This window comes from Streptomyces sp. NPDC044064 (genome assembly GCF_056434245.1).
This window is the reverse complement of the sequence record NZ_JBWKFN010000001.1, coordinates 141,127-197,928: the sequence shown is the minus strand read 5'-3', so window position 1 is coordinate 197,928 and position 56,802 is coordinate 141,127. Positions and strand designations below refer to the sequence as shown.

Genomic DNA, 56,802 nt, shown 5'->3' with positions numbered 1-56,802 from the left:
CGGCGTGCAGACGGTCCCGGGCCGTACTCCGCCGGGGGCTGTCGTCCGCGGGGGCCTCGGCTACGAGGAGCTGGGCCGTGTGCTGTGCGCGCGCCATCATCCGCCCCACGGTGCGCCGGCCGTGCGGTGGCGGGAGTCAGGCCCGACAGGACCTGGCCGGGGCCGGATCATGGTCCTACTGTCGCACCGCTCCCGCCACCGGGGCGTCACCGCTTCACGAGTCGTACCGACAGACCTTCTGCCGTGTACACGGGTACGGCCCGCAGCGCGTCGGAGTTCAACTCCACGCGGTCGAACTGCCCGCGCAGCCGGGGCACGTCGAGCACCGGCAGCGTGCTGCCCGCGGCCGGCGGCCGCTCGGTGTCCAGCCGCAGCGACAGCACGGCCGAACGGCCCAGCACCGCAAGGTGCTTCACGGTCAGCGGTGCCTTGCTGCCCGCGCGCAGGGTGACCTCCAGGGCGCCGGAGTCCTGGGCGTACCCGCCGCGCACCCGCAGCCGCTCGCCGACCCGCAGGGTGCCGCCCGAGACCCGCACGTCCCCGTGGCCGAGTGCGTCCTCGGAACCGGCCGACAGCACACCGGACTCCAGTACCGTCCCGCCCCTGTACCGGTTGCGGCCGGTCAGCGTCAGCGTGCCGGTGCCCCGCTTGGTCAGGCCGCCGCACCCGTCGATGTCGTTGCGCCAGCTGTCGGCCGCCGAGAAGCCGCCGGCGGTGGCGTCCAGGGTGACGGTGACGCCCGAGTCGAAGGCGCCGTAACCGTCGGCCGCGGCGAACAGGTTCAGCCGCCCCCACTGCTCGACGCCGTCGAGCAGCACGTACCCGGCGGGCAGACCGGTGGTGCGCAGCACCTCGCGGCGCTGGTCCGCGTCCAGGTACGGCAGCCGGGTCTCCAGCAGCACCTCGGCGCCCTTCGGCACGGTCAGCGGCGCGCCGTGGCCCTGTCGGGTCAGCACGTACGTCAGCCGGGGCCGGACCGAACGGGCGTTGGCCTCGCGGTCGGCGTACGGGTCGGTGTCCGGGTGCGCGTAGGCGTACAGGGTGTCGGCGGTGGTGCCGGTCTGCGCGGTGAAGTGGGCGAGGGCCTGGGCGCGGGCGGCGGCCTTCAGCCCGGCGTTGGCCGGGTCGGCCAGCGTTGCCGCGGCCAGCGCGGTGGCCATGACGCGGCCGCCGATGACGTCGACGGTGCTGTGCATGCCCGCCACGATCCGGGTGTGGCTCAGCTCGAAGGCGCGCGTCACCAGCTCCTGGAACCGCTCGGGCACCGCGTACGCGTAGGCGAGGGCGGCCAGGTGGAAGGCGTTGGTGTGGCCGCTCGGGAAGCCGCCGTCGTCGGCAGGGGAGGTGCCGCGCTGGCGCAGCAACTGCGGGGCGACCACCACGTCGGACTCGTACACCGGGTAGCCGAGCGCGTCCTTCGCGCCGGTGTCGACGACCTCGCCGTCCTCGTTCATGCGCCACGGACGCGGGTACTGGTAGGCGTACTTGGCCGGGTTTCCGGAGGCGTACGGACCGCGCACGGTGTCGACCAGTTCGGCGACCTTGCCGAGCGCGGAGTCGTGGGAACCGGCGCCGAGCGCCGAGCCGGCCGGGGCGTCCGCGGGCACCGCGTCGCTCACGGTGGTCGCCGGGGTGCCGTCGGGTGCGCTGGTGATCGAGGTGACCGCCTCGGCGCCCGCCCTGTAGAGGCCGGCCAGCGGGCCGAGACCGGCGATCATCGCGTAGCTCTGGTGCTGGCGGTCGTAGACGAACGCCTCCTTCGCCTGCGCGTCGGTGCGCCCGGTGGTGATCCGGGCGCAGTAGAGCATGTTGGCGCGCAGCACCTCGGGGCGCAGCGGGATGCCGGTGTTCCAGGCCGAGCCGGTCTTCCACACCTGGGCGAAACCGCCGAGGATCCGGACCACCGCGTTGGTCTCGGGGGTGAGGTCGGCCAGGACGTTGGTCCGGTAGTCGTCGACGAACGCGGCGGGGACGGTCGCGGCCCTGGCGTCGGCGGCGGACAGCCACGCGGCAAAGGCCGGGGCGGCGAGCACACCCGCCGCGCCCATCGAGGTCTTGAGGAAACCGCGTCGGCCCAGGGCGGTTCCACGGGCCGGCGAGGAGGAGCGGAGCCCGGCGGGTGATGGCATGCGTGTGCCTCTCTCGAGTTCTTCGGCCGGACGGCGGCCGGGGGAGTGGCCCACGGGACCGCCCGGCGCGCACGGCCGAGACGCCCGGCCGCGATGTGCCGAAGTGTGCGATCCCGTGGGAAAGAAGTTGAACGAGTGAATATCTAGGCCGGGGCGGTGTCCCGTCGGGGAGTCCCCGGCGACGAGGGCGTGTGCGGCTGGTGAACGCGGGGCGCGCCGTTCACAGGATCGAACGCGCCAGCGCCACCGCCCCGTTGACGGGAGGCACCCGCAGCGGGTGCGGCCGTGCTCCGGGCAGGGCGTCGCAGAGCGCGGCGGCGAAGGCGCCGTACAGGAGCGGCTGGGCGAGGACGGTGCTGCCCGCGACCACCACGTCGTCCACGGTGAGGCCGCGGTCGGCGAGCCGGACGACGAGCGCGGCGAGGGAGCGGCCCCCGGCCGCTATCACCTCGTGGGCGAGCCGGGAACCCGCCTCGGCGGCCGAGAACAGGACCGGGGCGTGCCGGCCCCACTCGGCGGAGACGTCCGAGGCACTCTCCAACGCCGCGCCGAGCCCGGGCACTTCGGGTACGTCGAACGCGGCGAGCAGTGCGGCGGCCAGCGCGTCGGGTGCCTCACCGCGGTCGTGGGCGGCCCGGCAGGCCCGTGCGGCTTCCCGGACCAGCCCGGCGGAGCCGCCCTCGTCGCCGAGGACCGCGCCCCAGCCGCCGGCCTGCACCGGCGTGCCGTCGGCCGCGTGACCGACCGCGACCGATCCGGTGCCCGCGACCAGACCGACCCCCTTCTCCAACCCGGCTGCGGGGACGAGGAGTTCGGCGTCGCCGACGATCAGCGCGGGCACGTCCAGGACATCGCCCAGGGCGGCCCGGATCGCGGCGCACTGGCGCGGTGTCTCGCAGGCGTGCCCGCCCACGGCGAGGGCCGCCGGCCGGAGTCCGGCCGGCAGGGCGTCGTCGAGCAGTGCGGCCAGCCAGGCCGCGGCGGCGGCAGGGGCGTGCGGCCGCCAGCCGCTGCTGGAACGGACACGGTCGGCGACCGGATCACCTCCGGCAAGTGCCCTCAGGTGGGTCTTGGTGCCGCCCACGTCGATCCCGACCACGAGGGGATGCGGAACGTCCTGCACGGATCCTCTTTCGTCGTCCGCAGGGAGCTGTGCTGCAGGAGCCGTGCTCCCTGGTGCTGTGCTGCGACGGCGGGCGAACCGCGCCTCGATGAACGGCTGCAGAAGGTGTCGGGAAGCCCCGGGACGGGCTTCGGCGGCGGCCACGGCAGGCGAGTACCGTGAGTTCGTTAGGAAATTAACTAACGAAGTAGAGTGCGTCAAGGGGCACGCAATCCCGGCGCCCCTCACCAGCAGACTGCGGATCGAATCCGGGGGAGAGCATGATCCTGAGCGAGAGCGCCCGCGCGGTGTTCGCCGTCCTGGCCACGGCCGGCTCCGCCACCCGCCCCCGGCTGGCGGCCGACGCGGGCCTTTCGAAACCGACGGTCTCCGCCGCCGTGGCCGAACTCGAGGCCGCGGGGCTCGCCGCCCACTCCGGTACGGCCTCCAGCGGCACCGGCCGCACCGCCGCCGTCTACCGTCTCGGCCCGGCCGCCGGGACCGTGCTCGCCGTGGACCTCGGCCCCGCCCACACCCGGGTACGCGGCTGCGCCCTCGACGGCAGCCTGCTCGCCCAGGCCACCACCTCCCGGGCCGATGCCGCCGACGCCGTGCGCGAGACCCTCGCCGCGCTGCCCGCCGGCGCCCCGCTGCGCACCATCGTCGTCGCCGTCGGCGACGTCACCGCACAGGACCGGGACGGCACCGGCATGCGGCCCGCGACCGCCAAGGCCGGGCCCGCCTACGATGCCATGGCCGTCGCGCTGCCGCCCGGTGTCCCCGTCCACCTCGAGAACAACGTGAACTGCGCCGCGCTCGCCGAACTGCACGAGGGCGCCGCCCGCGGCCGCCACACCTTCGGCTATCTGCGGATCGGCGTGGGGATCGGCCTCGGCATCGTCGTCGGCGGCCGGGTGCTGCGCGGAGCGAACGGCGCCGCGGGCGAGCTGGCCCGGCTGCCCTACCCCTGGGACGACGACCGTGAGCCGCGCCGCGAGGCCCTGGAGGAGTACGTCGGTGCGCACTCCCTGCTGCACCGGGCCGAGCAGGCCTGGCGGTCCGCCGACGGTCCCTGCCCCCGCACCACCGAGCAGCTCTTCGCCCTCGCCGCCGAGGGCCGGGCGACGGCCCGCGCGGTCGTCGCCCGCCATGCCGCCGACGTGGGCAGGCTTGCCGCCGCCGTGGCCGCCGTGCTGGATCCCGGGCTGATCGTGCTCGGCGGCAGCACCGGCGCGGACCCGCAGCTCCTCCCGGGTGTCCGGGCCGAACTGGAGCGGCTGAGCTGGCCCACCGAAGTGGTCAGCAGCACGGTCGGGGACCTCGGAACCGTCGCCGGCGCGGCCGGACTCGCGGTCGCACGCGGAGTCCAAACCGTGACCGAGGCCGTGCGGGCGAAGGATTGACGGCCTCCGACTCGGTCTGCCAATGTCCGGACAAGCGCTTTCTAGGCCGGGCGGGACCCCGGCTCGAGGGTGGGCGTCCCGACCGTACGTGAGGTGCGGCAGCCAGGCGAGGGCGTGCTCGCCGGGCGACGGCCGTCAGGGCCGGGGACCGCACCCGTCAGGAGTGCCGCGGCCGGGCGAGGCCGCATACCGGAAAGCGATTCCAACACCAAGGCGCCCGAGCCGAGTTGACCGGCTCCGGGATCCGTCACGCACCTTCAGGGAGGACCCGGTGGGTCACCAGATCTCGCGCAGAACCCTCTTCCGCACCGCGAGCGGGCTGGCCGTCGCCGGCGCGCTCGGCTCCACGCTCGCCGCCTGTGCCGGCGGCACCGGGGCGGGCAGCGACAGCGGCAGGCTGACCATGACCTGGTGGGGCAGCGACGACCGGCACGCCGCGTACAAGAAGGCCCTCGCCGACTTCCGGAAGAAGAACTCGAAGATCGAGATCGAGACCCGTTACCAGGGCTACGACGGCTACTTCGACAAGTTCAACACCCAGGTCGCCGGCGGCAGCACCCCCGACCTGATGCAGATGGACACCGCGCTGGTCGCGCAGTACGCCCGCAAGGGCATCCTCGCCCCGCTCGACTCCTACGTCGGCAAGTCCCTCGACCTGACCGGCTTCTCGAAGACGCTCCTGGCCGCCGGTACCGTCGACGGCAAGCTGTACGGCGTCCCGTCCGGCATCGGCGTCAACCAGCTCACCGTCAACCGCTCCGGCCTGGAGCAGCTCGGCCTGAAGCTGCCCGACCACGAGTGGACCTGGAACGACCTGAAGAAGATCGCGACCGACGTCTACAAGAAGAGCGGCGGCAAGCAGTACGGCGTCGACGACGGCGGCGGCTCCACCCTGCAGTGCTTCGAGATCTTCGCCCGCGAGAAGGGCCGGCAGTTCTTCTCCGACGACGGCAAGAAGCTCGGCTTCACCGCCGACGTCCTGCAGGAGTGGTGGGAGTTCTGGGCCGGGATGCGCCGGGACCACGCCTCCCCGCCGCCCGCCGTCACCTCGGCCGCGCACAACGACCTCACCAAGAACGCGGTCGTCATCGGCAAGGCCCTGTTCACCTTCGACTCCGGTGTCTACGGCGCAGGCGGCTCGATCACCGACGCCCAGCTGGACTTCCTGCCCACCCCGCAGGGCGACTGGTCCGGCGCCCGCGAGGGCAACTTCGTCAACGGCGGCGTGCTGCTGAGCGCCACCAAGGCCAGCAAGCAGGTCGCCGACTCGGTGAAGATCATGGACTTCTTCGCCCAGGACGCCACCGCCATCAAGGACATGCAGCTGCTGCGCGGCATCCCGCCGACCGAGAAGGCCCGTTCGCTGATCTCCGGCGGGCTGACCGAGACCGACAAGCTGAACATGGCGAACGCCGACTACATCTCCCGGCGGGTCGCCAAGGCCGCGGGCGCGCTGCCCGCGCCGGTGCCCCCGCCCAAGGGCGCGGACCAGATCTGGGACCTGCTCTTCCAGTCCAACCTGGCGGTCGCCTTCGGCAAGAAGTCCGTCAAGGCGCAGCTGAGCGAGTTCTTCGACCAGGCGCAGTCGATCCTCGCGGGCTGACCGCCCGCCCCAGCACAGTCAGGCACCGGGAGAGGGCCAGGGAGAAGATGAGCATGACCACCACCAAGACCGACGAGGTCGTGGGGGAGACGCCGGCGGCGCCGGCGACCCCCGCCGACCGGCGCGAGCGGGAACGGATGCGCCGGCGCGCCGCCAGACGGCTCGGCGGGGGATGGTGGCCTTACCTCTTTCTGGCCCCCTGGTTCGTCGGCCTGTTCGGCCTGACGGTCTACCCGATGCTGGATTCGCTGTACCTGTCCTTCACGGACTTCGACCTGCTCTCGTCCGCCAAGTGGGTCGGCACGGACAACTACTCGCGCATGTTCACCGACGACCCGGTGTTCTGGGACTCGGTGCACGCCACCCTGCTGTACGTCCTCGTCTCCGTGCCACTGAAGCTGGCGCTCGCCCTCGGCGTGGCGATGCTCCTGAACCGGGACCTCAAGGGCATCGGCCTGTACCGGGCCGCCTTCTACCTGCCCTCGCTGCTGGGCGGAGCGGTGGCCGTGGCCATCGTGTGGCGCCAGGTCTTCGGTGGCGACGGCCTGTTCAACGACTTCCTCGGCTGGTTCGGCATCGAGGGCCAGGACTGGATCTCCAGCCCCGACTCCGCGCTCTACACGCTCGTCCTGCTGGCCGTCTGGCAGTTCGGCACCCCGATGGTCATCTTCCTCGCCGGACTGAAGCAGTTGCCCAAGGACGTCTACGAGGCGGCGGCGATCGATGGCGCCCGGCCCGTCACCCGGTTCTTCCGGATCACCCTTCCGCTGCTCACGCCGATCGTCTTCTTCAACGTGGTCCTGCAGATCATCGACGCGTTCAAGACGTTCACCCCCGCCTTCGTGATCAGCAACGGCACCGGGGGGCCGATCAACTCGACCATGCTGTACTCGCTCTACCTGTACAAGAAGGGCTTCACCGACCTGCAGATGGGGTACGCCTCGGCGCTTGCCTGGGTGCTGTTCCTGGTCATCGCCGGCTTCACGGCGGTCAACTTCGTCGCCGGCCGCTACTGGGTGCATTACGACGACTGACGTCGTCAGAGTCCGATTCGACGCCTGAGCGAGGAGTCCGCACACCCCATGTCCGCCATCACCCCGCCCCGATCCGCGATGTCGCCGCTGCAGAAGCTCCGCTCGGCCACCGGCACCCGCCGCATCTTCCTCCACACCGTGCTCATCGGCGTCGCGGTCGTCATGCTGTACCCGCTGCTGTGGATGCTCAGCAGCTCGCTCAAGCCCGACACCGAGATCTTCACCCACCCGGGGCTGATCCCGGACCGGCTGCACCCGCAGAACTACTCCGAGGGCTGGAGCGGCTCCGGCAACTCCTTCTCCCTCTACATCACCAACTCGCTGATCGTCACGATCGGGGCGGTGATCGGGAACGTCATCTCCTGCTCGCTGGCCGCCTACGCGTTCGCGCGCTTCGAGTTCCGGGGCAAGAAGATCTGGTTCGGCCTGATGCTCGGCACGCTGATGCTGCCCACGCAGGCCGTCCTGATCCCGCAGTACACGATCTTCTACAACCTGACCTGGATCAACACCTACCTCCCGCTGATCGTGCCGAAGTTCCTGGCGACGGACGCGTTCTTCGTCTTCCTGATGGTCCAGTTCATCCGTTCCATCCCGCGCGAGCTGGACCAGGCTGCCATGATGGACGGCGCCAACCCCCTGCAGATCTACTGGAAGATCATCCTGCCGCTGATGAAGCCGGCCCTGATCACCACCACGATCTTCACCTTCATCTGGACGTACGACGACTTCCTGCACCAGCTCGTCTACCTCCAGCAGAACGACAAGTTCACGGTCCCGCTCGGGCTGACCCTGTTCCTGGACCAGACGAGCGGCTCCTCGTACGGCGCGATGTTCGCCATGTCGGCCATCGCGCTCGCGCCCACGCTCATCTGCTTCCTCATCTTCCAGAAGAGGCTGGTGGAAGGCATGGCGACCTCCGGCATGAAGGGCTGATCCACCCGTGTATCTCCCGCACCAGCGCGGCCCGTTGCACGACCTCCCGGACACCCCCGAGACATACGACGCGGTCCTCGCCGACGTCACCGCGCAGGCCCTGTCCCGGCTCACCCCCGAGGGCAGTCTCGAACACCCCGACGCCGGCGACGACATCGGCGACACCTCCCTCGGCATCACCTCCCTGCTCGCCCTCGCCTGGCAGCGCGGCCGGGACCCCCGGCTGCCCGAGGCGGTGCGCCGCAGCCTCGCCTTCCATCTGCGCGAGCGTGTCTACACCGACGACAACCCCGGCTACCCGAACCTCCGCATCACCGACTCCGGCCTGCCCTACGCCCGTTACGTACTGGAAGCGGGCGCACACCCCATCGGTGACTGGCCGAGCACGGTGTGGGCGCTGCTCCAGGCGGTCAACGTCCTCGACTCGGCCGACGGCCTCCTGGAGGACGAACAGCGCACCGCGCTCACCGAGCTGGCCCTCGGATACTGGCGCCGGCTGACCGAGTCGAGCTTCTTCAACCCGCAGGAGGCGGGCAACCAGGCCATCGGCTGTGTGGTCGGCGGACTCATGCTGGCCCGCCATCTCCCCGACGGGCAGGGCGACCGGGTCCGCGCCCGCGCGCTCGCCCTGTACTCCGGGGAGATCCGCGCCCACCGGGTCCGCGACCGGGGTGCCCTGCTGCCGCCCGAGCACGGCGGCGCGTACGACAACAACTACGGCCCGATCTCCCTCTCCTTCCTCGCCCAGGCCCACCGGGTCAGCGGCGAGGAGATGTTCGCCGAGGACGGGGAGGCGCTCGCCCGCTACATCGACGCCCGTCTGACGAGCGGCGGCTTCGACAACGGCGGCCCCCGCTACAGCGAACAGCACTCCGGGTTCGAATCCGTCCTGGGCCTGCGCTACTTCAGCGCACGCATCGGCGCGGACCTGGGCCGTTACCGGGGCGACACCCGCTGGGGGCGGCACGCGGTCCAGCGCGACGGCCGCGTGGACGGACACTTCGCCTTCATGCTGGTCTGGCAGATCCAGGACACCAGCCACTGGCACCGCGTCCCGTCGACCGCACCCGCCCGCCACCAGCTGCGCCGCGGCACGGTCTCCGTAGCCTTCGACAACCGCATGACCCCCTCGCTCGTCGAGGTGGCCGGTACCTACTACCTGCCCGCAGCCGTGCGCCGCCAGCACGGGTTCGGCCCGGTCACGGACGGCTTCCTGCTGTGCCGTCCGATGGGTGAGGTGCGCGTGCGCGACGTCCGCGCCGACGGGCTCGCGGCCAAGCTGGTCACCAAGCCGGTCGTCGGTCGCGACCATGTGCTGCGCCATGTCCGCTCGCTGTACGTCACCGACGGCACCAGCCTCTGGGTGACGGTCGCCGTCGAGCGGCTCGACGGGGCGCCGTACCTGCTGTCCGGGCTGCCGTACGCCGCCGACGACGGCGACCGGGTGCGCCGCGTGGCCGAGGGCGAGGTCGTCGCCGCGGGCGGGCTGCGCCTCACGCATCCCGCGGACCCGGGCCCCGACCACTTCGACGCCCGCGCCGAACTCACCCAGGAGCAGGCGGCGTTCGCACTCGCCGCCGACCCGCGCGGCTACGGCAACCCCGACGAGGGCTGGCGCCACCTGACCGGCTCCACCGCACTGGAGGCCGCCCCGGCACCGGGCGCTCCACCGGGCCTGCACGTGTTCGCCGTACGCTACGGGCCCGGCGGCCCCTTCTCACCCGCCTTCGACAGCGACGAGCGGGGGCTGACGGTACACACCGAGGCGTTCACCGCGGTGGTCGGCGATCCGGTGGGTGATGCCGCCGGCGAACCCGTACTCACGCTGAGCGTCTGAGGACCTAGGGCAGCGCGCCGGGCGGCACGATCAGGTCCGCCCGGTCCCGCGTCATGGCGATCAGGTCGGCGTTGCGCTGGTCCGTCCCCAGGACCCAGGCCACGGCCGCATCGCGCTCCTTGCCGAACTCCTCGTGCCGGGCGACCAGCCGCCTGATCCGCTCCTGCTCGTCGATCTCGCAGTACCACACCTCGTCCAGGCACGACCGCACCCGCGCCCACGAACCCTCCGCCAGCAGCAGGTAGTTGCCCTCCGTCACCACCAGCCGGGCCGTCGGCGGCACGGGGACCGCGCCCGCGATCGGCTGCTCCAGGACCCGCTCGAACCCGGGCGCGTACACCACCTCGCCGGTCTCCTCGCGCAGCCGCCGCAGCAGTGCCGCGTACCCGGCCGCGTCGAAGGTGTCCGGCGCGCCCTTGCGGTCGCGGCGGCCGAGCCGGTCCAGCTCGACGTCGGCCAGATGGAAGCCGTCCATGGGGACGTGCGCCACCCAGGGCGGTCCGTCGGCGTTCAGGGCGCGCACCAGGTGCCCGGCCAGCGTCGTCTTTCCCGAGCCCGGTCCGCCCGTGATCCCGAGGATCGCGCGCCGCCCGTCCCGGGCGAGGGCGCGGGCCCGGGTGAGCAGGTCGTCGAAGGTCAGCGGCACACAGCAGAGTGTGTCACCGGCGGCGACGACGGTGAGAGCCGGGCCGGAAGGTTCGAAAGTCTGGCTGGTGTGGCGCTCGCCACCCACTGGAGCGCACTCCATGGGGAAAGGTGCTGGGTATGACTCAGCTCGGTCTGCCCGACACCATCCTGGCCTGTCTGTTCGATCTCGACGGGGTCGTCACCAAGACGGCCGTCGTGCACGCGGCCGCCTGGAAGGAGACGTTCGACGCGTTCCTGCGCGAGTACGAGGGCCCGCAGGCGCGGCCGTTCGACGAGATCGCCGACTACGACGAGTACGTCGACGGACGCCCGCGCGCCGACGGCGTCCGCTCCTTCCTCGACTCGCGCGGCATCCACCTGCCCGAGGGCGGCCCCGGCGACCCGCCCGACGCCCGCACCGTGCACGGCCTCGGCAACCGGAAGAACGATCTGCTGCTGGAGCGGATCCGCACCGGCGGTGTGGAGGCCTACGAGGGCACTCTGCGCTATCTGGAGGCCGTCCGCGCACAGGGCCTGCGCACCGCGATCGTCTCCTCCAGCGCCAACTGCCGGGACATGCTGCGGGCCGTCGGCGCCGAGCACTTCTTCGACGTCCGCATCGACGGCGTGGTCGCCACCGAGCGGAACCTGCCGGGCAAGCCGCACCCCGACACCTTCCTGGCCGCCGCCCACGACCTGGGCGTCGAGCCGGCGCAGGCGGCCGTCTTCGAGGACGCGCTGGCCGGTATGGACGCGGGCCGCTCGGGCGGCTTCGGATACGTCGTGGGCGTCGACCGGGCCGGACAGACCGACGCCCTGTACGCACACGGCGCGAGCATCGTCGTCAAGGATCTCGCCGAGCTGGGAGGCAAGCAGTGATCACCCACCGGTCGTACACGGTCGAGCCGTGGGCCGTGCGCGAAACGGAACTGAACCTCGACGTCCTCGCCCAGAGCGAGTCGGTGTTCGCGCTGTCCAACGGCCACGTCGGCTGGCGCGGCAACCTGGACGAGGGCGAACCGCACGGCCTGCCCGGCAGCTACCTCAACGGGGTGCACGAGGTGCACCCGCTGCCGTACGCGGAGGCCGGCTACGGCTATCCGGAGTCCGGGCAGACGGTCATCAACGTCACCAACGGCAAGATCCTGCGGCTGCTGGTGGACGACGAGCCGTTCGACCTGCGCTACGGCCGGCTCGTCGCCCACGAGCGCGTCCTGGACCTGCGCCGCGGAGTGCTGGAGCGGACCGTCGAGTGGACGTCCCCGGCCGGCTCGACGGTCCGGGTCCGCTCGACCCGGCTGGTGTCGCTGACCCAGCGGGCGGTGGCAGCGGTGGCGTACGAGGTGGAGGCCGTAGGCCGCCGCAGCCGGGTGGTGATCCAGTCCGAGCTGGTCGCCAACGAACAGCTGCCCGGCTCGAACGGCGACCCGCGCGCGGCGATGGCGCTGCAGTCGCCGCTGGAGCGGGAGGACGACCTCGCCGTCGGCAACCGGCTGCGGCTGGTGCACCGCACCCGGCGCAGCGGTCTCAGGGTGGGCGTGGCCGCCGACCACGTGGTCACCGGTCCCGAGCGCACCACGACCCGCAGCGAGAGCGGCGGCGACGTCGCCCGGCTCACCGTCACCTCCGTCCTGGAGCCTGGCCAGACGCTGCGGGTGGAGAAACTCGTCGCCCACGGCTGGTCCGGCACCCGCTCGCTGCCCGCGATGGCCGACCAGGTCGACGCCGCCCTCGCGGCCGCCGCACACGACGGCTGGCAGGGACTCCTGGACAGCCAGCGGGCCCACCTGGACGACTTCTGGTCCGGCGCGGACGTCGAGGTGGACGGCGACGAGGAGATCCAGCAGGCAGTACGGTTCGCCCTCTTCCACGTCCTGCAGGCCGGGGCCCGTGCCGAGCAGCGGGCGATACCCGCCAAGGGCCTCACCGGCTCCGGCTACGACGGCCACGCCTTCTGGGACACCGAGATGTTCGTGCTGCCCGTCCTCACCCACACCGCCCCGGAGGCCGTCGCCGAGGCGCTGCGCTGGCGGTACAACACCCTCGACGAGGCACGCGAGCGCGCCACCCAACTGGGGCTCGGCGGTGCCGCGTTCCCCTGGCGGACCATCCAGGGCGCGGAGGGCTCGGCGTACTGGCCGGCCGGCACCGCGGCCTTCCACGTGAACGCGGACATCGCCGACGCGGTCGTCCGCTACGTGGAGGCCACCGGTGACACCCGCTTCGAGCGGGAGGCTGGAGTGGAGCTGCTGGTGGAGACCGCCCGCCTGTGGCGCTCGCTCGGTCACCACGACCACCGCGGGGTCTTCCACATCGACGGCGTCACCGGCCCCGACGAGTACAGCGCGGTGGCCGACGACAACACGTACACCAACCTGATGGCCCGCCAGAACCTGCTCGCCGCCGCCGACGCCGCCGAACGGTACCCGCGCGAGGCCGAGCGCCTGGGCGTGGACGCGGAGGAGAGCGCGGCCTGGCGCGATGCCGCCGAGGCCGTGCACATCCCCTACAACGACGAACTCGGCGTCCACGAGCAGCACGCCGGATTCACCCGCTACCAGCGCTGGGACTTCGCGCACACCCGCCCCGAGCAGTACCCGCTGCTGCTGAACTTCCCCTACTTCGACCTCTACCGCAAACAGGTCGTCAAGCAGGCCGACCTGGTGCTGGCCATGTACACGTGCGGCGACCGCTTCGACGACGAGCAGGTGGCCCGCAACTTCGCCTACTACGAGCCGTTGACCGTACGCGACTCGTCCCTGTCCGCCTGCTGCCAGGCTGTCGTCGCCGCCCAGGCGGGCCATCTGCGGCTCGCCTACGACTACACGGCCGAGGCGGCCCTGATGGACCTGCAGGACCTGGAGCACAACACCCGGGACGGACTGCACATCGCCTCGCTGGCCGGGACCTGGATGGCGCTGGTCGCGGGCTTCGGCGGACTGCGCCGCGACGGCGAGGGACTGCGGTTCGCGCCGCGTCTGCCCGAACGGCTGCGCCGCCTGGCCTTCAGCCTCCAGTTCCGCGGCCGCCGCCTCAGGGTGGAGATCGGTGCGGACAAGACGACGTACGCGCTGCTGGACGGGGAGCCGCTCACGCTCCACCACCATGGGGAGGCGCTGCGGGTGAGCACCGACGAGCCCGCCGTCCGCTCCGTACCTCCGGTCAGCCCGCGCCCGGACCCCGAGCAGCCCCTGCACCGGGCGCCGAACGCCGGCTGAGCGTCAGTTCGGCGTCCCGGACAGCAGGCCGAGCAGGTCGCCCGTCGCGTCGGCGGCGAGCAGAGCGGCGAGGGTGCCCAGGGCGAGCACGGCCACCGCTGCGGGCCACAGCTGCGGGGGCGGGCTCGTCTGGAGCGCCGCGATCCGGCGGGAGACCGCGCGGTCGGTGAAGTTCAGGGTGCACGCCGGGCGGGCCTGCCCGGCCGTGAGGGCGGCCCGGGCCAGGGCACGGGCGGTGGTCCGCCGGTTCCCGACGGCGGTCGCCGCCTGCTCGTCCGCCCAGCGCTCCACGAGGAAGACCACGGTCGAACGGACCGGTGCGAGCAGCGGGTTGGCCGCCTCGGCCAGGGTCGCCGCGGTCACCAGCGGCCCGTGCCGGTGGGCCAGATGCGCGCGCTCGTGGGCGAGCAGCACCCGTCGCTCGTCCGGCGCCAGCGCGCCCAGCATCGCCGAGGTGACCAGGATCCGGCCCGGCCGGCCGGGGATCGCGAACGCCTGCGGCACCTCGGAGGCGGCGACGATCAGCTCCGTGTCCGCGGGCTGCCCCGCACACAGCCGTCGCAGCGCCCGCCGGGTACGCCGCTCGGCGCGCACCGCCCGGTGCAGCCGCCACACGACGACGGCCAGCGCCACCGCGGCGGCGACGCCGATCACCTCCGGCACCGGATCCACCAGCCGACGCCCGTCCTCACGGGCCTCCCGCACCACCGGTGGCGCGTCCCCGACCAGCGCGGCGGCCAGCAGCACCAGCGTCCAGGTCGTGGCCGCGGCGGTCAGTACGGCCGCCGACGTCAGCACGCGCGCCGCGAGTGCGGGCGCCACGCGGCCGCCGATCACCGGCGCGGCGCCGGACAGCAGCAGCGACAGCAGCAGTGGGGTGTAGACGTCGAACCTCATGCGCCGCCTCCGGCGAGCAGTTCGCGCAGCGCCCGCTCCTCCTCGGGACTCAGACGGGTCACGAACTGCTGGAGCGCCGCGATCGGGTCCGGGCCCCGGTCCAGGGCCTCGTGCATGGCCTCGGCGGTCAGCTCCGCCGCGTTCTTCGCGGGACGGTACGCGCCGCGCCGCCCGTCGGCGTCCCGCAGCACCAGGCCCTTGTCGTACAGGCGTTTGAGGATGGTGTGCACGGTGTTGTAGGCGAGTCCGCCGCCTATCTCGGTCTGGATCTCCGCCGGTGTCAGCGGCCGCTCCGTGGCCCAGAGTGCGGCCAGTACCTCGCTCTCCAGCTCCCCGGCGCTGCGCCGCTCCGCCCTGTTGCGGGACCCTGTGCCAGCCATGCCCCAACCTTACAGCGCGTAGTGCCGTCGACCGGATGGCCCTGTTCTCCCGACATGAGCCCGCGATCCGCGTTAGTTTGTCGGTGTTTTCCCCGATCCCGGTTCTCGGTCCCATGGGCTGTAGGGTGCAAGTCAACCCTACGAGCTGTAGGGGGGAGAGGGGTGATCATGATCGGCAGCGCGCACGCCACAGCCGACACGGCCCGGCGCGAGCGCTCGGGCCGCCCGTCCGCCGGCACCGGACGGGCCCGCGTCACCTGGCCGCTCGCGGCCGTCGCGGCGGCCTTCGCACTGGCCCAACTGCTCCTGGTCCGGCCCGGCATGGGCCTCGGCTGGGACGAGACGGTGTATGTCAGCCAGGTCAGCGGACACGTTCCGGCCGCCTTCTTCAGCGCACCCCGCGCGCGGGGCGTCTCCCTGCTGGTCGCGCCCGTCGCCGCCTGGTCCTCCTCGACCGCGCTGCTCCGGGTCTACCTCGCGCTGCTGTCCGGTTTCGCCCTCTTCCTGGCCCTGCGCGCCTGGCGGGGCCTGTTCCCCGTCCCGGTGCTCGCCCTCGCCGGCGCCCTGTTCGCCTCCCTGTGGGTGTCCCTGTTCTACGGTCCCCAGGCCATGCCCAACTACTGGGTGGCCGTCGGAGCCCTCGCCGCCGTGGCCTGCTTCCTGCGCGCCCGCGCCGACCGGGCCGACCGCGCCGCACTGTGGGGCCTGGGCGCGAGCGCGGCGCTGATGGCCTGGATGCGCCCCGTGGACGCCGTCTGGGTCACCGTGCCGCTCCTCGCCCTCGCCCTGGTGCGCCACCACTGGCGCCCCCTCCTCGTCCTCCTCACCGGGCTCGCCGCCGGAGCCCTCGAGTGGGTGATCGAGGCGTACGTCAGCTACGGCGGCCTCGCCCGGCGCCTCGCCGACGGCTCCGCGATCCAGGGCGGACTCGGCCTGCACTTCGCCGTCGTCGACCAGTTGCGCAGCCTCGGCGGGCGGGCGCTGTGCCGGCCGTGCACGGGGGCGCTGCCCAACCCGGTGGTCACCGTCTGGTGGTTCGTGCTGCCCGTACTCGCCGCGCTCGGCCTCACGGTCGCGGTCCGGGCCCGGCGCACGACACCGACCCTGCTGCCTCTCGCCTGCGCGGCCACGGCAGCCGTCCCCTACCTGTTCCTGATCGGCTACGCGGCGCCCCGCTTTCTGCTCCCCGCCTACGCCCTGCTGTCGATCCCCGTCGCCGTCGCGCTCGTCCATCTGGTGACCGCGCCCGCCCGGGCCTGGCGGCCGGTGGTCGCCGGCCTGCTGGCGCTCGGGCTCGCCGCCCACCTCGCGGTGCAACTCGCCGTCCTGACGCGCGCCGTGGACCGCACCACCGCCGCCCACCACGACTGGTCCCGCACCGCCGCCGCGCTGCACGGGCTCGGCGTCCGCTCGCCCTGTCTGGTCACCGGGCACGAGGCCATCCCGGTGGCGTTCTACGCCGGCTGTTCCTCGGCGGCGACGACCGGGCACAACGCCAACAGCACGGCAGGGACCATCACCCGCACCGCGCGCCACACCCCGGTCGCCGCCCTGGTGCCCGCGGGCTCCCGGCCACCGCGGTACGCCCGCTCGTGGCCCTCCGTGCCGCTCGACGGACTGCTCCTCTACTACGCCGTACCGGAGGGCGGTTCATGACCTGGCGCCGTGGCAGACACGGGGGAGGCGGCCGATGACCCAGCACGCCGTACAGGAGGCACCGCGGGACGCGCTCGACCCCGGCGCCGGCGCGCTCCAGACCGCTCCCGCGGACCTCGCCGCCGGCCGCCGCCGGGCCTACTGGCACACGCTCGTCTGCCTCGCCGTCCTGCTGGGCGCGGCCTACGTGGCCCGGCGGCACTGGCCGACGGTGGAGACCGGGGCGCTGCGGCTGGCCGTGGCCGACGAGGGGTGGCTGCTGCTCGGCGCGGTGGCGGCGGTCGGCACCTGGGCGGCCTCGGCGCTCGCCCAGCAGGGCGCGGTCGCCCGGCGGCTGCCCGGACCGCGGCTGCTCGCGGCCCAGTTCGCCGCCTCCGCCGCCAACCACCTGCTGCCCGCCGGGCTCGGCGCCGGCGCGGTGAACCTGCGCTTCCTGATGCGCTGCGGGCTGCCGGCGGGCCGCTCGGCCGGTGCGCTCGCCGTCAAGGCCACCGCCGGAGCCGTCGTCCGTCTGGTCCTGATCGCGGTGCTCGCCCCGCTCTGCCCGGGCCTGCTGCGGGTCCCGCACATCTCCCCGGCCGCGGTCGCCGCCGTGCTCGCCGCCGCCGCCCTGCTGGTGGCGCTCCTGGCCGGTCCGCTGCGCCCGCGCTGCCGCCGCGCGCTCGCCTGCCTGCTGGCCGACATCCGTACCGTGCACGCCTGCCCGGCCCGTGCCGCCGCCCTGTGGGGCGGCTCGCTGGCCTTCACCGCCCTGCACTCCCTGGTGCTCATCTCCGTGGCCCAGGCCGTCCAGCTGCCCCTGCCCCCGCTCCAGGTGGCCCTGCTGTACCTCGCCGCCAGCTGCGCGGCCGCCCTGCTGCCCACCCCGGGCGGGCTCGGCTCCCTGGACGCCGCCCTCGCCCTCGCGCTGACCGTGTCCGGCGCCCCCGCCGCGACCGCGGCCTCCGCCGTACTCGGCTACCGGCTGCTCACCGTGTGGCTGCCGCTGCTCCCGGGCCTCCTCGTACTGGCGGTGCTCGTCCGGCGCAAGGCCCTGTGAGCGGAGGGGAGTTTCCCGGAGGCCCGCGCCAGGTAGGAGACGAACGGGGCCTGGCGGCACAGGAGGGGGAACGGTATGACGGAGCGTCACATCGCGGGGCGGCCGGCGGAGGAGTTCTTCACGCCCGGCAGTTCGTCCTTCACCGAGTTCCTGGCCGCACACCGGCCCGCCCTGCTGCCCACCGCGCCGCCGTTCCCGGACGGGGTCCGCGCCGCGCCCGGCAGCATCCCACACGGCACCACCGTGCTCGCCCTCACCTTCCGCGACGGCGTGCTGATCGCCGGCGACCGCCGGGCCACCATGGGCAACCTCATCGCCCAGCGTGACCTGGAGAAGGTGCACCCGGCCGACGGCCACACGGCCGTCGCCTTCGCCGGAACCGTCGGCCTCGCGCTCGACATGGTGCGGCTCTACCAGGTCGAACTCACGCACTTCGAGAAGATCGAGGGCACCCCGATGTCCCTGGCGGCCAAGGCGACCCGCCTGGCGGCCATGATCCGGCAGAACCTCGCCCAGGCCATGCAGGGCCTCGCCGTCGTCCCGCTGCTCGCCGGTTACGACACCACCGCACCCGAGGGCGGCCGCGGCCGCATCTTCTCCTTCGACGCGGCCGGCGGTCTGTACGAGAAACAGCACTTCCACGCCGAGGGCTCCGGCTCCCCGTACGCCCGGGGCGCGCTGAAGAAGCTCTTCCGGCCGGACCTCACCCGCCGCGAAGCCGCCCTGGCCGCGCTCCAGGCGCTGTACGACGCCGCCGACGACGACTCGGCCACCGGCGGCCCGGACCTGAACCGCCGAATCTTTCCCATCGTCTCGGTCATCACCGAGGACGGCTTCGAGCGGCTGCCCGAGGCGGAGACCGAGGAGCTGAGCCGCGAGATGGTCCGGCAGCGCAGCGGCCGCCCGGACGGCCCGCACGCCGCCGCCTGACTCCAGGGCCTGTCGGACAACCCCAGGGACCGTGTCCTCGGGGCACGTCAGGACGCGTTCAGCCCGGGCCCGGCTCGCCGTTGCCAGGGGTGGTGCTCAGGCGCGGGAGCAGCCACCAGGCCGCCGCGCACAGCCACAGGCCGAGCCAGCCTGCGGCGAACAGCCAGCCGCCGAGCACGTCGGTGAACCAGTGCACGCCGAGGAAGACCCGCGTCAGGCCCACCCCAGCCCCCCAGCAGGCGACCGCGAGGCAGAGCGGTACGCGGCCGAAGGGGGCGCGCAGGCACAGCGCGGTGATCACCAGACCGGCCGTCAGGGCCGCCGTGGTGGCGTGCCCCGACGGGAACGCCCAGCCGGAGGCGTGGGTCTGCCAGTCGGACAAGGGCGGGCGGGCCCGGTGGAGCAGCTCCATGACGCCGTACCGCGCGGCCTGGCCGGTGGCGAGGCAGGTGACCATGAGCAGCGCGCCGACCAGCCGCTCCGGCCGGCTGCGGCCGGTCAGCAGCCCGGCCACGACGACCACCGCGTACGGGAAGACTCCCGTGCCGGTGGCGGTCAGCCCGCGGGCGACGGCGACGGCCATCGGCGGCCGGTGGCCGACGGACCAGGTCAGCAGGCCGTGGTCGAAGAACAGCGGGGAGCCGTGCCGGCCGTAGACGATCAACGCCAGCACGCCGAACGCCGCCCAGGCGCTGATCGCGAGACTGCCCGCCAGTGCCGCGAGGGTCTTGCTGTTCATGACACCAGCAGCGGACGCAGTCTTGTCTCCGCCAGCCGTCCGGCCAGTCCCCGCGGCCGACGGCGGAGCACGGTCATCACCAGGGCGGCGACCAGACCGCCGACGAGGGCTCCCACGAGGACGTCGTGCGGATAGTGGACGCCCACCCAGACCCGGGAGGCCGCCATGGCCACGGCGAACCCGGAGGCGAGGAGCCCCAGCCGGCGGGAGACGAAGAACAGGGCGACCGCCGCGGCGAACGCGATCGCGGTGTGATTGCTGGGGAACGACCAGTCACCCGGCGCCGGACACGCCTCCAGCGTGTGGAAGGTAAGGCCCCGGCAGGGCCGGTCCTCCCGGACCAGCGCCTTCAGCCCGGCGTCCGCGCCGAAGGCCACCAGCACCGCCACCGGAACGGCCAGCGCCGTCAAGCCCGCCGTGGCGTCGACCCTGCGGGCCCGCCACCAGCCCACGATCATGAGCAGCGCGAACACCGCCAGGCCGTACGTCGACCACACCGTGACGACGTCGTCCAGCCGGTCGGGGGAGCGGTGGGCGAGATCCACCACGTCCTGGTAGAGCGGCCCGTCGACCGACGAGCCCGTGAGCGCAAGGATCATCCGCGTGCCTCCTTGGCGGCCCTGCGGGAGCGCAGCACCTCGGCGGCGAGCGGGACGAGCGACACGACGACGATCAGCGCGATCACCGGCAGCAGGTACTTGTCCACGTTCGGGATCGAGGAACCCAGCGCGTATCCGGCCAGGGTGAGGCCGATGCTCCAGGCCAGCCCGCCCGCCACCTGCCAGAGGGTGAACGTCCGGGCCGGTACGCCCAGTGCGCCCGCCATCGGGTTCAGTACCGTACGCACCACCGGGACGAAGCGGGCCAGCACGATCGCCTTCGCGTGGCCGTAGCGCTCCAGCAGCTCCTCGGCGCGTTGCGCGCCCTCGTGCAGCCGGGCCGACCGGCTGCGGGCCAGCAGGGTGCCGCCCGCCTTGCGGCCGAGCAGGTACCCGCACTGCGAACCCGCGAGCGCGCCGACGGCCGCGGCGGCCAGCAGTGGCCCGAGCGAGAGGTGCACGCCCCGGTCGGACGTGCCCGTGCACAGCAGCCCCGCCGTGAACAGCAGGGAGTCGCCGGGCAGGAAGAAGCCGATCAGCAGGCCCGTCTCGGCGAACAGCACCACCCCGACGCCGATCACCCCGAAGGCGGCCAGCAGGGAGTGCGCGTCGAGCACGTTGACCGCGAGCTGTGACGACAGGTCTGAGGGAGTGGCCATCGCCGCACGCCCTTTCCTCGGTTGCTTCTGACTCGGTTGCTTCTTCTCGGCTGCTTCCGACTACACATTTGTAGACCGTCTACCGAACTGTAGACGATTCGAGTGTGTGCGTAGTTCCCGGGCTTTGCCCGTCCATTGCCGCTTCATGACTGACTGACTACACCCCTGTAGTCATGATGGTCGACGAAGGTAAGGCATGCCTTCACTAAGTTGGGAGGGCTGCAGGGCATGTGGGACGACGCGTTTCCGAGTTTCCTGATCGGACTGAGGGAGGGACTCGAAGCCGGCCTCATCGTCTCCATCCTCATCGCCACACTCGTGCGGGCCGAGGCGCGCTCGCGGCTGCCGCAGGTGTGGACGGGTGTCCTGGCCGCGATCGCCGTGGCGATGAGCTTCGGCGCGGTCCTCACCTTCACCGCCGCGTCCCTGTCCGCGACCGCCCAGGAGGCGTTCGGCGGCACCCTCGGCGTGATCGCCGTCGCGTTCGTCACCGCCATGGTGTTCTGGATGCGCCGTTCGGCCCGCAGCCTCTCGGGTGAGCTGAGGGAGAAGGTCACCGGCGCGCTCGCGATGGGCACCGGGATGCTGATCCTCACCTCCTTCCTCGCGGTCGGCCGCGAGGGCCTCGAGACGGCTCTGTTCCTGTGGACCACCGCCCGGGCGGCCGGCGAGTCGGCCGGCCCGCTGACCGGCGCCGCCATCGGCCTGGTCCTCGCGGCGGGCCTGTGCTGGGGTCTGTACCGCCGGGTCCTGAAGATCAACCTGACCAGGTTCTTCACCGCCACCGGCGCCGTCCTCATCGTCATCGCGGCCGGAGTCCTCGGCTACGGACTGCGCGACCTCCAGGAGGGCGGGGTACTGCCAGGCGGCACCGCCTACGCGGTCGACCTCACCGGCAGCGTGGACGCCGGTTCCTGGTACAGCACCCTGGTCCAGGGCGTGTTCAACCTGACCCCGGCCATGACCTGGCTGCAGGTCGTGGCCTACGCCGCCTACCTCGTCGTGGTGATGACCCTGTTCGTCCGCGGGGTGCGCGCCACCACCCCGAAGCCCGCCGCCGAGCGCTCCGGGCCCGAGCCGAAGGCGGCCCGCCCGCAGCGGCGCCGGCCCGTGTGGGTGATCCCGGCCGCCGTGGTCGCCGTACCCGCCGTGCTCGCCGGACTCGTCGTCGCCCTCTCCCGGCCCAAGCCCGCGGGCGACCAGACCGTCGCCGTGTCCGGGACCGAGTGCGGCAAGGGCTTCACCGCGCCAAGGCCCGGCCGCCAGACCTTCCGGATGCACAACACCGGCGGCAGGACCTCGGAGGTGTATCTGATCGATCCGTCGACCGGTGCGGTCTACGGCGAGATCGAGGGACTGGCTCCCGGCACCACCCGCGACCTGGTCGCCACCGTCGCCGGCGGCACCTACGCCTGGAGGTGCGTCCCCACCGACGGCAAGGCCGTCACGTCCAGGGCGGTACGGGTCAGCGGCGGCGGAGCGGCCAAGCCGGTCGTCCCCGTCTCCGAACAGGACCTCGCCGCACCCCTGAAGGCTTACCAGACCTACGTCGAGCAGGGCCTGGCCACGCTCGTCACCCAGACCCGCACCCTTGACGACGACATCGAGGGCGGCCACCTCGACCGGGCCCGCCCCGACTGGCTCACCGCCCACCGCACCTACGCCTCCCTCGGCGCCGCCTACGGCACCTTCGAGGACTTCGACCAGAAGATCGACGGGCGGCCCGACGGACTGCGCAACGGGGTGCGGGACAAGGATTTCACCGGCTTCCTGCGCGTGGAGCACGGCCTGTGGCACGGGGAGCCGGCCAAGGACCTGCGTGCGCCCGCCCAGCAGCTCGCCGACGCGGCCGCGGGACTCCAAAAGGCCTTCCCGGCACAGGAATTCGACCCCGGCGACCTGCCGTTGCGCGCCCACGAGATCCTGGAGAACACCCTCCAGTTCGAGCTGACCGGCGACACCGACCAGGGCAGCGGCACCGGCCTCGCCACCGCCGACGCCAACCTCGCCGGCACCCGTGAACTGCTCGGCGTCCTCCAGCCGCTGCTGACCGGCCGCGCACCCCGGCTGCTCCCGACGCTCGACACGGACATCGCCCGGCTCCAGAAGCTCCTCGACGCGGCACACGGCGGCACCCACTGGACCCCGGTCGGCCGGCTGGCCGCCGCCGACCGGCAGCGCCTCGACGGCGCCACCGGGCAGCTGCTGGAAGACCTCGCCCCGGTCCCGGACCTCCTCGAGATCCGGAAGTCCGCCTGATGACCACCGAGCACCCGCACCCCGAAGGGAACCCTCCGATGTCCTCTGCCGACACCTCCGCCTGCCCGGCCCGCCGCTCCTTCGTGCGGACCGCGCTGGGCGCCGGAGCCGCCGGTGCGGTCCTGGCCGGCGGCGGCTTCGCGCTCGCCGGGAGCGGCGGCACGGCCCAGGCACAGGACACGGGCGCGGACAGCGGTGCGAAGGTCCCCTTCCACGGCGCCCACCAGGCCGGCATCGTCACCCCGGCGCCGGCCGCGGCCACCTTCGTCTCCTTCGACGTCATCGCCGAGGACCGCAAGGGCCTCGCCGACCTGCTGCGGACCATCACCGAGCGGGCCCGCTTCCTCACCTCCGGCGGCACCCCCGCCGACCTCGGCGTCGGTGCGCCGCCCTCCGACAACGGCATCCTCGGCCCCGAGGTCCCCTCGGACGCCCTGACCGTCACGGTCGGCGTCGGCGCCTCCCTCTTCGACGACCGCTACGGCCTCGCCAAGGCCAGGCCCGCCCGGCTGACCCCGATGCGGACCTTCCCGAACGACAGCCTGGACGCGGCCGAGTGCCACGGCGACCTGTCCCTCCAGCTGTGCGCGAACAGCCAGGACACCGTGCTGCACGCCCTGCGTGACATCGCCCGGCACACCCGCGGCGCCATGCAGATCAAGTGGCGCATCGACGGTTTCCAGAACACCCCGCGCCCCACCGGAGCCCAGCGCAACCTGCTCGGCTTCAAGGACGGCATCGCCAACCCGGACGTCACCTCGGCCCGCGAGACCGACCGGCTGATCTGGGTCGGCGCCGGGCAGGGCGAGCCGGCCTGGGCCGAGGGCGGCAGCTACCAGGTGATCCGGATCATCCGGATGCTCGTGGAGTTCTGGGACCGGGTCTCGCTGACCGAGCAGGAGAAGATGTTCGGCCGCCGCAAGGACACCGGCGCCCCGCTCGACGGCGCCAAGGAGACCGACATCCCCGACTACACCAAGGACCCGCACGGCACCGCGATCCCGGTGGACGCCCACATCCGCCTCGCCAACCCGCGCACCGCGAAGACCGACAGCTCCCGCATCCTGCGCCGCGGCTACAACTACGACCGGGGCGTGGACAAGGTCGGCAACCTCGACATGGGCCTGGCCTTCTGCTGCTACCAGCAGGACGTCAAGCGGCAGTTCGAGGCCGTACAGACCAGGCTGATCGACGAACCCCTGGTCGACTACATCTCCCCGACGGGCGGCGGCTACTTCTTCGCGCTGCCCGGCGTGCGCGACGGGCGGGACTGGCTCGGCCGCGGCCTGCTCTCCGCCTGACCGTTCCCTCGGCCACGGTCTTTCCCTCCCCATGGGAAAGGCCTGCCGCGGGCTTTACTGCACATGAGTTGCAACTACGGGAGGATGGCACAAGGCTGTGCAGCGCAGCCGTAGCCGCTGCACCGAAGGAACACCCTCCCCCCATGACGGCCGCCCCTGGTTCCGCTCCGTCCCTCCCCGCTCAGGGCGACGCCCCGCGTTCGGCCTGGCACCGCGTCCGTGGCTCCATGACGCGGCAGGAGTGGACCAGGGTCGGCGGTATGGCCGCATTCGTGCTCGCGCTGCACGTGATCGGCTGGGGCACGCTGGTCGGGATCGTCGCCCCGGAGCACCTCAGCGCCGGCACCGGAACCGCCGGTACACCGGCGACGTTCGGCATCGGCATCGGCGTGACGGCCTACACGCTCGGCATGCGGCACGCCTTCGACGCCGACCACATCGCGGCGATCGACAACACCACCCGCAAGCTGATGGGGGAGGGGCAGCGCCCGTTGTCGGTCGGCTTCTGGTTCTCGCTCGGCCACTCCAGCATCGTCTTCGGCCTGACCCTGCTGCTCTCCCTGGGCATGAAGGCCCTGGCCGGACCGGTCCGCGACGACCACTCCCGGCTGCACGAGGTCACCGGCCTGATCGGTACGACGGTCTCCGGCACGTTCCTCTACCTCATCGCCGGGATCAACCTCGTCGTCCTGGCCGGCATCTGGAAGGTGTTCCGGCAGATGCGCTCCGGCCGGTTCGACGAGGCCGCCCTGGAGGCGCAGCTCGACAACCGCGGCTTCATGAACCGCTTCCTCGGCCGGGTCACGGGCTCGATCACCAAGCCGTGGCAGATGTACCCGCTGGGCCTGCTGTTCGGCCTCGGCTTCGACACGGCCACGGAGATCGCGTTGCTGGTCCTCGCCGGTTCCGGCGCCGCCTCCGGCCTGCCTTGGTACGCGATCCTCTGCCTCCCCGTCCTCTTCGCGGCGGGCATGTCGCTGCTCGACACCATCGACGGCTCGTTCATGAACTTCGCCTACGGATGGGCGTTCTCCAAGCCGGTCCGCAAGGTCTACTACAACCTCACCATCACCGGTCTGTCCGTCGCCGTCGCCCTCGTCATCGGCACCGTCGAACTCCTCGGCCTGCTCGCCGACAAGCTGGACCTGCACGGCGCGTTCTGGGACTGGATCTCGGGCCTCGACCTCAACACGGTCGGCTTCGTCATCGTCGGCCTGTTCTTCGCCACCTGGGCGATCGCCCTGCTGGTGTGGAAGGCGGGCCGCATCGAGGAGAAGTGGACGGCGGGCCTGGCGGAGGGGTCCGCGGACTAGCGCTACGTCAAGATCGCATCAATTCCCCACGTCACCCATGGTGCGCGGCTCCCGTGCGGCGGCACACTGCGCTGCCGGCGTGATCCGCTGCCGGCGCCTCGGGAGGGACCAGGGATGTACGCACTCGCCTCGCAGCAGATGTCGGCGCCGGACTCGGCTCTGTTCGACCTGACGTGGGGGCTCGGCGCCACCGCGATGGGCTGGGTGGCGCTGATCAATCCGCGCGGCATCCTCGAATGGATCGCGCTGCGGCGGGGCAACGGCGGGAAGGTGTGGCCGGGCCGCGTGGCCGGCGGCGCGTTCGCGGTGCTGGGTCCGGTGGAGGCGGTCAAGGGGTTCCACCATCTGCTGGCGCTGAAGGGCGCGGAGCGGCCCACGGTGTTCCACCGGACGTCCGGTTTCTCCCCGGTCCTCGCCACCGTCATGATCGTGGCCGTCGTGCTCGTCGCGGCCCATGCCTGGCGCACCAACGAGTTCCTCCACGAGGCCTGGACGGCGGGCGGCCTGCCCCGCACCTGCGCCGTCCTGGCCACCCTCGCGGCCCTGTCGTTCGTCACCTTCACCGTCCTCGGCTACCTGACGGCCGGCATTCTCTGCTCCGCCGCGGCCGGAACGGCCGCGGTCGGCCTCGTCCTGCTCCGCGGCCGCGTCTAGGCCCGCACGCCGAACTCCTTGCGCCACTTGGTCAGTTGTTGCACCGGATCGCCCGTGAACGACCACGGGGTGCGGGTGGCGCGGCGGCCCAGCAGCCGGAGCAGGGACGCGGCGACGTCCGCCGTGCCGGCCAGACAGGCCGCGTGCGCCAGGTGGCTGAGGTCGCGCAGCTCGGTCGGTGCCGGATTGCTGTCCGGGCGGCCCCGTACCCAGCGCTCCCAGGTGCGCCGTACGTCGTTGACCGCGCCGTCGTGGTCCCAGTGCTGGCCCAGGCCGACCGAGCCCGGCCGGCCGCCGGCGGCGTCGAGGGCGTAGCGGTACTCCTCGACCCGGGCGTACTGGACCAGCACCGGCAGCGGGCAGCCGGGCGGTGCCACTCCGGCCGCGTCCCGGGCGAAGTCGTACATGAGGCCGTGCGTGCCGTGCCAGCGGGCCGAGTAGTAGTGCAGGACCTGCAGGTGGCCCTCCACGGTGTACGGGTCCCGCCGGTGCAACTCGTCCCACCAACGGGCCAGTTCCTGCCGCCGTACCCCTTTCGGATACAGCCGGGCGACGGAGATCAGCGACACCCACGGCGTCGGGTCCTCGGGGCAGGCCTCGGCGGCGCGCAGGCAGGCCAGCACCGCGGTGTCGATGCGGTCCCGGTCGATCGGCACACCCCGCCCGGCGGAGATGGCCAGGTGGAACGCCCGGGCCGTCTCCGTCGCCGCGCGCAGCACCTGCGCGTCCGGGTTGCCGGGCTCGGCGGCCAGCCATGACTCCACCGTCGAACTGCTGGCGCAGGCCTGCGCCAGCAGCCGCACCCGGTGGCCGCGCAGCGTCGCGTCCTCACCGGTGACCCACAGCAGGTCCCTGAGGCCCTGCCAGCGGCCGATGACGATGTCCTGCCGGGCGGAGGTGAGCCGCCCGTCCCCGCAGTCGGGGTCGAAATCGGGCGTGAAACGGTCTCGCGCCATCGGGATCTCCCTCAGAAGTCGGTGGGGAGACCCTCGTGCGGCCGGGACGGCACACCGGCGCCGTCGGCGACGTACTCCGCCTCCACGGTCCGGGTCGCGTCCAGCTTCGCGGGCCGGTAGTAGTCGCTGCCCTGCCGCCAGTACCAGAGCATCGGAACGAGCCCGACGGCCAGTCCGCCGATGCCGATCGCGATCGCGGCGCCGCTCAGCTCGCCCAGCGACTCGACGAAGATCCAGAACATGAACACGGCGCCGAACAGCGGCCACAGCCCCCCGAGCAGGAAGTTGGCCGGCGACTTCAGCAGCATCTTGCGGTAGGCGACGACCACCGCGAGACCGGCGAGGCCGTAGTAGACGGCGATCTGCAGGCCGATCGCCGAGATCGCGTCGGAGAGGATCTCGCCCACCGAGCCGAGCGCGTTGGAGGCGATGAACATCGCCAGCGCGACCCCGCCGACCACCACGATCGCCACCCATGGGGTGTTCCAGGTGCGGTGCACCCGGCCCAGCGCGGTCGGCATCGTACGGTCGCGGCCCATCGCGAACAGCGAGCGCGTGACCTGGATGAGCGTCGTCTCCAGCGTGGCGATGGTGGACAGCATCACGGACACGATGAGCAGCTTGCCGCCCCAGCCCGGCCAGATCTCCTCGCCCAGCACCGCGAGCACGTTGGCGTCGTTCTCCTCGATCTGCTTCGAGGTCAGGATGACGTTCACCGCGATGGTGAACACCTCGAACAGCAGGAAGACGATCCCGACTCCGATCAGGCCGGCGAGTCCGGTCGTACGACGGCTGTTGCGGGTCTCCTCGCTGAGGTTGCTGGTGACGTCCCAGCCCCAGTAGTAGAAAGCGGCGAGCAGCGCGCCGGACGCGAACCCGGCCATGCCGTCGAAGTGGGAGAAGCCCAGCCAGGACCAGTCGAAGGCGCGGGCGTTGTCCGTGTGGAAGACGGCGAGCACCGCGAACAGCGCCAGAATCCCCAGCTCCACACCGGACATGAGCAACTGGGCGCGTACGGTGAGCCGGGCCCCGCCGAGCACCACGCCCAGCATGACGAGGAACCACGCCGCGCCGACCACCGTGGACAGCGCCGTGTTGTCGGCGAGCTTCGCGTCGAAGAGGGCCAGCGTCATCGATCCGGCGGGCAGCGAACCGGCCACCATGAAGATGGTCGCCGAGATCACCAGCGCCCAGCCGCTGATGAAGCCCAGGAACGGATGGAGGGTGCGGCCCACCCAGGAGTAGCTGGCGCCCGCGTTGACGTCGATCCGGCTGAGGTAGCTGAACGCCAGGGCTATGCCCAGCATGGGTATCGCGCAGTACAGCAGGGCGGCCGGGCTTGCCAGTCCCACCGAGCCGACGAGGACGGCGGTGGTCGCGGCCAGCGAGTACGCCGGCGCGCTGCCGGCGACCGCCATCACCACGGTGTCGAACGTGCCGAGGACATTGGCCTGCAGCCCTCTGCCCCTGTTGTTGCTCATGGTCGTGCCGCTTTCCGTTTGTGCACGGCGCACGGGCGCCCGGCCCTACGGCGTGCAGGTGGGGGGTGGACCCGCCTCGTACCCGAAAAGGGATGGCCTCGGGTCGGGAGCCGGTCAGGAAGAACGGGGGTGGATGAACACACCGTGCTGCCGAGCGTCGGCGGACGGTCACCGTGTGTGGGTGTGACTATAGCGTCACTCATTGACGTTTCAAGATGACCAACCGGTAACGTCCGCTGACCTGTTCTGATACCTCTCAGTCGGCCACATGGTCGATCTGGCGCAGCCGGTTCGTCGCGTCCAGCGCGGCGACTTTGTACGACTCCGCCAGCGTCGGGTAGTTGAAGACCGCGTCCACCAGATAGTCCACCGTGCCGCCGCAGCCCATCACCGACTGGCCGATGTGGATCAGCTCGGTGGCGCCGGTGCCGAAGCAGTGCACGCCCAGCAGCGTGCGGTCCACCGGGGAGACCAGCAGCTTCAGCATGCCGTGCGAGTCCCCGATGATCTGGCCCCGGGCCAGCTCCCGGTAGCGGGCGACGCCGACCTCGAAGGGGACGCGGTCCTCGGTCAGTTGGTCCTCGGTCCGGCCCACGAAGCTGATCTCCGGAATCGTGTAGATACCGATCGGCTGGAGGCCGTGCATCTGCCCGACCGGCTCCCCGCACGCGTGGTACGCCGCCGCCCGGCCCTGCTCCATGGAGGTCGCCGCGAGCGCCGGGAAGCCGATGACGTCACCGACGGCGTAGATGTGCGGCACCTCGGTCCGGTAGTGCTCGTCGACCTCGATCCGGCCGCGCGCGTCCGCCCTCAGCCCCGCCCGGTCCAGGTCGAGCCCGGCGGTCAGGCCCTGACGGCCGGCCGAGTACATCACCGTGTCGGCGGGGATCTTCTTGCCGCTCTCCAACACCGTCAGCGTGCCGCGGGAATGGCGCTCGACGGCGGCGACGGTCTCCCCGAACCGGAAGGTGACGGCGAGGTCCCGCAGGTGGTACTTGAGCGACTCCACGACCTCGACGTCACACAGATCCAGCATCGCGGGCCGCTTCTCGACGACCGTCACCTTGCTGCCGAGCGCGGCGAACATCGAGGCGTACTCCATACCGATCACACCGGCGCCCACGATCACCATCGAGCGCGGCACCCGCTCCAGCGAGAGCACGTTGTCCGAGTCCATGACCGTGCGCCCGTCGAACGCCACGCTGTCCGGGCGGGCCGGCCGGGTGCCGGTGGCGATGACGATGTGCTCGGCGCTCAGCAGCCGTTCATGACCGGTGACCTCGTCGCGCAGGGCGACGGTGTGCGGGTCGGTGAACCGGCCGGTGCCCGAGTGGACGGCCACGTGGTTGCGGGAGAGCTGGCTGCGGACGACGTCCACCTCACGGCCGACCACGTGCCGGGTGCGCGCGGTCAGGTCGGCGACGGTGATGTCCTCCTTGAGCCGGTAGCTCTGCCCGTACAGGTCGCGCTGGGTGAGACCGGTCAGGTACAGCACGGCCTCGCGCAGGGTCTTGGACGGAATGGTGCCGGTGTGCAGGGAGACCCCGCCGAGCATGTCGGGGCGGTCGACGACGGCGACCCGGCGGCCGAGCTTGGCCGCGGCGATGGCGGCCTTCTGCCCGCCGGGTCCGGATCCGATGACGAGCATGTCGAAGTCGGGCATCTTCCGGAGTCTGACAGCCGCCGGGCACCGCGCGGAAGGCTCGTGTCGCAGCCGGGTGTGCAGGGGTGCCGATCACCGCTCGACGTCGGTGCCCATCTGGCCCGACGAAGTCAGAGGAGGCGCCAAGTCCAGCACCACGGAGTCCAGTGGCCGACGGGCCTGTCCTCGTGTCCCGCCGCGCGCCTTATGACCACTTGCTGATCCGTGAGGACGAGCACTTGGTCGCCGGGGACGAGCATCAAGGGATGGTCAAGCACGTAACTCGCACCTCGATCGAAGCGCAGTTCGTTCAGAAGGATTGCTCTTTCGGCTCGCCGAGAAAACCCGTTGCGAGTGACCCGCATCGGATGTCTGATTGATCGGCCACCGATCAGGAGAGAGAACATGAGGGCGTCGCTGCCCGCCCCCGGGTTGCACACCGTTCGCCTTCGACTGCGTGCCTTCGAAGACGCGGATGCGAACGACCTCTTCGCACTGCACAGCAGCGCCTACGTGCTGCGCTACTGGGACGCGCCACCGTGGAGCGAACACGAGCGCGCTGAGAAGTTCATCACGGCTTGCCGGCAGATGGCACAGGAGGGCACCGGGGCGCGGCTGGCCGTAGATCGTGTCTCCGACGGGGCGTTCATCGGGTGGTGCAGTCTGAACAGGTGGAATCCGGACTACCGCAGCGCGTCGCTCGGCTACTGCTTCGACGATGCAGCGTGGGGCCACGGCTACGCGACCGAGGCCGCGCGCGCTCTGCTACGGTGGGCATTCGACACGCTGGACCTGAATCGCGTCCAAGCTGAGACCGATACACGCAACGTGGCTTCCGCCCGCGTGCTGGAGAAGCTCGGCTTCGTGCGTGAAGGGACGTTGCGGGAAGACTGCGTCGTCAACGGCGAGGTCTCTGACTCGTGGGTCTACGGGCTGATCAGGCGGGAGTGGCAGTCGTCGTCCGAGCCGGTTCCCGCTCACTGAGTTCCGTCGCTCGGTACCCGGTGTCGGCCAACCCCAAGCAACTGATCGCTGCGCCTCATCCACACACAACGGCAAACCGGACAGAGGGGTTACATACCGTCATCTAATGCCGTGACCTCGCTCCGGTACTCCTGCCACTCCGACTCCTTGTTGCGGAGGAAGCGGCGTCGGTCCGGAGCGACCTCCTGCGTTCGGGCGGCCGTCAATGGTTGTTGTTGGCTGCTGCGGGCCACCCTTCGGCGGCCCACAGACGGCCCGAGCCGCGGCCCGGATCGTGGGCTCGGCAGATTTGCAGTCTCCCTTTGCTGCGCCAGCCGCTGGTGTCCTGACTTGCACGAACGCGGACGCAATCCCGAGTGCATGCCGAGCCCGGCCGTGGGTGCGCGGGTACGGTCGGGGTGCTGGATCCGACCGTGTTCGAGGGCCACCAAACCCCGGGGCGAGAAGGCGCCGTACGGCGCTGAGGGCGGGGACCGATTCCCGCCAGAGAACCACCAGCCCACGCCGAGTCCAGGGACTTCCGCACCACTCAACTTTGGAGATCCAGGATGCGCTGCACCAGGTCGCGGACCTCGTGCGGGGGGCAGGCGACGCGCGGTAGGTCGGGTCGTGGGGCTGCGTCCAGGGGGCCGAGGACGAGGTTCTGGCGCTCCGCGTGGTGCTCGCCGAGCACGATCGTCGCGGTGAGGCCACGGTGGCCGCTTCGGTGGAACACACCTGAGGAGAGCCGGTAGATGCCCCCGACGGGGATCTCCTGCGGGGCCTGGGGTGTGCAGGAGACGAGGCGCTCCGTTGCGCGGATCGCGTCGACGCGACCCACGCTCGTCGCCTCGTACAGCCGGTGCTCGGGACGCTCGGTGCAGTCGCGTACGGTGACGACCTGATTGAAGACGGTTCCGCACAGGACGTAGCTCCACAGGTCCCAGCTGTGTGCGTGGACGACGGGCGAGACCATCTCCTCGTCCTGCGGCCATACATGCAGGCAAAGGCCGCTGTACCCATGCCGGTACAGCGGCAGGCAGGTGAACTCCAACGGATGCTGCACGGCGGGGGCGGCAGTCCGCCCGGGAACGATCGTGCGCAGGGCGCACCATGCCCACTCCCGGACGGTGGCCGCATCGCCGCCGCGGAGAGCGGGGATGATGACGTCTTCAGGCGTAGGGATTTTCGGCATTGACAGCTTGTGTGATGATGTGTTCCACATCGTCGTCGGTGAAGTCTCCCGGAAGTTCCAACTGTAGCCGGGAGAACAGCTCCCGCACCTCGTCGACGGTCGGACGCTCGCTGAGAGGGCACGCGTTGCGGAGCAGCAACTCGCGTGCCTGGTTGAAGTGTTCCTGCAGTTCGTTGCGCCAGTAGTCGTAGTAGAAGCGCCCCTCGTTGATCATCAGCGCCGGGAAGCTCGGGCCGCGCTGGGTGATGAGGAGGCGGTTCTGGGTCATGTCCCAGCGGAAGAGGGTCATGGTCGGCGAGAGCGCGACCGCGATTTCCAGCGACGGATAGCGTTGCTTCCACCAACACGAGGCGACGATGGTGGCGAACAGCTCCATCTGCGTCCCCTTGGCGTCCCAGGTCTGCTCGTCCTCGTTGGGGTTATCGACGCCGTACCGGAAGAAGTTGGCGTAGCGCTCGCAGAGCGAGACGTTCCCGGGGTCGAGGATCTCCATACGGACGCGCAGCGGGCGATGGTTCCTGCGGGCGCGCTTTACGCACTCGGGGAGGACGACCGCCCGTACGAACGTCGCCGTGCCGCCCCGGAAGATCCACTCCTTCGCCTCGATCCGCGCCTCCGTCAAGGACTCGTCGATGTCGTTCCCGCGCAGCACCGTGATGGTGGACCCTTCGTCGAGGGCCGCCCGGCGCTCGGCGAGTGTCCCCTCGATGGCGCCGATCCGCTCGATGTGCGCCGGCAGCTGCTCAAGCGACTGGTGGGCGGCGAGCAGGGTCGCCCGCGCGTTCGGCTCGGTTTCGGCGTTCCAACGGTCCCGCAACACGGAGAGCGACAGTGCTGCGAGGGTGACGAGGATGGCGCTGTTGACGACCGGGGTGGGCACGGCACCGGACAGGCCGAGCGCGCCGACGATCGCCGCCGTCACGAGCGCCAGTACCGCCTCGGTGTTGACTCCGAGCCAGCGCACAACAGCCCGCAGTCGCATAGACAGTTCCCCCACGTTCATGCCGTACCGGGTGGCCACCGTGCCGGGGCAAGCATCGCGCAGCGGATCAACGCTGCGCAACCATACGCGTGCTGGCGGTTGACGAATGCGTGCTGACGGCTTTGTCGTACCGGGCGATTCAGAGTCGCTCGTGCGGCGCCCGCTCGCACACTGTCCGCGCGGCCGACCGGGGGCGTTCGCAGCTTCACCTGCGGCGGAGGGACGTAGACGCCTGGTGGACTGTGAATGGGTTGCTCGCTGTTCCCCGTGGTTCCCCGCACGATCTGGTACGCGTCTGGCACGAGTCATTCGCCGTCGCACCTCTCCAAGACCAGACTTGCGGAGCCCTCTTCGAGTCCGTTGTGCTCCTCCAGGTGGAGGTGAGCGCCATCCGGTGTGCCGTCCTGGGCGAGTGCGAGGAGATGGCCGGCCAGGGTCTTCAGCCCGGCGGCGTTGGCTTCGATGGCGATCTCTCCGCCGAGGTTGCGGACCTCGATGCGTGCGTCTTCCTCCCACGTGAAGACTCTGGTGGTTCCGTCGGTCACCGCACTCACCTGAGTGGTCGTCGACGGTGCGGCGCCGAGTTCAGGGGCCGCACCGAAGCATCGCGTACTCAGGGACCGCCAGGCAGCGAGGGCGGGCGCTGGGATGCACCCCTGAACGGACGCCCAGAAGGGCTGCGGTGTCGGATTCAGGCGGGCCCGTACCGCTCTTGGCGGGGCCCGCCGATGGGCTCAGCCAGTGCAGCCAGGAACGCTGTTCTGCGGGGCGCAGTTGTTCGGCTTGTTCCGCTTGACCACGGTGTTGTTCAGCGTGACCGTGCCGGAGGCTTTGAAGATGCCGCCTCCGTCGTCGGCTTTGTTGCCGGTGACGGTGCTGTCGTTCAGGGTGGTGGAGCCGATGGCATGGAAGATGCCCCCGCCCTGGGCGGTACCGCCATTCCCGGCTTTGGCGGTGTTGCCGCTGATGTCTGACTGATGACTCGTCACGGTGCCACCCGTGGCGTTGCCGATGCCGCCACCCTGCGCCGTGCCGCCGGAAGCACGGGCAGCGTTGTCCCGCACGGTGCTGCTGTTCAGGGTGAGCTCGCCGAAGCGGCCCACCTGGATCGCGCCGCCCCGGGCGGTGCCGCTGGGGGCGGTGGCGGTGTTCTCGGTAACACGGGTGCGGATCAACGACACGGGGAAGTTGGTCCCGACCCCGCCGCCAATGGCGATACCGCCCGGGGCACAAGCGGTGTTCCGGGTGATGACGCTGTCGGTCACGGTCAACCCGGTCGTCTGGCCCGGTACCGGCGTGCCGGTGGCCAGAGCGGCGAGCGCGGTGCCGCCGGGAGCGTCGGCGCGGTTGCCGCTGATGGTGCTGTGGTCGACCGACGTCTCCGCGAAAGCGGCGTGGCCGGCGCCGAACGCGAAGCTGTTGGTGTTCTCGGTGACGCGCACGGTGTTGCCGCTCACGCGGCTCTGGCTGAGCGTGAGAGGACCGTCGTTGGCAATGCCGCCGCCGTCGGCGCTGCTTCCGGTGGCTCCGGTGTAGATGGCGGTGTTGTCGCTGACATCGGTGTCGTTCACGGTCGCGGAGCCGTCGCTGTCGATGCCGCCGCCTTCTGCAAAGAGGCCGTCGGTGGAGGAATCGGCGGCGTTGTGGACCACCTTGCTGTGGTTCACCGTCAGGGTTCCCTGGTTGTTGATGCCGCCCCCGCAGACCGCCTCTCCGGGGAAGAGGGGGCAGTCCGTTGCCCGGCCGCCACTGATGGTGGTCCTGTTGAGCGTCAGGGTGCCTTCCTCGTCGACCAGGAGGATGCGGAAGTCCGGGGCGGACTTGGCGCGCGTGATCGTCGCACTGTTGCCGTCGATGATGATCGCGCTGGTGATGACGGGCAGGCCGTTGGCGGGACTGGCCGCATCCGGAGATGTCAGCTTGTAGGTGCACCTGCTGGACAGCCGGAGGGTGTCGGCGCCCGGTGAGGTGTTGGCAGTGTTGATCGCTTCGACCAGATCCCGGACCGAGCATCGCACGTCCATGGTGGCGGCATGGGCGAACGGGGCCGGAACTACCGTCACGGCGCAGGCTGTCAGGCCGGCCGCGGCCAGGAGCCGTCCCGGACGCGATCGTCGGACACCACGGTCCGGCCTCTGCGCTCGGAAGCACTGCCACGACATCAGGGTTCCTCCTTCTGCACCAGGAGGCACCCCACCGGGCGCGCTTCGACCAGCGGCCCGGCCCGTCCTGGCACAGGTTGTCGACGTGGGATGCCGGAGCCAGCCGACCACGTTCACCTGCCGCCAACGCTCCGACCTCGCCCACCCGTCACCCGCTGGCCCGGCACTTTCCCCGGGTCAGACCAACGCCGCCCCGCCTGAGATCTTGTAACCCGCACTCGTAAAGATCTCTAGAGAGATCGGTCGGAGACGGTCATACAGGGCGTGGGGCGGGAACTACTCGAACGGCTGCTGGTCGGCTCCTCGACACAGTGTCAGCCAGTGCAGCCAGGGATGCTGCCCGTCGGGCTGCAATTGTTCGGGTGGTTGCGCCGAACCTGCGTGTTGTTCAGCGTGACCGTGCCGGACTGTTTGAAGATGCCACCCCCGTCGCCCGCTCTGTTGTCGGTGACGGTGCTCTTGGTCAGCACTGCCGAGCCGACGGCCTGGAAGAGCCCGCCGCCCCGGGAGGTGCTGTGGGAGGCGTACGTGGTGTTGCCGGTGATCGATGACTGGTCGGCCGTCACCGAACCGCCGGTGGGGTTGTCGATGCCGGCGCCCTCGGCGATGCCGTTGTTTCCCGTGGCGCGGGCAGTGTTGCCGCTGATGGAACTGCCGCTCAGGGTGAGCGAGCCGATGCTGGCGACTCTGATCCCGGCGCCCTGCGCGGTGCCGTCCTGAGCGGTGACGTGGTTGCCGGTGATGAGGGTCCGCGTCACGATCATTCGGGAGTTGCCCGCGATTGCGCCGCCCTGGGCCTGTCCGCGTGGGGCGTCGGCCGTGTTGTCGCGCAGGACTGTGTCGGTGACGGTCAACGTGCTCGGGTCGGAGATGGTCAGTGCGGCGCGCGCGAAGCCGCCCGGGGCACTGGCGCGGTTCCCGGTGAACGTACTGTGCTCGACCTTTGCATCACCGAAGGAGGCCTGGCCCGCGCCGAACGCGAAGCTGCCGGTGTCCGCCGTGACGCTGACGGAGTTCTCGGCCACCTTGCTGCGCTTCACCGTCAGCGGTCCGTCATTGGCGATGCCGCCGCCGTCGGCCGAGCCCAGGTCGCTGCCGGTGTAGATGGCGGTGTTGTGGCTGATCTCGGTGTTGTTGATGGTTGCCGTGCCGTCGTTGTCGATGCCCCCACCCTCGACGGGGAGGTCAGACGTGGCGGTGTTGCGGCGCACCTTGCTGTCGTTCACCGTCAACGTGCCCAGGTTGGAGATTCCGCCGCCGCAGACCGCCTGCCCGGGGAACAACGGGCAGTCCGTCGCCGCCCCATTGCTGATGGTGGCCTGGTTGAGCGTCAGAGTGCCGTGTTCGTCCACGGCGAGGATACGGAAGGCCGGTGCGGACTTGGCACGGGTGATCGTCGCGCCGCGGCCCTCGATCGTGATCTCACTGCTGATGGTCGGCAGACCGTTGGCGGGGTGGGCGGTGTCGGGGGCCGTAAGCCGGTAGACGCAATTCCTGGAGAGCCTGAGGGTGTCGGGGCCCGGCGAGGTGTTGGCCGCGGTGATTGCGGAGACGAGATCCGGGACCGAGCAGCGCACGGGCACTGTCGCGGACACGATGGCGAGGTGGGCTCGGAGTTGGGCGTGGGCGAGTGGCGCCGGGAGCACCACCGCGGCGGCGGACACCAGGCCGGCCAAGGCCAATCGATGGGCGGACATGTAGCGGCTCCTCCTTCTCGGACAGGAGCACCAGAGGATCATGTCGGTCCGACCAGGGCCGCTGACGTGGCCGTTCGAGCACGCCGTCAGCAGCCCGACGGGTCAATCCATTGCGGTTGGCAGGCGTCTTCTGCCAACGCCCGCGGCTGTCCGCGTCAGTGGCCGAAGTCATCGGAGATCGTGTGAAGGAACGGACCCCCGATGGACTGTGGCCGTCCGATCACGCAGGAGTGGCCGTATTGCTGCCTGGAACAGACGCAGACCAGCCAGTCGGGTCAGGGGTCAGGGAACGTTGGTGACGGACTCGCAGCGCAGGGCGACGTCGTGGTTGCCGGCTTCGCCGTCGCAGGAGTCGGTGTTCGCGCCGCCGTCCAGAAGATCGTTGGCGGGGCCTGCGAAGATGGCGTCGTTGCCGGTGCCACCGCGCAACACGTCCCGGCCGCCGGCCGTGCCGACGCTCGCGTCTCCGTCGAAGTTCACGTTGTCGCCGAAGAGGCGGTCGTCGCCGCCGCGTCCGTCGATCACGTCCTTGCCCGCGAACGTCCGGGAGGCGTCGCCGACCGAGCTGTCACCGAAGAGGAGCTCGTCCGCCGTGCCGCCGGTGATCCGGTCGTTGCCCGCCCCGGTCGCCTGCCCGCCCGCGGGGTCGCCGATGTTGTGGTCGCCGATGGCGAAGATGCCGCCGTCGGCGCCGAGATCGATGATGTCGTCGCCGCCGTTCCCATGGACGCCGTCGATGCCTTCGCTGTCCCCGACGATGCTTTCGGCGGTACCCGGTCCGGAACGGAGCACGTCGTCGCCCGCTCCGGTTCCGGAACCCTGGAAGGGTGCGGCCGAGTCGCCGAGCAGGCCGTCGTTGCCGTTGCCGCCCTCCAGGCAGTCCCGGCCGCCGCCCTCGGCATTGCCGCCGAGGGCCACGCTGTCGCCGGTGATGTGCTCGTCGTCGCCGTCTTCGCCGTAGATCCGGTCGTTGCCCCCGCCCTTGGCGTTGCCGTTGGAGTCGGTCTCCGAGTCGCCCACCATGAAGTCGGCTCCGTCACCGCCGTACATGACGTCGTTGCCGCCTCCCTCGGCGTTGCCACTGTTGCTCTGCGAGTCCCCCACCATGTCGTCGTCGCCGGCACGGCCGTACAGGACGTCGTTGCCGCCGCCCTTGGCATCCCCGCTCAAGACGGACACGTCACCGCGGATCGCGTCGTTGCCGTCACCGCCGTCGATCCGGTCGTTGCCGAGGCCGCCGATCAGGCGGTCGTCGCCGCCGAGGCCGCAGATGATGTCGTTGCCGCCGCGGCCGTCGATCACGTCGGCCCCTGTGGAGCCGACGATGACGTCACGCCCCGGCGTACCGGTGAGGGTTCCCGAGCCGGTGAGCGTCGCGGGAATGCCGAAACAGGTGGAAGGGGCGGCGACAGCGGTGGTCGCCGGAATTCCCAGCGTGATCAGCGCCGCCGAGACGATACCGGCCGTGAGGAGCCGAGCCATGCAGGACCTCCGGGTCTGAGGGGGGGGAACAGAAGGAGGTCTGCCTCACGTCATGGCGCTTCGGACAGTCGTCAATCCGTTTGCTGCACGCCGTCCCTCGAACGGTCCAGCGGGCGTGGCACGGCCGTGCTCACAGGAAAGGGCCAGTTCAAGAGGATCACCCCTCTGAACGTCGGCCGTGTTGTCGCGCGGGACCGTGTCGGTAACGGTCAACGTGCGCCGCGAACTCGCCGCCCGCGTCGGCCTGCCTCGCCGGGAACTGGCTGCTCACCCTCGCGTCTCGTACAGCAAGGTCGCCGAATTCCAGAAGCGCGGAGCTCTGCACTTTCACGCCGTCGTACGCCTCGACGGCCCGGAGGGGCCCGGAACGCCACCGCCCGTCTGGGCCACGGTAGACCTCCTCAGGGGCGCGATGCGCGCCGGCGCCGCGCACTCGTACACATCGGTCGAACAGGCCGTCGCGTCGTACGTGGCCAAGTACGCCACCAAGGCTGCCGAGAACACCGGCACCCTGGACCGCCGCATCGGTGAACTCGCCGAGCTCGACCGTCACCAAGTCCCCGACCACGCCCGGCGGCTCATCACGGCGTGCCGTGATCTGGACAACCTGTACCCGGACCGGCGCCTGTGGGCCCGGGCGCACGTGCTCGGCTTCCGCGGGCGCTTCTCGTCCAAGTCGCGCACCTACTGCACCACCCTCGGGGTCCTGCGCCAGGAGCGCGCCGACTACCGCGCCACCCAAGAGCGCAAAGCCCTCGGCCTGGACGACGTCCAGCCCGACACCGTCCTCGTCCTGAGGGACTGGCAGTACGCCGGTCACGGCCACACGCTGGGCGAGGCAGCCCTCGCAACGACCATTGCCCGCGATCTCCAGCTCAACCGCGAGACCGCCCGCGTCGTAGGCCACTACCGAGCGGCCTCGGACGGCCCAGAGACGGCCCGAGCTTCACCCAGGATTCGCTGCCCCAGACCTGATCGTCCACGGCTTGCCTTCCCCGCCGAGGTGTGGCGCGACAACGTCGCCCGGCAGCTTCTTCAATGGACCATAAAATCGAACACATGCTTGAATCTAGCCATGCGATCGTTTCCCGGCGACCTCGCCAAGGCGCAGCAGGAGTGGAGTGCCGCCCATCGGCAGCTCGACGAGCGGCTACTGCGTGACCTGGGACGGCCGGACGGACACGTGAGAAAGTGGCTTCATCCATGACGCCCTGGAATGCGGGGCCGCATGTCCCAGATGATCCTGAAGGCATGTCCGGCCCGATTCGTGTGATCGTTCATCCGCCGTCACCGACAGGCGGCCGGCGGGTCCGCGTGGACGGCGAGATCCTCGGCCTGGCCCACAACGTGGCCGACGTCGCCGAGTTCCTCCGCCGAGCCGGGCTGGAGATCGACCCGGCGGAGGTGGCGGAGGCCCCGTGGATCGACTGGCGTGGAGTGGGGCCTGAACGCTGGGGCCCGGAAGCGAGAAACTGACGCCCTCCCGAGCCGAGACGGCACCTCGGGCCAACATGTATTCCAAGTCTGTTGGCGCCTCGTCGGGGCTCGTAGTGCAGGGCCGTACACCTGTGTGCACGGGTGGCCCGGCTGCGGGAAGGACCCGGCACACGGTCTCGTCCGAACGACGGTGAACGTTGCCGGAGCCACCGTCATTCGTGGAGCTAAGTCGCCTTGGGCCGCGCCGCGCGTACGCCCGAGGCGGGCTCCTGTGCGTCCTCCAGCGGCAAGGTCTCGTCTTCTCCGAAGTCAGGGGCCTGGAAGGGGTTGGTCGCCGGAGGCGGCGACGCTGCAGTGGAGCAGCGGGGTTGCCCTTCCAGGGCGGAAAACAGCGACGTCAGATCGATGAGAGGACTCTCTTTCATTGCAGGTGTCCCGGAAGGGGCCCTGGTGTGCCGGGACCGGGCACAGCGGTCCTACAGTTTGGTCATCTTGGCGTACGGGCTCAAGATCCGCATTTGCGCCGAGCCGAAATCCACGAGCGCCGCGACTCCGTCCTCGATGCCGACTACTCGGCCGAGGCCATACATGTCGTGTGTGACCTGGTCGCCCACGGCGAAGTGCTTGGGAGCCGGTGTGACCGGGGCTTTAAAGGGGCTGGTGGGCAAGTGGCGCTTGGGCGCAGCAGGCTTGGTCATGGCTCAGTATGAGCCTGCGTGCATCCCGTTCGCTGTGGCCGCCGGCACAGATCCAGACGGGAACAATCGCTCCATGCCACTGACCTGGGGTTTCGAGACCTGGTGAGGCGAAACCGGACCGTAGGTCCCCTTTGTTGACCGTGGCTGACCCCTGCATCTGGCACGGTTGTGGCACGAACCTCAGCCGACGACAGTCAGCCACGATGGCGGGTGCGCCGACCGATCAGTGCGCGTGTGCCTCGCCGCACCCCGCCGGCCTCGGCCACGCTGTCGATGTGTGTCGAGCCCTCAGCTTGGAAAGCTGAGGTGATCCAGGGCCTGCTGCGGGGGCTGAACTGCTGCGGCAGGGCCTCCCCGACCGGTGGCACGTCCGTTGATTCCCCGTGGTTCCCCGTGGTTCCCCGCACGATCTGGCACAGGTCTGCCGGCGTGGCGGCTAAGCCCGGCACGGCACCTGTACACCGCGGCTCGGCCCCTGATCGCCCCGTCCGCGGCGGCTGCCGGTGGCTCAGGTCAGGGGCAGCCGCATGATGGCCAGGTCGAGCCACCGGCCGAACTTGGTGCCGACCTCCGGGACCGTTCCGACGTGCTGGAACCCGAACCGCTCGTGCAGCCGGATCGACGCGGTGTTGCCGGCCTCGATATCCGCGATGACCACGTGGTGGCCCGCCTCGCGGGCGGCTGCGACGAGGGTGGCGAGCAGTGCGGAGCCGATGCCGAGCCCGTGCCGGTCCTCGCGGACGTAGACCGAGTCCTCCACCGTGTGCCGGTACCCGTCCAGGCTCCGCCACGGGCCGTAGGCCGCGAACCCCGCCACCTCGCCCGCCACCTCGGCCACGAACGCCGAGCCGCGCTCCAGGTGAGCGGCCAGCCAGGCCGCCCCCTCGGCGGGGGACTGCGGGGTCTGCGTCCACAGGGCCGTCGAGTGCTCGACCGCGTGGTTGCGGATCGCGCGGATCGCCTCCGCGTCGCCGGAGTGTGCCGGCCGTACGGTCACGGCCCGACTTCTCTCGTATATTGGATTCATGTCCAACATGGTAGATCCTCTGGTGGGGCGGATCGCGGCCCGTGTCCGCACCGAGCGGGAGCGCCGCCGCTGGACCCTGGCCCGGCTCGCGGACGCCTCAGGTGTCTCCCAGGCCATGATCAGCAGGATCGAGCGCGGCGAGAGCAGCCCCACCGCCGTCGTCCTCGGCAAGCTGTCCGCCGCCTTCCAGCTGAGCGTCGCCTCCCTGCTCGCCCTCGCCGAAGGAGCGCAGGAGGAGGAAGGACCGCAGGGCCGCACGGACGGCGTCGCGGGAGTGCGCCGCCGGGACGACGCGCCCGAGTGGCGCGACCCCGGCACCGGCTACCGGCGCCGCCAGATCACCGGACCGCACTTCCCCGCGGAGATCGCCGAGATCCGCCTGCCCGCCGGTGCCCGGGTGCCGTACCCGGCCGCGGCCTTCGCCTTCGTCCGCCAGGTCGTCTGGGTCCTCGACGGCCGTCTGACCTTCCACGACGGCGACACGGTCCACGAACTCGACGCGGGCGACACCATCGAACTCGGCGAGCCCGCCGAGCGCGCATTCGTCAACGCCACCGACGCCGAGTGCCGCTACGCCGTCGTCCTCACCCGGGGCGCACAGCCGTGACCCACCCCCTTCCCCGAGGCGGCACGTTCCTGCTCGCCTCCATAGCCGGGACGGCGATCGCCAACAACTACGCCCTGCAGCCCGCGCTCACCGCGGTCGCCGCCGACCTCGGCGTCCCCCTCTCCGTGATCGGCCTCGTGCCGACCGCCGCACTCGCCGGCTGTATGACGGGCTTCGCCCTCCTGCTCCCGCTCACCGACCACCTGGCGCCCAACCGCCTGGTGGCCGCACAGCTCACCGCCCTGGCCGCCGCCCTCACCCTCGCCGCGGAAGCACCCGGTGCGTTCGCGCTCCTGGCCGCCTACCTGCTCATCGGCGCGGCCGCCAGTGTCGCGGCCCAGGCCGGCAGCATCGCGGGCCGGCACGCCCCGCCCGGGAGCCGGGGAACGGGAGTCGCCACCGTGGCCGCCGGCATGTCGGCCGGCATCCTGCTCAGCCGGCTGGCGGGGGGAACCCTCGCGGACGTCCTCGGCTGGCGGCGGATGCTCCTCGTGTTCGCCGCCCTCGCCCTCCTCGGGGCGGTCGCCGCCGCCACGCTCCTGCCCCGGCAGCGGCCGCACTCCGGCGGCGGCTACCGCGCGACCCTCGGCTCGCTTCCCCCACTGCTGCGCCGCCACCCGCAGCTGCGCCGGGCGGTGGCCACCGGCGGGCTGTGGTACTTCGCCTTCAACCTCGTCTGGGTCGCCCTCGCGCTGGCTCTGGCCCAGCCGCCCCACTCCCTCGGCCCGACCATCATCGGCCTGTACAGCCTGGCCGGAGTCCTCGGTTTCGCCGCACTCCCGCTCACCGGACGCCTGGCCGACCGGTACGGTCCCAGCGCCGTGATCACCGCTTCCATGGCGGCCGCCGCGGCTGGAGTGGCCCTCCTCGCCACCGGCCTGAACACCCCGTGGGTCACGGCAGCCGGACTCGCGCTCTGCGACGCCGGCTGCTTCGCCGCCCAGGCCGCCAACCAGAGCCGCGTCATCGCCCTCGACCCCCAGCGCTCCGGCAGCCTCAGCAGCGTCTACCTCGTGCTGTACTTCACGGTCGGCGCCGTCGGCACCGGCCTCGCCGCACCCCTGCTCAGCACCCTCGGCTGGCAGGGCACGGCCCTGACCGCCCTCGCCGCGCTGCTCCTCGCCGCCGCCTGTGGACGCGGCGGCACCCGGCAGACCTGAGCGCCTGCCGGCAGCCGGTTTCGCGACGGCGGTGGCAGTCGGTTTCGCGACGGCGGTCACGGCCCGCTGTAGGGGCAGCACAGGGCGCCGGGCGGGCTGCCGTACCGACCCGCGCGCCCCTGCCCGGCGCCTCCCCGTTGGTGTCCTCTGATTCCCCGGACCGCCCTAGGGCAGCAGCTTCTCCACGGCTGCCTGGCCCTCGGTCTCCAGCTTGCGGCGCGCCCAGTCGAGGTTCGCCGGAGTGACGTCCCTGCCCGCTGCCATCACCAGGTCCTCCGCGGTGACGTCCCTCGGCGGAGCGGAGTGGAGCAGGGCGTCCGGGGTGCAGTGGTCGTCGGACGAACGGGACTCTTCGGGTGTGGATGTCGACATGATGCCTCCTCCTCGGTCCGGATGACCGCATCCGTGCCGGTGCCGCCGAACGGGGCACACTCTCACCATTCCGCGCCTCGCCGCAGCCTGCATCCGGAAGGCGCCGCGGCGCCGGGTGACAGGCGTCTGCCCGCCCGGCGCCGGGGCACTCGCCCTAAGCTGGAATGCAGCCCGAGCTGGAATGCAGCCCGCACACCGCACCGGGAGGCCCGAGCGATGGCCGACATCCCCTTCCCGCAGGACCTGTCCGGGAGTCCCCGCTACCTGCCGATCGCCGAACACGGCCTCATCGGCGATCTGCGCAGCGTCGCCCTGGTCGGCACCAACGGCACGATCGACTGGTACTGCTCCCCGTCCTTCGACGCACCCAGCGTCTTCGCGGCCATCCTCGACGCCGAGCGCGGCGGCCGCTTCGAGCTGGCCGCCGCCGTACCCGCGCGCACCAAACAGTTCTACTTCCCGGACACCAACGTGCTGATCACGCGGTTCTTCACCGAGGACGGCGTCGGCGAGGTCCAGGACTTCATGCCGGTCCGCGGAGAGGCGTCCGACGTCGAGGGCCGGCACCGGCTCATCCGGCGCGTGGTGTGCGTCCGCGGCACCGTGCCCTTCCGGGCCCTGATCGCCCCGCGCTTCGACTACGGCTCCGACCCGCACACCCTGCGCACCCTCGACGGCCTCGTCGTCTTCGAGTCCGCCAAGCTGTCCCTCGCCCTCACGGCCACCGCCGTCGTGGAGTGCGACGGCCGGGACGCGCGGGCCGACTTCAAGCTGAGCGAGGGTGAGACGGCGGTGTTCGCCCTGGACCAGCTCGGCACCGAGGTGGCCCCCCGCGGCTGCGCCCACGCCGAGGCCGAGTACGAGTTCAACGCCACCGTCGCGTACTGGCGGCGCTGGCTGCACCAGTCCCGCTACCGGGGCCGCTGGCGCGAGATGGTGCACCGCTCCGCCCTCACCCTCAAGCTCCTCACCTACGCCCCCACCGGCGCCATCGTCGCCGCGCCCACCACCAGCCTGCCCGAGCAGCTCGGCGGCGAGCGCAACTGGGACTACCGCTACGTGTGGGTCCGCGACGCCGCCTTCGCGGTCTACGCCCTGCTCAGGCTCGGCTTCAGCAGCGAGGCCGCGGCCTTCATGAAGTTCCTGACCACGCACATCAGCCCCGGCTGCGGCGACGGCTCCGGCCCGCTGCAGATCATGTACGGCATCGACGGCCGTGCCGACCTGCCCGAACGCGAACTGCCCCACCTGGAGGGACACCTCGGCTCCGCCCCGGTCCGGGTCGGCAACGCCGCCGCCGACCAGCTCCAGCTGGACATCTACGGCGCCCTGATCGACTCGATCTACCTCTACGACAAGTGGGCCGAGCCCATCTCCAGCGGCCAGTGGGACGACGTGTCCCACCTCGTCAACTGGGTGTGCGACCACTGGGACCAGCCCGACGAGGGCGTGTGGGAGACCCGCGGCGGCCGCAAGAACTTCCTGTACTCGCGGCTGATGTGCTGGGTCGCCATCGAGCGGGCCATCCGCCTCGCCACCCACCGCGGGCTGCCCGCCGACCACCGCCGCTGGCGCCAGGCCCGGGACGACATCTACCGGCGGATCATGGAGCGCGGCTGGTCGGAGCGCCGCAACGCCTTCGTGCAGTACGAGGGCGCCGATGTGCTCGACGCCTCGGTGCTGATGATGCCGCTGGCCAAGTTCATCGCGCCGACCGACCCCAAGTGGCTGTCCACCCTGGACGCCCTCTCCGAGGACCTGGTCTCCGACTCCCTCGTCTACCGCTACGACCCGCAGGCCAGCCCCGACGGGCTGCGCGGCGACGAGGGCACCTTCTCCATCTGCTCCTTCTGGTACGTCGAGGCACTGGTCCGGGCCGGCCGGCTGGACGAGGCCCGGCTGGCCTTCGAGAAGATGCTCACCTACGCCAACCACCTCGGCCTGTACGCCGAGGAGATCGGCCGCACCGGCGAGCAGCAGGGCAACTTCCCGCAGGCGTTCACCCACCTGTCCCTCATCAGCGCCGCGTTCAACCTGGACCGCGCCCTGGGCTGACCGCCCTGCCGGGCTCAGGGCAGCGGCTGCTCCGCCCAGATGATCTTGCCGTTGTGGGTGTAGCGGGTGCCCCAGCGCTCGGCGAGCTGGGCGACGAGGAACAGGCCGCGGCCTCCCTCGTCGGTGGTGGCCGCGTACCGCAGATGCGGGGAGGTCGTGCTGCGGTCGGAGACCTCGCAGATCAGCGTGCGGTCGCGCAGCAGCCGTACGCCGATCGGCCCGCGTCCGTAGCGGATGGCGTTGGTGACCAGCTCGCTCAGGATCAGCTCCGTCGTGAACGACAGCTCGTCCAGGTCCCATTCGGCCAGCAGCCGGGTGACCGAGGCCCGTACTTCGGAGACGGCCACCGGATCCGAGGGCACCTGCCACTCGGCGACCCGGTCGGCGCCGAGGACACGGGTGCTGGCCACGATCAGCGCGACGTCGTCGCTGGGCCGGTTCGGGAGGCTGTCGAGCACCGCCCGGCAGGTGTCCTCGGGCGAGGCGCCGGGCGCCCGGCCGAGGGCCTCGCGCAGCAGTTCGAGCCCCTCGTCGATGTCCCGGTCCCGGTCCTCCACCAGGCCGTCGGTGTACAGGACGAGGCGGCTGCCCTCCTTCAGCTCCAGGTCGGCCGTCTCGAACGGCAGCCCGCCGAGGCCCAGCGGGGGACCGGCGGGCACGTCCGGGAACTCCACGCGGCCGTCGGGGTGCACCAGCGCGGGCGGCGGATGGCCGGCCCGGGCCACCGTGCAGACCCGCGACACCGGGTCGTACACCGCGTACAGGCAGGTCGCGCCGGTGACCGCGGCGGCGCCGTCGGCCGGGGTCTCGTCCTGGTCGATCCGGCCCACCAGCTCGTCCAGCAGACCGAGAAGTTCATCGGGCGGCAGATCGAGCGAGGAGAAGTTGTGCACCGCCGTGCGCAGCCGGCCCATCGTCGCCGCCGCGTGGAGTCCGTGGCCCACGACGTCCCCCACCACCATGGCCACCCGGGTGCCGGACAGCGGCAGTACGTCGAACCAGTCGCCGCCCACCCCCGCCTGCGCCGGCAGATAGCGGTAGGCGATCTCCAGGGCGCCCTGCTCCGGCAGGGAGCGCGGCAGCAGGCTCCGCTGGAGGGTCACCGCCATGCTGTGCTCACGGGTGTAGCGGCGGGCGTTGTCGATGGACACGGCGGCCCGCGCGACCAGTTCCTCGGCGAGGGCCAGGTCCTCGGCGTCGAACGGCTGCGGCTTCTCCGACCGATAGAAGTTGGCCACACCGAGCACCAGGGTGCCCGCCCGCAGCGGAATGGTGATCAGGGAGTGGATGCCGTGGGCCACGATCTGCCCAGTGCGCTCCAGGTCCTGGGCGAGCCAGCCGGGCGCCTCCCGCAGCACCGGCTCGATCACGGACTGCCCGGTCGTCAGACTCCGGGCCTGCGGCGAGGTCGGCACGAACCGGATGCGCTCGCCCACCGAATACAGCGGGGCGTCGTCGCGGACGCCGTTGCAGGCCGCCCGGCGCAGCGAGGTCCCGGGCCTCGGCTCCTCCCCGCTCAGCACCGGGTCGAACAGGTCCACGGTGACGTAGTCCGCGAACCGCGGCACGGCCAGCTCGGCCAGTTCCTGCGCCGTGCGGGCCACGTCCAGGCTGGTGCCGATGCCCACGCCGGCGTCGTACAGCATGTTCAGCCGCTCGCGCGCCACCTCCGCGCGGCCCGACAGGGCGCGCAGCTCCGTGGAGTCGCGCAGCGTGGTGACGCTGCCGGCCGGGCCGCCGCGCAGGTCGGTGGGGCGCTGGTTGACGGCCAGCAGCCGGTCCTTGACCAGATGCACCTCGTCCGTGGCGACCCGCCCGGAGGCCAGCAGCCCGGCCGTGTCGTCGTCCAGACCCAGCTCCAGCACATGACGCTGCTCGGCGTCCTCGGGCAGGTCCAGCAGCCGCTGCGCCTCGTCGTTGGCGAGCACCAGCCGGCCGTCGCCGCCCACGATGAGCACGCCCTCGCGGACGGCGTGCAGCACCGCGTCGTGGTGCTCGTACATCCGGGTCATCTCGTACGGGCCGAGGCCGTGCGTCTGGCGCAACAGGCGCCTGCTGACCAGGGCCGTGCCCCCGGTGGCCAGCGCGAGTGCCGCCGCGGCCGCCGCGAGCAGCAGGGGCAGCTGCTGGTCGGCGGCCCCGCCCACGTGCTCGGTGGTGATGCCGGACGAGACCAGGCCGACCACCTTGCCGCTGGAGTCCTTCACGGGCACGACGACCTGTACCAGTTCGCCTATCGTCCCGTGGATCTCCTCGACGACCGTGCCCCCGGCCAGCGCCGGCGCGATGGTCCCGACGAACTTCTTGCCGATGCGGTCCGGATCGGGATGGGTGTAGCGGATGCCGTCGGTGTTCATCACCACGACGAAGTCCACGTCCGACCCCTTGCGGGCGGCCTCGGCCTTCGGCTGCAGGATGGCCGTCGGATCCGGGGCGCGCAGCGCGGCCGCCGTGCCGGGCGCGTTGGCGAACGTCTGGGCGACGGCCATGGAGCGGTTGAGGGCCTCCCTGGTGCTGTCGCGCTGCACCTGGAGCACCTGCGCCACCACGGCCGAGACGACCAGCAGCAGCACGATCACCACCTGGAGCAGGAACACCTGCCCGGCGACGCTGCGCCCGGTCACCGCCGCCCGCAGCACGCCCGGACGGCCGCCCTTCGCGCCCGCAGTGTCCTTCCGCGGGCCCTGCGGTGCGCGCGGTTTCCCGGAAGGACGGGACGGCCGGGTCTCGGACCGGCCGGGCAGACGCACCATGTGCCCATGTCTACACTGCCCGGCCCCGTCAGGCGAGGCCGTCGCCCGAGGCGAGAGCCACCTGTTCCGGCGGCGGGCTCCGGTCACCGGCGGTGCGGGGTGCGCCGGGTGGCGAGCAGCAGCGCCACGTCGTCGGGGCGGTCGACGGAGTGCCGGGCGGTGGCGGTGATCCGGTCGGCGACCCCGGCCAGGGACCGGCCGCCGCGCCGTCCGGCGACCCCGCCGGCCCTCGCCAGCGCGAGGCGCAGCGCGGTGATGCCGTCGTCGATGTCGGCGCCGGGCCGCTCCACGAGGCCGTCGGTGTACAGGGCGAGGATCGCGTCCGGCTCCAACAACAGATCGGTCACCGGGTACTGGGCGCACGGATCCACCCCGAGGACGACACCGCCCGGGATGTCCAGCACCTCGGTACGTCCGTCGGGGCGGCGCAGCAGCGGCGGCGGATGTCCCGCCCGGGCTGCCCGGGCCTGCCCGGTGGCCGGGTCGAGACGAACGTAGCAACAGCTGGCGAACTGGCCCGGGTCGAGGTCGATGAGCAGGTGGTTCGTGCCGCTCAGCACCTCGTCGGGCGGCCGGTCGCCGAGCGCGAAGGCGCGTACGGCGCTGCGCAGCTGGCCCATGGTGGCCGCCGCCTGCACCCCGTGCCCCTGCACATCGCCGATGACCAGCGCCAGCCCGTCCCCGGCCTCGACGACGTCGTACCAGTCACCGCCCACGTCCATGCCCTGGGTGCCCGGCAGATAGCGGCCCGCCGTCTCCACCTGCGGGTGCGCCGACAGCCGCCGGGGCAGCAGGGCCTGCTGCAGGCCGCGGGCGAGCGCGGCCTCGGTGTCGTAGCGCTGGGCCTTCTCCATCGCGTGCGCGATCAGCCCGGCGAGCGCGGTCAGGACCGTCTGCTCCTCCGTGCTGAAGCTGCGCGACCGGTCGAAGCCGAGGATGCAGGAGCCGACCGGCCGCCCGGACGCGATCAGCGGCAGGAAGGCACGGGCGCCCTCCTCGGCGTCCAGGGGTATGCCCGGGTAGGTGGCCGCCAGTTGCTGCATGGACTCGAAGAAGATCGGACGGCCGGTCGTGAGGGTCTCCACGCCGGGCAGGTGCGCGTCGAGGCCGACGCCCTCGAAGGGGGAGAGGAAGCCCTGCGGGAATCCGGTCTCCCAGGCCAGGTACAGATGCCGGTCCTGGAGCAGGTAGATGGCCAGGTGGCGGCCGCCGAACGCGGGCAGCAGCTCCTGCATCACGACCGCAGACACCTGCCGGGCGGTCACGGCGTCCGTCAGCGCGATGGCGAGGGCGATGGGCCGGTACAGCGGCGTCAGCGAGTGATCGCCGGGCACCGAGTCCTCCGGGGTGTGCGGCTCGGCCTCGGCCGGGGCTTCGGAGGAGGGTTCGGCGGGCGCGTCGACATGGCTGGCCGGGACGAGCGTGCAGGTCAGGATGTCCGGGCCGGGATGCACCGAGAGGGCGAGCCAGTCGCCCTCACCGGTTGCTGCACGGTCCGCGGCCGGACGCCGGACGTGCACGTGCACCGGCTCCTGGGACAGCAGCACGCTGCGCAGATGGTCGTCGTACGGCGGACCGCCCAGCCATGGCATCGCCTCCCACAGCGAACGGCCGAGCAGCCACGCCCGCTCCTGGCCCGCCATGCGCGCCGCGGCCGCGTTGACGTACACGAGCAGCCCGAGCCGGTCCAGGCAGAACACCCCTTGCGGCAGCATGTCGGCCGCGCCGTCCGCGGAGGCACCCGGGCCGGGGTCGAAGACGGTTCCGGCGACCAGGGACGCCTCGCCGGGCTCGGTCGCCGGGGCCAGGTCGACGAGCCGCGGGGTCCCTTCCTCCGACCACACGTTCAGGGGCGCGGCGGGCGGCTTCCCGGCGCCCGCGTCGCGCAGCGCGGCCAGGATCCGGTGCGCCTCGGCCGGGGACACGGCGTCCGCGAGCGCCGGGCCGGTCCCCGCGAACTCCGCCGGATCCAGCCCGAGCAGCGCATACAGCCGGTCGTCCGGGTGCACCGCCGACGTTTCCGGATCCCAGGTGAACCGCCCCACGCGCGCCTGTGCGGGCCGGGTGGCGGGCGGACGTACACAATGGGGTTCCCCGTCCCAGGCGATGACGGCCTCGTCCCCGTCGGCGAGAGCGAGCAGCTCGGCTCCGAGGCCCTCGGCGAGCCGTGCGAGCAGTTCGCGGTCCAGCAGCTCGTCCACGGTGTCCGTCGCCGCCGGCCGCAGCACGCTGAGCACCCCCAGGGGCTCGCTCCCGCCCGGCACGGGCACGTGCACCGAGCCGAACGGGAAGGGCAGACCCGCCGCGAACTGGGGATACCGGCGCACCGTGTCCGTGGCGTTCGACAGCACCACCTGGACGCCCAGCCGGTAGGCGTCGGCCACCGGGAAGGGCCGGCCGACGTGCAGTCGCCACCAGGGCCGGAACAGCGGGCCGGGCAGCCCGACGAGCACCGCGAGGCGCAGCAGCCCCGGGGTGCTGGAGCGCAGGTACACGCCCGCCACGCGCCCTCCGGCCGCGCCGAGCGCGCCGGTCGAGGCGTCGACCAGCAGCGTGGTCAGCCGCGCCCGCGACCGGACCGCCGGCTCTCCGCTCCCAGCCATGGGCCCTACCTCGTCCCGTACCGCCGGGTGGATGACACAAGAATGCGCCTCGTGGGTGGCGTGACGCACCTGGGCGGGAGAAGACGGTACTGCAGGGTCGCGGCCGTGGGGAGGGGCCCGTACGGACCTGGTACCGCGCACTTCACACCTGTGCCGCACCCGGGTGGCGGGGCGTCGTACGCGCTCTTAGTAATGGACTGCGTGACTCCGCCCCGCGGACTGCGTGATTCCGCGCCGCGCGCGGCACGCCGGTGTGGCCGCACCCTTCCCCTGGAGCCCAGATGACCAGCTCTCCGTCGCCCCGTCCCGACGACTCCACCGGCATACCCGCCGCACCGGCCGCCACCGCGGTCGCCACCCCGTCCCCCGACCCCGATACCTGGCCCGAGGCGCTCCTGGGGACGAGCCCCGAGGCCCCGTGTGCGCAGGACCCCTACGAGGATCCCCTGCCCGGTCTGGTCCGCGCGGCTGTCGCCGACCGCCCCCTGGAGGACGTCGTCCGGCTCATCACCCTGCTGGAACGGCGGCCCGAGCACGCCCGGACCACCGCCGAAGCGCTGCGCGCGGCCGGTGTCGGCCGGTCCCTGGAGGACGTCACCCGCTTGGTCACCCTCCTCACCCGGCCGCCCCGCACCAGCGGCAGCGCCGACGAGGCGATCCGCGCCGCCGCCGAGTGCCGCCCGCTGGAGGAGGTCACCCGGCTGATGGAACTGCTGCGCAGCACCCCCGTGGAGCCCCACTGCGTGCGTGCCGCGGTCGAGGCGGTGGCCGTCGGCCGCCCCGTCGAGGAGCTCGCCGAGCTGATCGCCCGCCTTGCCGCCGAGCGGCCCGCGCACGGGACGGCGCTGCCCGAACCGGTGGTCCCGGTGCCCGTCGAGCCGGCCCCGGTGCCCGTCGAGCCGGCCCCGGTGCCTGCCGACGCGCAGCCCGCCGTCGCCATCGCCGTTCCGGCACTGGACGAGGCCACCCCGGCGCCGGACGAGGTTGCCCTGGTACCGAACGAGGTTGCCCTGGTACCGGACGAGGCCACCCCGGTACCGGACGAGGCCGCCCCGGGGCCCCGGCGGACCGGCGAGCGCACCCCGGACGGCGGGTCCGGGTCCCCGAAGGCGCCCGGGTGGCTGGCCCGAGTCGCCGCCCTGCTGGTGTTCCTCTGCGGCGCGGCCCACGCACCGCGCTACTGGGAGGACCTGTCCCAACCTCTCCTGCAGGCCACTCTGGCCGCCTCGGGGCTCTGCGTCCTGCTGGCCCTCGTACTGCCGGCGCGGCCGGTACCGGTCCGGCTGGCCGCGGCCACCGTGACACTGCTGTTCACCGCCGCGCTCGCGGCGGTACAGGTACTCGGTGGCACCTTCGGCCACCAGGGCCGGACCTGGCTCCGGTCCGCACTCCTGGCCCCTCCGTGGCTCGCCGGCACGGCGGCAGCGGTTGCCGCGGTCGCGGCGCTCGCTGTGCTGCTCGCCACGCTCGTGACGGCTGACCCCCGCCGTACGGAGGAATGCTGAGTGCTGCCGCCGCGGCCGTGCCGACGGACGGCGGGCCAGGCCGCCGCGGCCGCGCGCAGGGGTGTTGAGCCCGGCTGCTGCACCCGCGCCGACCAGTGCCGGATCAGGCCGTCGTACCCGCGCCGACGGGCGTCCGATCGGGCCGCCGTAGCGGCGTGGACGGGCGTCCGGTCAGGCCCCCGCGCCCATGCCCACCGGCCGGAGCACCAGGTGGCCGTCCATGCGGGTCGCTGCCATGGCGAACGGGAACGTGTCCGCCTCCAGGCACATCGCAGCGTCCTCGGGGTGGACACCCTCCCAGCCGAGTCGTACGCCCTTCGCGAGCCGGGCGGCGCCGTCGGAGTGCCGGGCCCGCTTCAGGTAGGGCGCGGGATCGGCGGTGGGTGAGTCGGCGCGGGCCACGATGTACTGGGCGCAGGCCAGGTCCTCCTCGGCCCGCCCGCCGTCCCCGGTGACGACGAAGGTCACCGTGTCCGGCCGGGCGCGCCGCAGCACCTCGGCGGTCGCCCCGGCCACCAGGAAACTCGCGCACAGGAGCAGCCGCGCGTCCGCGACCGCCAGCGCTCCGGCCGTCCCGGCGGTGGTCTTCTGCACGACCGTGCGGCCCCGCACGTCGAGCGAGCGCAGCAGGGCGGGCGAGTTGGCCAGGTCGAACCCCGGCACCGGCGGCCCGTCCTGAAACGCCAGCCAGCCCGGGTGGCGGGCCTTCAGCTCCAGGGCCTCCTCCTGCGTACCGGCGAAGACGATCTTCTCCGCGCCGCGCCGGAACGCCCAGGCGGCGACGGTGAACGCGCGCATCACGTCGACGACCACGGCGACGTCGGGGGAGACCGGCCGATCGGGGATCCCGGTGAAAGTGGGCTGCATCGCTCCATGATGCGGCAACCGGCCCTCGGGCAGGGGAAGTTCAGTACTCCGCAGGTCCGGGCGGCAGCGTGCGGGCGGCGCGCAGGCTGCGCAGCGCGAGGAGCAGGACGGCGATGTCGTCCAGGTAGACCGGGTCGGGCAGCAGGTCGGTGGGCAGCACCAGATACAGGATCGCGCCCCAGAACACCCAGCGCGGCCCCGTCGGCAGCCCGGCCTGCTGCAGGGTCCGCCGGGCGCGCACCAGCCGCACGAGCAGCCAGACGGCCACGCCGAGCAGCAGCGCCGCGACGACGCCGACGATCACCAGCAGGGTCGTGGTGGAATCCATGCGGTCTCCTGTCCCTCCTGGCTCACGCCGGGTCGGTGGTGTCCGTGCCGTCGCCGTCAGGGGAGGCGTCCGGGCGCGAACCCTTCGTGCTGAACTTCAGCCGTTCGAAGGTCCGTGTCAACTGCTGCAGCGCGGAGGGCGTCCGGTCGCCGGGCCGCTCCGGCCGGCGGGGCGAGGTGTGCGGGGCGGGCGCGTCGCGGTAGGCGGCCAGTGCCTGGTGGGCCTGCTCGGCGGCCTCCCGGTACAGGTCCCGGGACTTCGTCATGGCCTCCAGCGCCTCGGCGTACATCGCGACCAGTCGGCGTTCCCGCTCCAGCTCCTCCTGGAGGGTCAGCAGGGTCCAGTTGTCGCGCAGGTCCGCCAGTGCCTCCGCGGCGCCCCGCGGCAGCGGCCGGGACAGGGCGGCGAAGTGCCGCAGGGTCGCTACGAGTTCGGCCGGCTCGGAGCCGTCCAGGAAGACGCTGCGCACGCTGTGTTCCCGGCGGTCGTAGCCCTGCGGCACGGGGTCCGGTGGCAGCAGTACGGCACCGCCGCGCGGCACCTCGACGCCGAGGTCCTTCAACGCCCAGTTGACGGCTCGGAGCTGCTGCGGCGCGGCCCGGTGTTCCAGCACGCGGTGCCGCAGCCCGGGCGGCAGCAGCTGGGCCAGCGGCAGCCGGCCGCGCTCGTCCGGGGTCATCGCCTCGTGCACGACGAGGTTCACGCACCAGGCCTCGCGGGACGCGCCCCGCAGCCGGCGCCGCATCTCCTTGTCGTCCTCGGGCAGCGCGTTCACCTGCCGGAAGCGCAGGCCCGCCACGGTGGGGTGGTGGTCCCAGGCGCCGTCGGCGCCCTCCGCCGGCCCGGCCTCGGGCCAGAACAGCGTCGCAGGCGAGGGCCAGGCCTCGTCCCAGGGGCGCTCCGCCTCCGCGACGAGCGTCCACTGCCGCCCCTCGGGCCGGTCCTGCAGGGGGACGAGGGTGAGGCGGGCCCGCACGGCCACGCTGCCGTCGGCCCGCCAGCGTGCCTCGAAGATCTGTTCGCGGGGTTGCCCGGGGGATTCCCCGGTCGCGGGGGGCTCGGCGAAGTCGTCGATGTCCCCGCTCTCCCTGTGTCGGCGCAGGGTGCGGCGGACGACGTCCTCGGCGGCGGGACCGGTGTGGCGGCCGCGGGCCGCCCAGAGGGTCTGCGGAATGGTGGCGTGGTCGGTGGCGGAGTTCGACATGGGCCAATCTGCTGATGGGGGCGGGTGCGCCTCCCAGTATCACCGCCCGGGGGCGGTACGGGTCGGGCGGGGCCCCGGCGTGGCGCGCCCCCGCGGCCGCGTGCCCCGCGTACGGGGTGTGCGCCCCGCACCCGGGGGACGCGGCGCCCGCATCACATGACCGCTGTTCACACGTCCCCGGACCGTCCCTCGGTACCGAAAACTGTCCGTCGAACGGGGTCCGCCCTCCCATCCGTTCAGGGGCAGGCCCCGTTCACCATGTGCGGTGAGCCCGCCGGGTCCCGCGCAGGACGGCCGTGCCCGCCGGTACATGGCTCGATATATATCGGCTACCGATATATTCTGCTCGCATGGCATCGAGGAACATGACCAGAGCGGCGTTCTTCGTCCTCACGGCGCTGGCCGACCAGCCGCGGCACGGCTACGGCATCCTGCGCGAGGTCGAGGAGCTGTCCGAGGGAGAGGTGCAGTTGCGGGTCGGCACCCTCTACGGGGTGCTGGACCGGCTGACCGCCGACGGACTGATCGTGCTGGACCGGGAGGAGGTGCAGCAGGGCCGCCTGCGGCGCTACTACCGGCTCACCGAGGACGGAGTGGCGGCCCTCGACGCGGAGGCGGAGCGCATGGCCGCCGGCGCCGGGGCCGCCAAGCGGCGCATCGCCGAGGGCCGCCGGGCCGCCGCACCGGCCGACACCGCCCCCAAACCCCCCACGGCACCCGGACTCGCGGGAGGCTTCGCATGACCACGCTGCTGGAATCCCGCTACCGGGCCGTCCTTCGCCTGCTCCCCGCCTACTACCGGCGTGAACGGGAGGAGGAGATGGTCGAGACGTACCTGTGGGACGTCGACCGCGACACACAGGACCAGAGTCGGCCCACCCTGGGCGAGGCGGCGAGCATCGCGGCCCTCGCCGTGCGCAGCCGGCTGGGAGCGCCGGGGGCGCCGCGCCGCTACGTCCTCCTCGGCTCCACCGTCCGGCTCTTCGCGCTGTTCGCCGTGCTGATCCAGGCGGCCGCGGGGGTCGTCGAGCTGGTCCTGGAGCTGACCTGGGCCGTCGGCCGGGGCGGCTCCGGGCGGCATCTGTTCCTGTCGCAGTTCACCGACCAGGGACTGCTCACCGCGGTGGTCACCGCCGCCCAGTGGATCCTTCCGCTGCTGTGGACGGTCGCGTACTTCGCCCTCCTCCACGACCGCCGACGCCTCGCCCGGACGGCCGCGCTGTGCGCCGCGCTGCCCACCCTCTGGCCACTGCTCGGCCCGCTGACGGGCGCAACGGTCCCCGCGGACCCGGCGTTCGCCGCCTCCTTCGG

The 56,802-nt window shown here is 72.1% G+C and carries 48 protein-coding genes and 1 pseudogene (2 of these 49 cut by a window edge); 23 read left to right on the top strand and 26 right to left on the bottom strand.

Annotation, left to right across the window (positions count from 1 at the left end; translation table 11 throughout):
- From AC07DS_RS00915 to AC07DS_RS00905, 3 genes are all read right to left on the bottom strand, one after another.
- Window positions 1–100: the 5' end (the start) of an ArnT family glycosyltransferase gene (locus tag AC07DS_RS00915; RefSeq protein ID WP_479141412.1), read on the bottom strand. 1,607 nt of this gene lie to the left of the window's left edge; only the first 100 of its 1,707 coding nucleotides appear in the window; the start codon lies at window positions 98–100; its stop codon lies off the left edge, out of view.
- Between the two features lie 106 nt (window positions 101–206).
- Window positions 207–2,129, bottom strand: a complete 1,923-nt coding sequence (locus AC07DS_RS00910; RefSeq protein ID WP_479141410.1) for a phosphatase PAP2 family protein — start codon at window positions 2,127–2,129, stop codon at window positions 207–209.
- A 220-nt stretch (window positions 2,130–2,349) separates the two neighbouring features.
- On the bottom strand, window positions 2,350–3,252 hold the full coding sequence (locus AC07DS_RS00905; RefSeq protein ID WP_479141408.1) for a BadF/BadG/BcrA/BcrD ATPase family protein: 903 nt from the start codon (window positions 3,250–3,252) through the stop codon (window positions 2,350–2,352).
- Window positions 3,253–3,512: 260 nt separating this feature from the next.
- On the opposite strand from AC07DS_RS00905, the gene AC07DS_RS00900 reads away from it, so the two are divergent.
- From AC07DS_RS00900 to AC07DS_RS00880, 5 genes are all read left to right on the top strand, one after another.
- Window positions 3,513–4,634: an ROK family protein gene (locus AC07DS_RS00900; RefSeq protein WP_479141406.1), complete on the top strand. Its 1,122-nt coding sequence runs from the start codon at window positions 3,513–3,515 to the stop codon at window positions 4,632–4,634.
- Between the two features lie 271 nt (window positions 4,635–4,905).
- Window positions 4,906–6,237: an ABC transporter substrate-binding protein gene (locus tag AC07DS_RS00895; protein WP_479141404.1), complete on the top strand. Its 1,332-nt coding sequence runs from the start codon at window positions 4,906–4,908 to the stop codon at window positions 6,235–6,237.
- Between the two features lie 53 nt (window positions 6,238–6,290).
- Window positions 6,291–7,271 carry a carbohydrate ABC transporter permease gene (locus AC07DS_RS00890; RefSeq protein WP_479141403.1) on the top strand — a complete coding sequence of 327 codons (981 nt, stop codon included), beginning with the start codon at window positions 6,291–6,293 and terminating at the stop codon, window positions 7,269–7,271.
- 48 nt (window positions 7,272–7,319) lie between these two features.
- Entirely contained in the window at window positions 7,320–8,207 is an 888-nt protein-coding gene (locus tag AC07DS_RS00885; protein ID WP_479141401.1) for a carbohydrate ABC transporter permease, read from the top strand.
- A 7-nt stretch (window positions 8,208–8,214) separates the two neighbouring features.
- A complete protein-coding gene (locus tag AC07DS_RS00880; protein ID WP_479141400.1) occupies window positions 8,215–10,044 on the top strand; it encodes a hypothetical protein in 1,830 nt (609 codons plus the stop codon).
- A gap of 4 nt (window positions 10,045–10,048) precedes the next feature.
- On the opposite strand, the gene AC07DS_RS00875 is transcribed toward AC07DS_RS00880, so the two are convergent.
- The gene (locus tag AC07DS_RS00875) at window positions 10,049–10,690 is read right to left on the bottom strand and encodes a nucleoside/nucleotide kinase family protein (RefSeq protein ID WP_479141398.1); all 642 of its coding nucleotides are present in this window, start codon (window positions 10,688–10,690) and stop codon (window positions 10,049–10,051) included.
- Between the two features lie 119 nt (window positions 10,691–10,809).
- Here AC07DS_RS00875 and AC07DS_RS00870 point away from each other — a divergent pair, with 119 nt between their 5' ends.
- Window positions 10,810–11,550 carry an HAD family hydrolase gene (locus AC07DS_RS00870; protein ID WP_479141396.1) on the top strand — a complete coding sequence of 247 codons (741 nt, stop codon included), beginning with the start codon at window positions 10,810–10,812 and terminating at the stop codon, window positions 11,548–11,550.
- A complete protein-coding gene (locus tag AC07DS_RS00865; protein WP_479141395.1) occupies window positions 11,547–13,889 on the top strand; it encodes a glycoside hydrolase family 65 protein in 2,343 nt (780 codons plus the stop codon). Before AC07DS_RS00870 ends, AC07DS_RS00865 begins: the two co-directional genes overlap by 4 nt.
- A 3-nt stretch (window positions 13,890–13,892) precedes the next feature.
- On the opposite strand, the gene AC07DS_RS00860 is transcribed toward AC07DS_RS00865, so the two are convergent.
- Together AC07DS_RS00860 and AC07DS_RS00855 are read right to left on the bottom strand one after the other, a co-directional pair.
- Window positions 13,893–14,786: a M56 family metallopeptidase gene (locus tag AC07DS_RS00860; RefSeq protein ID WP_479141394.1), complete on the bottom strand. Its 894-nt coding sequence runs from the start codon at window positions 14,784–14,786 to the stop codon at window positions 13,893–13,895.
- Entirely contained in the window at window positions 14,783–15,166 is a 384-nt protein-coding gene (locus AC07DS_RS00855) for a BlaI/MecI/CopY family transcriptional regulator (protein ID WP_479141392.1), read from the bottom strand. The genes AC07DS_RS00860 and AC07DS_RS00855 overlap by 4 nt, the downstream gene beginning before the upstream one ends.
- Window positions 15,167–15,334: 168 nt before the next feature.
- On the opposite strand from AC07DS_RS00855, the gene AC07DS_RS00850 reads away from it, so the two are divergent.
- From AC07DS_RS00850 to prcB, 3 genes are all read left to right on the top strand, one after another.
- On the top strand, window positions 15,335–16,822 hold the full coding sequence (locus tag AC07DS_RS00850) for a hypothetical protein (RefSeq protein ID WP_479141390.1): 1,488 nt from the start codon (window positions 15,335–15,337) through the stop codon (window positions 16,820–16,822).
- Between the two features lie 34 nt (window positions 16,823–16,856).
- The gene (locus AC07DS_RS00845) at window positions 16,857–17,861 is read left to right on the top strand and encodes a lysylphosphatidylglycerol synthase domain-containing protein (protein WP_479141388.1); all 1,005 of its coding nucleotides are present in this window, start codon (window positions 16,857–16,859) and stop codon (window positions 17,859–17,861) included.
- A gap of 75 nt (window positions 17,862–17,936) precedes the next feature.
- On the top strand, window positions 17,937–18,791 hold the full coding sequence (gene prcB, locus AC07DS_RS00840) for a proteasome subunit beta (RefSeq protein ID WP_479141387.1): 855 nt from the start codon (window positions 17,937–17,939) through the stop codon (window positions 18,789–18,791).
- A gap of 58 nt (window positions 18,792–18,849) precedes the next feature.
- Here the strand turns inward: prcB and AC07DS_RS00835 are convergent, their stop codons facing one another.
- Genes AC07DS_RS00835 through AC07DS_RS00825 form a run of 3 tightly spaced genes read right to left on the bottom strand, consistent with a single transcriptional unit; the run spans window position 18,850 to window position 20,788 of the window.
- Window positions 18,850–19,530: a phosphatase PAP2 family protein gene (locus AC07DS_RS00835; protein ID WP_479141386.1), complete on the bottom strand. Its 681-nt coding sequence runs from the start codon at window positions 19,528–19,530 to the stop codon at window positions 18,850–18,852.
- Window positions 19,527–20,129, bottom strand: coding sequence for a phosphatase PAP2 family protein (locus tag AC07DS_RS00830; protein WP_479141385.1), 603 nt, complete (start codon window positions 20,127–20,129; stop codon window positions 19,527–19,529). The genes AC07DS_RS00835 and AC07DS_RS00830 overlap by 4 nt, the downstream gene beginning before the upstream one ends.
- The gene (locus tag AC07DS_RS00825) at window positions 20,126–20,788 is read right to left on the bottom strand and encodes a DedA family protein (RefSeq protein ID WP_479141383.1); all 663 of its coding nucleotides are present in this window, start codon (window positions 20,786–20,788) and stop codon (window positions 20,126–20,128) included. The genes AC07DS_RS00830 and AC07DS_RS00825 overlap by 4 nt, the downstream gene beginning before the upstream one ends.
- A 228-nt stretch (window positions 20,789–21,016) precedes the next feature.
- Between AC07DS_RS00825 and efeU the strand changes: the two genes are divergently transcribed.
- From efeU to AC07DS_RS00805, 4 genes are all read left to right on the top strand, one after another.
- Complete coding sequence (gene efeU / locus AC07DS_RS00820; protein ID WP_479141381.1) at window positions 21,017–23,047, top strand: iron uptake transporter permease EfeU; 2,031 nt, start codon at window positions 21,017–21,019, stop codon at window positions 23,045–23,047.
- A gap of 38 nt (window positions 23,048–23,085) precedes the next feature.
- Window positions 23,086–24,348 carry an iron uptake transporter deferrochelatase/peroxidase subunit gene (gene efeB, locus AC07DS_RS00815; RefSeq protein ID WP_479141379.1) on the top strand — a complete coding sequence of 421 codons (1,263 nt, stop codon included), beginning with the start codon at window positions 23,086–23,088 and terminating at the stop codon, window positions 24,346–24,348.
- A 143-nt stretch (window positions 24,349–24,491) separates the two neighbouring features.
- Window positions 24,492–25,661, top strand: coding sequence for a Nickel transporter NicT (gene nicT / locus AC07DS_RS00810; protein WP_479141378.1), 1,170 nt, complete (start codon window positions 24,492–24,494; stop codon window positions 25,659–25,661).
- A 114-nt stretch (window positions 25,662–25,775) separates the two neighbouring features.
- A complete protein-coding gene (locus AC07DS_RS00805) occupies window positions 25,776–26,315 on the top strand; it encodes a hypothetical protein (protein WP_479141377.1) in 540 nt (179 codons plus the stop codon).
- Here AC07DS_RS00805 and AC07DS_RS00800 read toward each other — a convergent pair.
- The 3 genes from AC07DS_RS00800 to sthA all read right to left on the bottom strand — a co-directional run bounded on the left by AC07DS_RS00800 (window position 26,312) and on the right by sthA (window position 30,415).
- The gene (locus AC07DS_RS00800) at window positions 26,312–27,271 is read right to left on the bottom strand and encodes a hypothetical protein (protein WP_479141376.1); all 960 of its coding nucleotides are present in this window, start codon (window positions 27,269–27,271) and stop codon (window positions 26,312–26,314) included. The genes AC07DS_RS00805 and AC07DS_RS00800 overlap by 4 nt on opposite strands.
- An 11-nt stretch (window positions 27,272–27,282) precedes the next feature.
- Window positions 27,283–28,752 carry an APC family permease gene (locus AC07DS_RS00795; RefSeq protein ID WP_479141375.1) on the bottom strand — a complete coding sequence of 490 codons (1,470 nt, stop codon included), beginning with the start codon at window positions 28,750–28,752 and terminating at the stop codon, window positions 27,283–27,285.
- Between the two features lie 256 nt (window positions 28,753–29,008).
- Window positions 29,009–30,415 carry a Si-specific NAD(P)(+) transhydrogenase gene (gene sthA / locus AC07DS_RS00790; RefSeq protein ID WP_479141373.1) on the bottom strand — a complete coding sequence of 469 codons (1,407 nt, stop codon included), beginning with the start codon at window positions 30,413–30,415 and terminating at the stop codon, window positions 29,009–29,011.
- Between the two features lie 384 nt (window positions 30,416–30,799).
- Here sthA and AC07DS_RS00785 point away from each other — a divergent pair, with 384 nt between their 5' ends.
- A complete protein-coding gene (locus tag AC07DS_RS00785; protein ID WP_479141371.1) occupies window positions 30,800–31,378 on the top strand; it encodes a GNAT family N-acetyltransferase in 579 nt (192 codons plus the stop codon).
- Window positions 31,379–31,907: 529 nt separating this feature from the next.
- On the opposite strand, the gene AC07DS_RS00780 is transcribed toward AC07DS_RS00785, so the two are convergent.
- From AC07DS_RS00780 to AC07DS_RS00755, 6 genes are all read right to left on the bottom strand, one after another.
- Window positions 31,908–32,552: a hypothetical protein gene (locus tag AC07DS_RS00780; protein ID WP_479141369.1), complete on the bottom strand. Its 645-nt coding sequence runs from the start codon at window positions 32,550–32,552 to the stop codon at window positions 31,908–31,910.
- Window positions 32,530–33,549: a hypothetical protein gene (locus tag AC07DS_RS00775; RefSeq protein WP_479141368.1), complete on the bottom strand. Its 1,020-nt coding sequence runs from the start codon at window positions 33,547–33,549 to the stop codon at window positions 32,530–32,532. The genes AC07DS_RS00780 and AC07DS_RS00775 overlap by 23 nt, the downstream gene beginning before the upstream one ends.
- A gap of 290 nt (window positions 33,550–33,839) precedes the next feature.
- Window positions 33,840–34,079, bottom strand: a complete 240-nt coding sequence (locus AC07DS_RS00770; protein WP_479141366.1) for an Imm32 family immunity protein — start codon at window positions 34,077–34,079, stop codon at window positions 33,840–33,842.
- Window positions 34,080–34,268: 189 nt separating this feature from the next.
- Window positions 34,269–35,558: a hypothetical protein gene (locus AC07DS_RS00765; RefSeq protein ID WP_479141364.1), complete on the bottom strand. Its 1,290-nt coding sequence runs from the start codon at window positions 35,556–35,558 to the stop codon at window positions 34,269–34,271.
- A 452-nt stretch (window positions 35,559–36,010) separates the two neighbouring features.
- The gene (locus AC07DS_RS00760) at window positions 36,011–37,393 is read right to left on the bottom strand and encodes an autotransporter outer membrane beta-barrel domain-containing protein (RefSeq protein WP_479141362.1); all 1,383 of its coding nucleotides are present in this window, start codon (window positions 37,391–37,393) and stop codon (window positions 36,011–36,013) included.
- 282 nt (window positions 37,394–37,675) lie between these two features.
- A complete protein-coding gene (locus tag AC07DS_RS00755; protein WP_479141360.1) occupies window positions 37,676–38,875 on the bottom strand; it encodes a calcium-binding protein in 1,200 nt (399 codons plus the stop codon).
- A 205-nt stretch (window positions 38,876–39,080) separates the two neighbouring features.
- Between AC07DS_RS00755 and AC07DS_RS00750 the strand changes: the two are divergent.
- Window positions 39,081–39,803, top strand: a pseudogene (locus AC07DS_RS00750) (replication initiator); the annotation flags it as partial.
- A 323-nt stretch (window positions 39,804–40,126) separates the two neighbouring features.
- Window positions 40,127–40,351 carry a hypothetical protein gene (locus AC07DS_RS00745; protein WP_479141359.1) on the top strand — a complete coding sequence of 75 codons (225 nt, stop codon included), beginning with the start codon at window positions 40,127–40,129 and terminating at the stop codon, window positions 40,349–40,351.
- A gap of 437 nt (window positions 40,352–40,788) precedes the next feature.
- Here the strand turns inward: AC07DS_RS00745 and AC07DS_RS00740 are convergent, their stop codons facing one another.
- Window positions 40,789–41,010: a hypothetical protein gene (locus AC07DS_RS00740; protein WP_479141357.1), complete on the bottom strand. Its 222-nt coding sequence runs from the start codon at window positions 41,008–41,010 to the stop codon at window positions 40,789–40,791.
- Window positions 41,011–41,518: 508 nt separating this feature from the next.
- Entirely contained in the window at window positions 41,519–42,037 is a 519-nt protein-coding gene (locus AC07DS_RS00735) for an N-acetyltransferase family protein (RefSeq protein ID WP_479141355.1), read from the bottom strand.
- Here AC07DS_RS00735 and AC07DS_RS00730 point away from each other — a divergent pair.
- The gene (locus tag AC07DS_RS00730; RefSeq protein ID WP_479141353.1) at window positions 42,036–42,644 is read left to right on the top strand and encodes a helix-turn-helix domain-containing protein; all 609 of its coding nucleotides are present in this window, start codon (window positions 42,036–42,038) and stop codon (window positions 42,642–42,644) included. The genes AC07DS_RS00735 and AC07DS_RS00730 overlap by 2 nt on opposite strands.
- The gene (locus AC07DS_RS00725; RefSeq protein WP_479141351.1) at window positions 42,641–43,804 is read left to right on the top strand and encodes an MFS transporter; all 1,164 of its coding nucleotides are present in this window, start codon (window positions 42,641–42,643) and stop codon (window positions 43,802–43,804) included. Before AC07DS_RS00730 ends, AC07DS_RS00725 begins: the two co-directional genes overlap by 4 nt.
- 165 nt (window positions 43,805–43,969) lie before the next feature.
- On the opposite strand, the gene AC07DS_RS00720 is transcribed toward AC07DS_RS00725, so the two are convergent.
- Complete coding sequence (locus AC07DS_RS00720; protein ID WP_393478091.1) at window positions 43,970–44,176, bottom strand: hypothetical protein; 207 nt, start codon at window positions 44,174–44,176, stop codon at window positions 43,970–43,972.
- Window positions 44,177–44,392: 216 nt separating this feature from the next.
- Between AC07DS_RS00720 and AC07DS_RS00715 the strand changes: the two genes are divergently transcribed.
- Complete coding sequence (locus AC07DS_RS00715; protein ID WP_479141349.1) at window positions 44,393–46,231, top strand: glycoside hydrolase family 15 protein; 1,839 nt, start codon at window positions 44,393–44,395, stop codon at window positions 46,229–46,231.
- 14 nt (window positions 46,232–46,245) lie between these two features.
- Here AC07DS_RS00715 and AC07DS_RS00710 read toward each other — a convergent pair whose 3' ends face one another.
- Window positions 46,246–48,984 carry a SpoIIE family protein phosphatase gene (locus AC07DS_RS00710; protein WP_479141347.1) on the bottom strand — a complete coding sequence of 913 codons (2,739 nt, stop codon included), beginning with the start codon at window positions 48,982–48,984 and terminating at the stop codon, window positions 46,246–46,248.
- A gap of 83 nt (window positions 48,985–49,067) precedes the next feature.
- Window positions 49,068–51,587, bottom strand: coding sequence for a SpoIIE family protein phosphatase (locus AC07DS_RS00705; protein ID WP_479141346.1), 2,520 nt, complete (start codon window positions 51,585–51,587; stop codon window positions 49,068–49,070).
- Window positions 51,588–51,868: 281 nt separating this feature from the next.
- Between AC07DS_RS00705 and AC07DS_RS00700 the strand changes: the two genes are divergently transcribed.
- Window positions 51,869–53,092, top strand: a complete 1,224-nt coding sequence (locus AC07DS_RS00700; protein WP_479141344.1) for a hypothetical protein — start codon at window positions 51,869–51,871, stop codon at window positions 53,090–53,092.
- Between the two features lie 171 nt (window positions 53,093–53,263).
- Here the strand turns inward: AC07DS_RS00700 and AC07DS_RS00695 are convergent, their stop codons facing one another.
- The 3 genes from AC07DS_RS00695 to AC07DS_RS00685 are packed head-to-tail and all read right to left on the bottom strand — an operon-like array spanning window position 53,264 to window position 55,491.
- On the bottom strand, window positions 53,264–53,959 hold the full coding sequence (locus tag AC07DS_RS00695) for a 2-phosphosulfolactate phosphatase (RefSeq protein WP_479141342.1): 696 nt from the start codon (window positions 53,957–53,959) through the stop codon (window positions 53,264–53,266).
- Window positions 53,960–53,999: 40 nt separating this feature from the next.
- A complete protein-coding gene (locus AC07DS_RS00690; protein WP_479141340.1) occupies window positions 54,000–54,287 on the bottom strand; it encodes a DUF1232 domain-containing protein in 288 nt (95 codons plus the stop codon).
- A gap of 22 nt (window positions 54,288–54,309) precedes the next feature.
- On the bottom strand, window positions 54,310–55,491 hold the full coding sequence (locus tag AC07DS_RS00685; protein WP_479141338.1) for a hypothetical protein: 1,182 nt from the start codon (window positions 55,489–55,491) through the stop codon (window positions 54,310–54,312).
- Window positions 55,492–55,856: 365 nt separating this feature from the next.
- Between AC07DS_RS00685 and AC07DS_RS00680 the strand changes: the two genes are divergently transcribed.
- Window positions 55,857–56,234 carry a PadR family transcriptional regulator gene (locus tag AC07DS_RS00680; RefSeq protein ID WP_479142119.1) on the top strand — a complete coding sequence of 126 codons (378 nt, stop codon included), beginning with the start codon at window positions 55,857–55,859 and terminating at the stop codon, window positions 56,232–56,234.
- Window positions 56,231–56,802, top strand: partial view of a hypothetical protein gene (locus AC07DS_RS00675; protein ID WP_479141336.1) — the 5' portion only. 445 nt of this gene lie beyond the right edge of the window; 572 of the gene's 1,017 nt are visible here — the first part of the coding sequence; it begins with the start codon at window positions 56,231–56,233; the stop codon falls past the right edge of the window. The genes AC07DS_RS00680 and AC07DS_RS00675 overlap by 4 nt, the downstream gene beginning before the upstream one ends.

Coding starts and splice junctions, on each gene's coding strand:
- AC07DS_RS00910 (WP_479141410.1), bottom strand. CDS start 2,129: ATGCCATCACCCGCCGGGCTCCGCTCCTCCTCGCCGGCCCGTGGAACC.
- AC07DS_RS00900 (WP_479141406.1), top strand. CDS start 3,513: ATGATCCTGAGCGAGAGCGCCCGCGCGGTGTTCGCCGTCCTGGCCACG.
- AC07DS_RS00890 (WP_479141403.1), top strand. CDS start 6,291: ATGACCACCACCAAGACCGACGAGGTCGTGGGGGAGACGCCGGCGGCG.
- AC07DS_RS00885 (WP_479141401.1), top strand. CDS start 7,320: ATGTCCGCCATCACCCCGCCCCGATCCGCGATGTCGCCGCTGCAGAAG.
- AC07DS_RS00870 (WP_479141396.1), top strand. CDS start 10,810: ATGACTCAGCTCGGTCTGCCCGACACCATCCTGGCCTGTCTGTTCGAT.
- AC07DS_RS00860 (WP_479141394.1), bottom strand. CDS start 14,786: ATGAGGTTCGACGTCTACACCCCACTGCTGCTGTCGCTGCTGCTGTCC.
- AC07DS_RS00855 (WP_479141392.1), bottom strand. CDS start 15,166: ATGGCTGGCACAGGGTCCCGCAACAGGGCGGAGCGGCGCAGCGCCGGG.
- AC07DS_RS00850 (WP_479141390.1), top strand. CDS start 15,335: ATGATCGGCAGCGCGCACGCCACAGCCGACACGGCCCGGCGCGAGCGC.
- AC07DS_RS00845 (WP_479141388.1), top strand. CDS start 16,857: ATGACCCAGCACGCCGTACAGGAGGCACCGCGGGACGCGCTCGACCCC.
- prcB (WP_479141387.1), top strand. CDS start 17,937: ATGACGGAGCGTCACATCGCGGGGCGGCCGGCGGAGGAGTTCTTCACG.
- AC07DS_RS00835 (WP_479141386.1), bottom strand. CDS start 19,530: ATGAACAGCAAGACCCTCGCGGCACTGGCGGGCAGTCTCGCGATCAGC.
- AC07DS_RS00830 (WP_479141385.1), bottom strand. CDS start 20,129: ATGATCCTTGCGCTCACGGGCTCGTCGGTCGACGGGCCGCTCTACCAG.
- AC07DS_RS00825 (WP_479141383.1), bottom strand. CDS start 20,788: ATGGCCACTCCCTCAGACCTGTCGTCACAGCTCGCGGTCAACGTGCTC.
- efeU (WP_479141381.1), top strand. CDS start 21,017: ATGTGGGACGACGCGTTTCCGAGTTTCCTGATCGGACTGAGGGAGGGA.
- efeB (WP_479141379.1), top strand. CDS start 23,086: ATGTCCTCTGCCGACACCTCCGCCTGCCCGGCCCGCCGCTCCTTCGTG.
- nicT (WP_479141378.1), top strand. CDS start 24,492: ATGACGGCCGCCCCTGGTTCCGCTCCGTCCCTCCCCGCTCAGGGCGAC.
- AC07DS_RS00805 (WP_479141377.1), top strand. CDS start 25,776: ATGTACGCACTCGCCTCGCAGCAGATGTCGGCGCCGGACTCGGCTCTG.
- AC07DS_RS00800 (WP_479141376.1), bottom strand. CDS start 27,271: ATGGCGCGAGACCGTTTCACGCCCGATTTCGACCCCGACTGCGGGGAC.
- AC07DS_RS00795 (WP_479141375.1), bottom strand. CDS start 28,752: ATGAGCAACAACAGGGGCAGAGGGCTGCAGGCCAATGTCCTCGGCACG.
- sthA (WP_479141373.1), bottom strand. CDS start 30,415: ATGCCCGACTTCGACATGCTCGTCATCGGATCCGGACCCGGCGGGCAG.
- AC07DS_RS00785 (WP_479141371.1), top strand. CDS start 30,800: ATGAGGGCGTCGCTGCCCGCCCCCGGGTTGCACACCGTTCGCCTTCGA.
- AC07DS_RS00780 (WP_479141369.1), bottom strand. CDS start 32,552: ATGCCGAAAATCCCTACGCCTGAAGACGTCATCATCCCCGCTCTCCGC.
- AC07DS_RS00765 (WP_479141364.1), bottom strand. CDS start 35,558: ATGGACGTGCGATGCTCGGTCCGGGATCTGGTCGAAGCGATCAACACT.
- AC07DS_RS00760 (WP_479141362.1), bottom strand. CDS start 37,393: ATGTCCGCCCATCGATTGGCCTTGGCCGGCCTGGTGTCCGCCGCCGCG.
- AC07DS_RS00755 (WP_479141360.1), bottom strand. CDS start 38,875: ATGGCTCGGCTCCTCACGGCCGGTATCGTCTCGGCGGCGCTGATCACG.
- AC07DS_RS00745 (WP_479141359.1), top strand. CDS start 40,127: ATGTCCGGCCCGATTCGTGTGATCGTTCATCCGCCGTCACCGACAGGC.
- AC07DS_RS00740 (WP_479141357.1), bottom strand. CDS start 41,010: ATGACCAAGCCTGCTGCGCCCAAGCGCCACTTGCCCACCAGCCCCTTT.
- AC07DS_RS00730 (WP_479141353.1), top strand. CDS start 42,036: ATGTCCAACATGGTAGATCCTCTGGTGGGGCGGATCGCGGCCCGTGTC.
- AC07DS_RS00735 (WP_479141355.1), bottom strand. CDS start 42,037: ATGAATCCAATATACGAGAGAAGTCGGGCCGTGACCGTACGGCCGGCA.
- AC07DS_RS00720 (WP_393478091.1), bottom strand. CDS start 44,176: ATGTCGACATCCACACCCGAAGAGTCCCGTTCGTCCGACGACCACTGC.
- AC07DS_RS00715 (WP_479141349.1), top strand. CDS start 44,393: ATGGCCGACATCCCCTTCCCGCAGGACCTGTCCGGGAGTCCCCGCTAC.
- AC07DS_RS00710 (WP_479141347.1), bottom strand. CDS start 48,984: ATGGTGCGTCTGCCCGGCCGGTCCGAGACCCGGCCGTCCCGTCCTTCC.
- AC07DS_RS00705 (WP_479141346.1), bottom strand. CDS start 51,587: ATGGCTGGGAGCGGAGAGCCGGCGGTCCGGTCGCGGGCGCGGCTGACC.
- AC07DS_RS00700 (WP_479141344.1), top strand. CDS start 51,869: ATGACCAGCTCTCCGTCGCCCCGTCCCGACGACTCCACCGGCATACCC.
- AC07DS_RS00695 (WP_479141342.1), bottom strand. CDS start 53,959: ATGCAGCCCACTTTCACCGGGATCCCCGATCGGCCGGTCTCCCCCGAC.
- AC07DS_RS00690 (WP_479141340.1), bottom strand. CDS start 54,287: ATGGATTCCACCACGACCCTGCTGGTGATCGTCGGCGTCGTCGCGGCG.
- AC07DS_RS00685 (WP_479141338.1), bottom strand. CDS start 55,491: ATGTCGAACTCCGCCACCGACCACGCCACCATTCCGCAGACCCTCTGG.
- AC07DS_RS00680 (WP_479142119.1), top strand. CDS start 55,857: ATGACCAGAGCGGCGTTCTTCGTCCTCACGGCGCTGGCCGACCAGCCG.